Source organism: Neisseria sp. HMSC15G01 (assembly GCF_001808255.1).
GTDB classification, from domain to species: domain Bacteria; phylum Pseudomonadota; class Gammaproteobacteria; order Burkholderiales; family Neisseriaceae; genus Neisseria; species Neisseria subflava_A.
This window is the reverse complement of the sequence record NZ_KV792669.1, coordinates 159,073-215,527: the sequence shown is the minus strand read 5'-3', so window position 1 is coordinate 215,527 and position 56,455 is coordinate 159,073. Positions and strand designations below refer to the sequence as shown.

51 protein-coding genes, 3 tRNA genes and 1 pseudogene (1 of these 55 cut by a window edge) are annotated in these 56,455 nt (G+C 51.9%); 25 read left to right on the top strand and 30 right to left on the bottom strand.

Annotation, left to right across the window (positions count from 1 at the left end):
• The 6 genes from HMPREF3139_RS03725 to HMPREF3139_RS03700 all read left to right on the top strand — a co-directional run.
• A protein-coding gene (locus HMPREF3139_RS03725; RefSeq protein WP_070460608.1) for a TonB-dependent hemoglobin/transferrin/lactoferrin family receptor crosses the window boundary here: on the top strand, positions 1-1,069 show its 3' portion. Its footprint begins 1,130 nt before the window's first position; only the last 1,069 of its 2,199 coding nucleotides appear in the window; its start codon lies off the left edge, out of view; its stop codon occupies positions 1,067-1,069.
• A 72-nt stretch (positions 1,070-1,141) separates the two neighbouring features.
• Positions 1,142-1,933, top strand: coding sequence for a heme/hemin ABC transporter substrate-binding protein (locus HMPREF3139_RS03720; protein ID WP_070460606.1), 792 nt, complete (start codon positions 1,142-1,144; stop codon positions 1,931-1,933).
• Between the two features lie 140 nt (positions 1,934-2,073).
• Positions 2,074-3,015 (top strand): FecCD family ABC transporter permease, encoded by a 942-nt coding sequence (locus tag HMPREF3139_RS03715; protein WP_070460603.1) that lies wholly within the window; start codon positions 2,074-2,076, stop codon positions 3,013-3,015.
• Positions 3,016-3,061: 46 nt separating this feature from the next.
• On the top strand, positions 3,062-3,787 hold the full coding sequence (locus HMPREF3139_RS03710; RefSeq protein WP_070460601.1) for an ABC transporter ATP-binding protein: 726 nt from the start codon (positions 3,062-3,064) through the stop codon (positions 3,785-3,787).
• A 274-nt stretch (positions 3,788-4,061) separates the two neighbouring features.
• Positions 4,062-5,882 carry a heme anaerobic degradation radical SAM methyltransferase ChuW/HutW gene (gene hutW / locus HMPREF3139_RS03705; protein ID WP_070460599.1) on the top strand — a complete coding sequence of 607 codons (1,821 nt, stop codon included), beginning with the start codon at positions 4,062-4,064 and terminating at the stop codon, positions 5,880-5,882.
• Between the two features lie 92 nt (positions 5,883-5,974).
• Positions 5,975-6,592 (top strand): NAD(P)H-binding protein, encoded by a 618-nt coding sequence (locus tag HMPREF3139_RS03700; protein ID WP_070460597.1) that lies wholly within the window; start codon positions 5,975-5,977, stop codon positions 6,590-6,592.
• 158 nt (positions 6,593-6,750) lie between these two features.
• Here the strand turns inward: HMPREF3139_RS03700 and aroG are convergent, their stop codons facing one another.
• From aroG to folD, 10 genes are all read right to left on the bottom strand, one after another.
• The gene (gene aroG, locus HMPREF3139_RS03695; protein WP_070460595.1) at positions 6,751-7,794 is read right to left on the bottom strand and encodes a 3-deoxy-7-phosphoheptulonate synthase AroG; all 1,044 of its coding nucleotides are present in this window, start codon (positions 7,792-7,794) and stop codon (positions 6,751-6,753) included.
• 447 nt (positions 7,795-8,241) lie between these two features.
• Positions 8,242-9,717: a surface lipoprotein assembly modifier gene (locus HMPREF3139_RS03690; RefSeq protein WP_070460640.1), complete on the bottom strand. Its 1,476-nt coding sequence runs from the start codon at positions 9,715-9,717 to the stop codon at positions 8,242-8,244.
• 156 nt (positions 9,718-9,873) lie between these two features.
• Complete coding sequence (locus tag HMPREF3139_RS03685; RefSeq protein WP_070460593.1) at positions 9,874-10,245, bottom strand: hypothetical protein; 372 nt, start codon at positions 10,243-10,245, stop codon at positions 9,874-9,876.
• A gap of 172 nt (positions 10,246-10,417) precedes the next feature.
• Positions 10,418-11,113 (bottom strand): M48 family metallopeptidase, encoded by a 696-nt coding sequence (locus HMPREF3139_RS03680; RefSeq protein ID WP_070460591.1) that lies wholly within the window; start codon positions 11,111-11,113, stop codon positions 10,418-10,420.
• Positions 11,114-11,162: 49 nt separating this feature from the next.
• Positions 11,163-11,894: a lysophospholipid acyltransferase family protein gene (locus HMPREF3139_RS03675; RefSeq protein WP_070460589.1), complete on the bottom strand. Its 732-nt coding sequence runs from the start codon at positions 11,892-11,894 to the stop codon at positions 11,163-11,165.
• A gap of 71 nt (positions 11,895-11,965) precedes the next feature.
• Positions 11,966-12,544, bottom strand: coding sequence for a D-glycero-beta-D-manno-heptose 1,7-bisphosphate 7-phosphatase (gmhB, locus tag HMPREF3139_RS03670; RefSeq protein WP_039862535.1), 579 nt, complete (start codon positions 12,542-12,544; stop codon positions 11,966-11,968).
• A gap of 11 nt (positions 12,545-12,555) precedes the next feature.
• Complete coding sequence (locus HMPREF3139_RS03665; protein ID WP_070460586.1) at positions 12,556-13,008, bottom strand: DUF7832 domain-containing protein; 453 nt, start codon at positions 13,006-13,008, stop codon at positions 12,556-12,558.
• Positions 13,009-13,101: 93 nt separating this feature from the next.
• Positions 13,102-14,343: an aromatic amino acid transporter gene (locus HMPREF3139_RS03660; RefSeq protein WP_070460584.1), complete on the bottom strand. Its 1,242-nt coding sequence runs from the start codon at positions 14,341-14,343 to the stop codon at positions 13,102-13,104.
• A 129-nt stretch (positions 14,344-14,472) separates the two neighbouring features.
• A complete protein-coding gene (locus HMPREF3139_RS03655; protein WP_070460582.1) occupies positions 14,473-15,546 on the bottom strand; it encodes an AI-2E family transporter in 1,074 nt (357 codons plus the stop codon).
• 85 nt (positions 15,547-15,631) lie between these two features.
• Positions 15,632-16,483 carry a bifunctional methylenetetrahydrofolate dehydrogenase/methenyltetrahydrofolate cyclohydrolase FolD gene (gene folD, locus HMPREF3139_RS03650; RefSeq protein WP_070460580.1) on the bottom strand — a complete coding sequence of 284 codons (852 nt, stop codon included), beginning with the start codon at positions 16,481-16,483 and terminating at the stop codon, positions 15,632-15,634.
• A gap of 201 nt (positions 16,484-16,684) precedes the next feature.
• Between folD and HMPREF3139_RS03645 the strand changes: the two genes are divergently transcribed.
• The 9 genes from HMPREF3139_RS03645 to prmC all read left to right on the top strand — a co-directional run bounded on the left by HMPREF3139_RS03645 (position 16,685) and on the right by prmC (position 23,648).
• Positions 16,685-16,762: transfer RNA gene (locus HMPREF3139_RS03645), tRNA-Pro, on the top strand.
• Positions 16,763-16,789: 27 nt separating this feature from the next.
• Positions 16,790-16,866, top strand: a tRNA-Arg gene (locus HMPREF3139_RS03640).
• 9 nt (positions 16,867-16,875) lie between these two features.
• Positions 16,876-16,951 (top strand) — tRNA-His (locus HMPREF3139_RS03635).
• Positions 16,952-17,210: 259 nt separating this feature from the next.
• Positions 17,211-17,717: a D-glycero-beta-D-manno-heptose 1-phosphate adenylyltransferase gene (gene rfaE2, locus HMPREF3139_RS03630; protein ID WP_141743130.1), complete on the top strand. Its 507-nt coding sequence runs from the start codon at positions 17,211-17,213 to the stop codon at positions 17,715-17,717.
• On the top strand, positions 17,714-19,474 hold the full coding sequence (locus HMPREF3139_RS03625; protein ID WP_070460576.1) for a bifunctional biotin--[acetyl-CoA-carboxylase] ligase/type III pantothenate kinase: 1,761 nt from the start codon (positions 17,714-17,716) through the stop codon (positions 19,472-19,474). The genes rfaE2 and HMPREF3139_RS03625 overlap by 4 nt, the downstream gene beginning before the upstream one ends.
• 15 nt (positions 19,475-19,489) lie before the next feature.
• Entirely contained in the window at positions 19,490-20,332 is an 843-nt protein-coding gene (locus HMPREF3139_RS03620) for a cell division protein (protein ID WP_070460574.1), read from the top strand.
• A 557-nt stretch (positions 20,333-20,889) separates the two neighbouring features.
• A complete protein-coding gene (tldD, locus tag HMPREF3139_RS03615; protein WP_070460573.1) occupies positions 20,890-22,332 on the top strand; it encodes a metalloprotease TldD in 1,443 nt (480 codons plus the stop codon).
• Between the two features lie 52 nt (positions 22,333-22,384).
• Positions 22,385-22,846 carry a hypothetical protein gene (locus HMPREF3139_RS03610; RefSeq protein WP_070460571.1) on the top strand — a complete coding sequence of 154 codons (462 nt, stop codon included), beginning with the start codon at positions 22,385-22,387 and terminating at the stop codon, positions 22,844-22,846.
• Positions 22,836-23,648 (top strand): peptide chain release factor N(5)-glutamine methyltransferase, encoded by an 813-nt coding sequence (gene prmC / locus HMPREF3139_RS03605; RefSeq protein ID WP_070460570.1) that lies wholly within the window; start codon positions 22,836-22,838, stop codon positions 23,646-23,648. Before HMPREF3139_RS03610 ends, prmC begins: the two co-directional genes overlap by 11 nt.
• Before the next feature lie 84 nt (positions 23,649-23,732).
• On the opposite strand, the gene HMPREF3139_RS03600 is transcribed toward prmC, so the two are convergent.
• From HMPREF3139_RS03600 to HMPREF3139_RS03585, 4 genes are all read right to left on the bottom strand, one after another.
• Complete coding sequence (locus tag HMPREF3139_RS03600; protein WP_070460568.1) at positions 23,733-24,527, bottom strand: 3'-5' exonuclease; 795 nt, start codon at positions 24,525-24,527, stop codon at positions 23,733-23,735.
• Between the two features lie 760 nt (positions 24,528-25,287).
• On the bottom strand, positions 25,288-26,172 hold the full coding sequence (locus tag HMPREF3139_RS03595) for a lipid A biosynthesis lauroyl acyltransferase (protein WP_256388722.1): 885 nt from the start codon (positions 26,170-26,172) through the stop codon (positions 25,288-25,290).
• A gap of 78 nt (positions 26,173-26,250) precedes the next feature.
• Complete coding sequence (gene ruvC, locus HMPREF3139_RS03590) at positions 26,251-26,796, bottom strand: crossover junction endodeoxyribonuclease RuvC (RefSeq protein WP_003684216.1); 546 nt, start codon at positions 26,794-26,796, stop codon at positions 26,251-26,253.
• Between the two features lie 9 nt (positions 26,797-26,805).
• Positions 26,806-27,636: a carbon-nitrogen hydrolase family protein gene (locus HMPREF3139_RS03585; protein WP_070460564.1), complete on the bottom strand. Its 831-nt coding sequence runs from the start codon at positions 27,634-27,636 to the stop codon at positions 26,806-26,808.
• Positions 27,637-27,730: 94 nt separating this feature from the next.
• On the opposite strand from HMPREF3139_RS03585, the gene HMPREF3139_RS03580 reads away from it, so the two are divergent.
• The 4 genes from HMPREF3139_RS03580 to HMPREF3139_RS03565 all read left to right on the top strand — a co-directional run bounded on the left by HMPREF3139_RS03580 (position 27,731) and on the right by HMPREF3139_RS03565 (position 30,189).
• Entirely contained in the window at positions 27,731-28,030 is a 300-nt protein-coding gene (locus tag HMPREF3139_RS03580) for a porin (protein ID WP_070460562.1), read from the top strand.
• 301 nt (positions 28,031-28,331) lie between these two features.
• A complete protein-coding gene (locus HMPREF3139_RS03575) occupies positions 28,332-28,526 on the top strand; it encodes a CsbD family protein (RefSeq protein WP_070460560.1) in 195 nt (64 codons plus the stop codon).
• Positions 28,527-28,597: 71 nt separating this feature from the next.
• A complete protein-coding gene (locus HMPREF3139_RS03570; RefSeq protein ID WP_039862543.1) occupies positions 28,598-28,756 on the top strand; it encodes a DUF1328 domain-containing protein in 159 nt (52 codons plus the stop codon).
• Between the two features lie 140 nt (positions 28,757-28,896).
• Complete coding sequence (locus HMPREF3139_RS03565; RefSeq protein ID WP_070460558.1) at positions 28,897-30,189, top strand: valine--pyruvate transaminase; 1,293 nt, start codon at positions 28,897-28,899, stop codon at positions 30,187-30,189.
• Positions 30,190-30,257: 68 nt separating this feature from the next.
• On the opposite strand, the gene HMPREF3139_RS03560 is transcribed toward HMPREF3139_RS03565, so the two are convergent.
• From HMPREF3139_RS03560 to HMPREF3139_RS03535, 6 genes are all read right to left on the bottom strand, one after another.
• Entirely contained in the window at positions 30,258-31,016 is a 759-nt protein-coding gene (locus tag HMPREF3139_RS03560) for an iron ABC transporter ATP-binding protein (protein WP_070460556.1), read from the bottom strand.
• 83 nt (positions 31,017-31,099) lie between these two features.
• Positions 31,100-31,726, bottom strand: coding sequence for an FmdE family protein (locus HMPREF3139_RS03555; RefSeq protein WP_070460554.1), 627 nt, complete (start codon positions 31,724-31,726; stop codon positions 31,100-31,102).
• Positions 31,727-31,814: 88 nt separating this feature from the next.
• Positions 31,815-32,786 carry an iron chelate uptake ABC transporter family permease subunit gene (locus HMPREF3139_RS03550; protein ID WP_070460552.1) on the bottom strand — a complete coding sequence of 324 codons (972 nt, stop codon included), beginning with the start codon at positions 32,784-32,786 and terminating at the stop codon, positions 31,815-31,817.
• Positions 32,776-33,744 carry an ABC transporter permease gene (locus tag HMPREF3139_RS03545; protein ID WP_070460550.1) on the bottom strand — a complete coding sequence of 323 codons (969 nt, stop codon included), beginning with the start codon at positions 33,742-33,744 and terminating at the stop codon, positions 32,776-32,778. Before HMPREF3139_RS03545 ends, HMPREF3139_RS03550 begins: the two co-directional genes overlap by 11 nt.
• A gap of 230 nt (positions 33,745-33,974) precedes the next feature.
• Positions 33,975-34,937: a siderophore ABC transporter substrate-binding protein gene (locus tag HMPREF3139_RS03540; protein ID WP_070460548.1), complete on the bottom strand. Its 963-nt coding sequence runs from the start codon at positions 34,935-34,937 to the stop codon at positions 33,975-33,977.
• A 115-nt stretch (positions 34,938-35,052) separates the two neighbouring features.
• The gene (locus HMPREF3139_RS03535; RefSeq protein ID WP_070460546.1) at positions 35,053-37,155 is read right to left on the bottom strand and encodes a TonB-dependent siderophore receptor; all 2,103 of its coding nucleotides are present in this window, start codon (positions 37,153-37,155) and stop codon (positions 35,053-35,055) included.
• 416 nt (positions 37,156-37,571) lie between these two features.
• On the opposite strand from HMPREF3139_RS03535, the gene groES reads away from it, so the two are divergent.
• Positions 37,572-37,859, top strand: coding sequence for a co-chaperone GroES (gene groES, locus HMPREF3139_RS03530; RefSeq protein WP_003684150.1), 288 nt, complete (start codon positions 37,572-37,574; stop codon positions 37,857-37,859).
• A 98-nt stretch (positions 37,860-37,957) separates the two neighbouring features.
• Positions 37,958-39,592, top strand: coding sequence for a chaperonin GroEL (gene groL, locus HMPREF3139_RS03525; RefSeq protein ID WP_070460543.1), 1,635 nt, complete (start codon positions 37,958-37,960; stop codon positions 39,590-39,592).
• A gap of 307 nt (positions 39,593-39,899) precedes the next feature.
• On the opposite strand, the gene katA is transcribed toward groL, so the two are convergent.
• The 4 genes from katA to accB all read right to left on the bottom strand — a co-directional run bounded on the left by katA (position 39,900) and on the right by accB (position 43,833).
• Complete coding sequence (gene katA / locus HMPREF3139_RS03520; protein ID WP_070460541.1) at positions 39,900-41,414, bottom strand: catalase KatA; 1,515 nt, start codon at positions 41,412-41,414, stop codon at positions 39,900-39,902.
• 304 nt (positions 41,415-41,718) lie between these two features.
• On the bottom strand, positions 41,719-43,080 hold the full coding sequence (accC, locus tag HMPREF3139_RS03515; RefSeq protein WP_070460540.1) for an acetyl-CoA carboxylase biotin carboxylase subunit: 1,362 nt from the start codon (positions 43,078-43,080) through the stop codon (positions 41,719-41,721).
• 28 nt (positions 43,081-43,108) lie between these two features.
• Entirely contained in the window at positions 43,109-43,303 is a 195-nt protein-coding gene (locus tag HMPREF3139_RS03510) for a YqaE/Pmp3 family membrane protein (RefSeq protein ID WP_039862547.1), read from the bottom strand.
• Positions 43,304-43,374: 71 nt separating this feature from the next.
• Entirely contained in the window at positions 43,375-43,833 is a 459-nt protein-coding gene (gene accB / locus HMPREF3139_RS03505) for an acetyl-CoA carboxylase biotin carboxyl carrier protein (RefSeq protein ID WP_049350800.1), read from the bottom strand.
• A gap of 355 nt (positions 43,834-44,188) precedes the next feature.
• Between accB and queA the strand changes: the two genes are divergently transcribed.
• Positions 44,189-45,217 carry a tRNA preQ1(34) S-adenosylmethionine ribosyltransferase-isomerase QueA gene (queA, locus tag HMPREF3139_RS03500; protein ID WP_070460537.1) on the top strand — a complete coding sequence of 343 codons (1,029 nt, stop codon included), beginning with the start codon at positions 44,189-44,191 and terminating at the stop codon, positions 45,215-45,217.
• Between the two features lie 206 nt (positions 45,218-45,423).
• On the opposite strand, the gene gyrB is transcribed toward queA, so the two are convergent.
• The 4 genes from gyrB to HMPREF3139_RS03480 all read right to left on the bottom strand — a co-directional run bounded on the left by gyrB (position 45,424) and on the right by HMPREF3139_RS03480 (position 50,201).
• Positions 45,424-47,814 (bottom strand): DNA topoisomerase (ATP-hydrolyzing) subunit B, encoded by a 2,391-nt coding sequence (gyrB, locus tag HMPREF3139_RS03495; protein ID WP_070460535.1) that lies wholly within the window; start codon positions 47,812-47,814, stop codon positions 45,424-45,426.
• Positions 47,815-48,008: 194 nt separating this feature from the next.
• Entirely contained in the window at positions 48,009-48,896 is an 888-nt protein-coding gene (gene prmA, locus HMPREF3139_RS03490) for a 50S ribosomal protein L11 methyltransferase (RefSeq protein ID WP_070460534.1), read from the bottom strand.
• Between the two features lie 90 nt (positions 48,897-48,986).
• On the bottom strand, positions 48,987-49,796 hold the full coding sequence (gene dapB, locus HMPREF3139_RS03485; protein WP_070460532.1) for a 4-hydroxy-tetrahydrodipicolinate reductase: 810 nt from the start codon (positions 49,794-49,796) through the stop codon (positions 48,987-48,989).
• Between the two features lie 9 nt (positions 49,797-49,805).
• Entirely contained in the window at positions 49,806-50,201 is a 396-nt protein-coding gene (locus tag HMPREF3139_RS03480) for an outer membrane protein assembly factor BamE (protein ID WP_003682810.1), read from the bottom strand.
• A 151-nt stretch (positions 50,202-50,352) separates the two neighbouring features.
• On the opposite strand from HMPREF3139_RS03480, the gene fur reads away from it, so the two are divergent.
• From fur to dapD, 3 genes are all read left to right on the top strand, one after another.
• Positions 50,353-50,850, top strand: a complete 498-nt coding sequence (fur, locus tag HMPREF3139_RS03475; RefSeq protein WP_003682812.1) for a ferric iron uptake transcriptional regulator — start codon at positions 50,353-50,355, stop codon at positions 50,848-50,850.
• A gap of 77 nt (positions 50,851-50,927) precedes the next feature.
• Positions 50,928-51,674, top strand: a complete 747-nt coding sequence (gene aat, locus HMPREF3139_RS03470) for a leucyl/phenylalanyl-tRNA--protein transferase (RefSeq protein WP_070460638.1) — start codon at positions 50,928-50,930, stop codon at positions 51,672-51,674.
• A gap of 262 nt (positions 51,675-51,936) precedes the next feature.
• Positions 51,937-52,758, top strand: coding sequence for a 2,3,4,5-tetrahydropyridine-2,6-dicarboxylate N-succinyltransferase (gene dapD, locus HMPREF3139_RS03465; protein WP_070460530.1), 822 nt, complete (start codon positions 51,937-51,939; stop codon positions 52,756-52,758).
• Between the two features lie 200 nt (positions 52,759-52,958).
• Here the strand turns inward: dapD and HMPREF3139_RS03460 are convergent, their stop codons facing one another.
• Complete coding sequence (locus HMPREF3139_RS03460; RefSeq protein WP_070460528.1) at positions 52,959-53,753, bottom strand: glycosyltransferase family 8 protein; 795 nt, start codon at positions 53,751-53,753, stop codon at positions 52,959-52,961.
• 38 nt (positions 53,754-53,791) lie between these two features.
• A pseudogene (rmuC, locus tag HMPREF3139_RS03455) lies at positions 53,792-55,448 on the bottom strand (DNA recombination protein RmuC).
• Between the last annotated feature and the right edge of the window lie 1,007 nt (positions 55,449-56,455).

Genomic DNA, 56,455 nt, shown 5'->3' with positions numbered 1-56,455 from the left:
CGTTGCCGGCGCCGAATACAAACACACCGAGACCGCCCGTCCGCGCGACAGCCTGACAGTGGACAATCTGACCGGCACCGTCAGCAAAACCTATGCGGGCAGCACCTATCCGAATAAAACTTTCCCCGACAGCAAACGCAAAACGTTCAGCGTTTACGCACAAGACAGCCTGACCTTCGGCAACGGCATCGTCCTGACCCCGGCCTTGCGTTACGAAAAAGACAAGCTGAACACGTCGACCGACCAAGCCTATCTCAACGCCAATCCCGGCGGAACAGCGACGCGCTTCAACGATTCCGCGCTTACACCCAGCCTGCGCCTGAGCGTGCCGATGGGTGAGCAGTTCACCGGTTTTGCCACTTATTCCCAAGGCTTCCGCACGCCTCCGTTTGACAGCGCGACCATGGCGTTTGCCAATACGACCTACGGCTATGCCGTCATTCCCAATGCCAACCTCAAATCCGAACGCTCCAACAGCTTTGAATTGGGGATGAAATTTAAAAACGAACGCGCCCGTGCGCAAGTCACCGCGTTCTACAACCGTTACCGCAACTTCATCAACCGCACTGAAATCGGTACCTCCACCGTTGGCAGACGCCCGATTATCCAATACCAATATCAAAACCTTGATCACGTCAAAACCTACGGTGCTGAAGCTTCTGCCGCCTACAAATTCCTGCCGGGCTGGCAAGTCTCCGGCAGCATCGCTTGGATGCGCGGTGAGCAGCAGGACGGCAAACCGTTGGATTCCGCTTATCCGCTCAACGGCGTTTTGGGTTTGGACTACACGCAGGAAAAATGGGGTGTCGGCACCAAGCTGCGCTGGTCGAAAAAACACAGCCGCGTCAGCAGCGACACTGTTTTTCAAGCGCCGGGTTATGGCGTATGGGATGTCGGCGCATGGTACAAGCCGTTTAAAAACCTCGAAATCGGCGCAAACATTTACAACGTCGGCAACAAAAAATACTGGCAGCACACAGACGTTGCCGGCATGAGCCGTACCAGTGTGATGGACTTGTACACCGAAACCGGTCGTAATTTCGCTGCGACCGTACAACTGAAGTTCTAATGTGATTCAACCGTTTTCAGACGGCCTGGAAAAACGATCAGGCCGTCTGAAAGCATACAACAAGGAAAAACAATGAAACTCAAACTCCTCCTGCTTTCCGCGTTTATTTCATTGGCCGGCACTGCACACGCGCAACGCATCGTCGTGTTGACCCCCGATACGGCAGACATCGTTGCCGCGCTCGGCGCATTGGACGAAATCGTCGGCCGCGATCAGACTGTTCAAAATCCGGCGTTGAAAAACAAGCCCAGTATCGGCATTCATCGCCGCCTGACGGTTGAACCGATTGTGGCCGCCAAACCCGACATTGCCATCGGTTCATGGATGGCGCAGCCTGCCGATATTTTTACCCACCTGCAAAAAGCAGGCATTAAAGCCGTCAATGTTGCGCCCGATGACAGCATCGCCGCCTATCCGCAAAGTATCCGCAACATCGGTCAGCTTATCGGCAAAAGCGCGCAGGCGGATAAGTTGGCCAGTAAGTGGCAGGCGGATATGAAACAACAGCCTTCCAGCGGCAAACGCTACCTCTTCAGCTACGACGGGCGCATCGTATCGGGCAAAAATACTGCCGCCGACGAAATTATCCGCCGCGCCGGCGGTATCAATGCCGCAGCCGCCATTGACGGCCTCAAACCGATGACGCGTGAGGCATGGATTGCGGCCAAACCCGACATCATCATTATTGCCGACCACAACACCGCCATGATAGGCAACGTCAAAACCTTTGCCGCACGCCCCGAAATCGCCGGCTCGCCTGCCGCGAAAAACGGCAAGATTTATTTGTGGAAGGCCAACGATATGTTTCGTTACGGGCTGGATACGCCGCAAGTGATTCAGCGTTTGCACGGTTTGGCGAAATAAACGCGCCTGTTTTGAAAACCCTTGCCCGATTTTTGTTTTCAGACGGCCTTGATTTGTTCCTTCTTGTTGAGGAGGTAAAACGGCTGTCTTAAAAATGCCGTCTGAAACCGTTCCTCAATCCGCTTAAACCGCATGATGTCATGAAACCGCATATCCTTACCCTCTGCCTGCTGCTTACTGCCGCCGCCGTTTATTTGTGCTGCGGCATCGGTTTTGGCGCGTGGGAGTCGCCGCTGGCGATGGATGAAACCGTCCGCCAAATCCGTTTACCGCGCATCTATACCGCGCTTTTGGTCGGGGCCGGTTTGTCCGCTTCGGGTGCGGCATTGCAGGCTTTATTTGAGAACTCGCTGGCTGATCCGAGTTTGATCGGGACGTCGGGCGGGGCGGCCTTGGGCGTGATTGTGTTATTGGCTCTAGGCGGTGGCGCGATGGGTGTACCGGCGGCGGCTTTTCTCGGTGCATTGGGTGTGTGCCTGCTGATTTTGGCGGTGCACAAACTGCTCGGCGGCGGTACTTTGGGATTGCTGGTGTTGGGTTTTGTGTTGAGTGCGTTTTCGGGCGCGGTGGTCAGCATGATTTTGTTTTTGTCTGACGATTTGGTATTGCGCAGCGCGACCACATGGCTGTCGGGCAGCCTTGCCGAAGCCGGTTTCTCATCGCCTGTTGCGGCAATTGCGGTCATGTTGCCCGGTTTTCTGATTTTGTTGTCGGCAGGCAGGCGGCTGGACGTTTTGATGACAGGGGAAGACACGGCTGCCAGTATGGGGGTATCAGTTGGGGCATTGCGTGTGCAAACCGTAATCGGCGCGGCATTGATGACGGGAGCGGCGGTATCGCTTTCGGGCATCATCGGTTTTCTCGGCATGATGATCCCCAATGTGCTGGCGCAAACCGTCGGCGGCAGCCGCCGCAAACTGATTGCGCTGTCGGCTTGGTTGGGCGCAGTATTTTTGATGGTGGTGGACGGTGCGGCGCGCTGGCTAACATACCCTGTCGATCTGCCGGTCGGTATCGTGATTGCCTTATTGGGCGGACCGTTTTTTATGTATTTGTTTATCAAGCCTTTGAAAAGCCGTTGATGCCTAAACAGGCCGTCTGAAACTTCATTGCCCCATATCTTTTGCCATGCACACCTTATTTCAAATCTGTAATCTTTCCGTCCGCGTCCAAGACAAAACCCTGCTTGAAATCGATCAACTGGATATACCTCACGGCATGACCGTCATTATCGGCCCGAATGGTGCGGGCAAATCTACTTTACTGCGTGCCTTAATCGGGCAAACAGGGCAGGGGGGAATCACGCTTTTCGGTGAGGCCGTTGCGCCGCAAATCCGCGCGGGCAGGGTGGCGTGGGTCGGGCAGCATGGCCGTTACAACATGCCGATGACCGTACGCGAATACATTGCGTTGGCGTCATTCGTACAAAAAGGCCGTCTGAACCATGAATGGGCGGACGAGTTGCTCGATTATTTTGATTTGACGGCCTTGGCGGATAAGCGCATCGGCAAGCTCTCAGGCGGCGAACAGCAACGCGCCAACATCATCCGCGCCCTGTTGCAAAACGCGCCGGTCTTGCTTTTGGACGAACCGTGCAACCATCTCGATATCCGCCACCAACATCGCCTGATGCAGTATTTGGTCGGGCATTCGAACCGTGCTTCATCAATGATGGTATTGCACGATTTAAACCTCGCCGCGCGTTATGCGGAACATATTATCTTGATGAATAAGGGAAAAGTAGTTGCATCAGGCAAGGTGGGCGAAGTGATGCGCCCCGACTTGCTTGAATCGGTTTACGGTTGGCAGATACGCCGTTGCGAAGATGAAGCAGGGTGTTATTTCAGAAGCTGAGCGCCTAAAGGCCGTCTGAAAAACGATAAAGAAAATTTATTTTATCGTTCAAAAATAAAACGAGATGGGACGATGTCCCCGGCTTGAAGAACCAGATTTTGCGCATTTCACAAGTAACATGCCGATTTCCATCAAATAGAAATACATTTAATTATTTATAGAATACAATATATTAAAATAATACTTATTTTTAATTACACAAAAATATTGACAAGAAAACGATGATAGTTATTTAATATAACAATATTATTGATAACTTTTATTAATCATTATCATGGTACAGCAGCTTGTTTGGACTCCGAAACAATCCGCACCCAAGGCATTTCCCGAACGTCAGGCATTAATGCCCGTTTGGGGCGGCGTTCCAATGCCGCGTCCCCAGTGGCAGAACATTTGGAAGAAAAAGCTTCCCCATGCTACCGATGTGGACGCGCTTGCTTATCTGCATATTCCATTTTGCGCCAACCATTGCGTTTTTTGCGGCTTCTACCGTAATGCGTGGAAGGACAGCCAAAGCAGCGTGTACACCGACAAAATTATCGAAGAAATGGCCGCTGAAGCCGAAGTCCGTACAGGCAAGGGCAAAATCCGAGCCGTTTATTTCGGGGGCGGTACGCCGACCGCGTTGCTTACGGAAGACCTTGTCCGCCTGATTCGTGCCTGCTACCAATATTTGCCTCTTGCCGAAGACTGCGAGTTCACTATCGAAGGGCGCATGAGCCATTTCGATTTGGAAAAAGCACAGGCTTGTCTCGAAGCAGGCGCCAACCGCATTTCCATCGGCGTGCAAACCTTCAATACCGCCATCCGCCGCCGTCTCGGCCGCAAACACAGCGGCGACGAGGCGTTTGAATATTTGGCAAAATTGTGCGAACTCGATGCCGTGATTGTGGCCGATTTGATGTTCGGCCTACCCAATCAAACCGATGAAGTTTGGCAAAACGATATCGCCCGCGCCACCGAGCTGCCGCTGTCCGGTTTGGATACGTATGCGTTCAATCTTTATCCCATGCTGCCCATCAATCGCATGATTGAAAAAGGCGCATTTCCGACACCGCCGGGCTTTGATATTCAGGCAGACCAATATGCCTACACGGTTGAAACACTGCTGGAAAAAGGCTGGGAACAGGTCAGCAACAGCCACTTCGCCTATCCCGGCCGCGGCGAGCGCAACCGCTACAATACCCTGATCAAATCCGACATTCCCTGTTTGGCGTTCGGCTCCGGCGCAGGCGGTAACTTCGGCGGTTTCAGCTATCAGGTGCAGGGCGATTTGGAGAGTTATCTTGCTACGCCGAAAGGCGAGAAAAACATCGCGTTTATGAGCGGCCATAGTCCAAATAAAGCACTGCTCAGCAAAGTTCAGCACGATATTGAAACAGGCCGTCTGAATCCATTATTGTTTGACGGCAACAAAGCAGCGCAAAAGCTGATTGCCCAATGGCAGGAAATGCAGCTTTTTAAAGAACCTGATTCAGACGGCATTATCCGTTTGAATACCAGTGGCCGTTATTGGTCGCCCACCCTTATCCGCAAACTCATGCTCACTCTTCCAACTCAAGAAAAGGATCAAACCATGCAAAAACTTTCAGCCGAACAACAAACCATGTTGCGTCAATCATTGGAAAAAAATCCCGGCCAAGTACTGGAAATGCTGGCAGCGCAAAACCAATGCAGTTTTGAAGACGTTATCCACTGCCTGCCTGAAGAGAACGTGCGCCAAACCGAAGGCAGCCGCATTGTCGAAATTCTCCAAGCCATCGCAGCATGGGATGAATCCGTTACCTTCATCGCCCACACCCCCGATGCCATCGTCGAAGTCAGCGGCAAACTGCCTAACGGCAAAGTCGGCCGCGGTTTCTACAACTTTGACCATCCCGAAACCGACGGTGGCGTACACGGCCACATCTACTATGAAAACTGCGCCTCCATCTACCTTTTGGAACGCCCGTTTATGGGTAAAGCCACTTGCTCGCTCAACTTTATCAACCGCAACGGCGGCGCCATGTTTAAAATTTTCGTCGGCCGCGATGAAGCAGGCGAGTTGAAACAACATCAAATCGAAGCCATGCGCAAACTGTTTGATGCCGCTTAAACGGTTTCAGACGGCCTGAAAATCCGTTCCTTGTTGCATAGAGGAGCGGATTTTCTAACAATAAACATCTACCATACAAAGGAACCCCAAACATGCAACTCATCTTCGGAGCCAACGGCCCGTCTGGCCGAGCCTATATCCGCACATTGACTGACTCAGCCGATACCGTCGCCGTATTGAGAAGGCCGTCTGAAGACAGCTTTTTTACCGAACACAATATTCAAACCGTCGTCGCCGATGCGCTTGATGCCGATGCGCTCGATAAAGCGTTGGCACAATACCGTCCCGATACCGTGATCAGTTTTGTCGGAGGCAAAAACGAAGAGGGCATCCGCAGCGATGCGCTGGGCAATATCAACATTATTGCCGTTACGAAAGCCGTCAATCCGCAAGCCCGCTTTGTACTGATTACCAGCATGGGCTGCGGTGAACAATGGGACATGATGAGCGAGCCGTTCAAACAGGCACTCGGCGAAGCCGTCCGTGCCAAAACGGAAGCCGAAATCTATCTCAAACAAAGCGGTTTGAATTGGACTATCCTGCGCCCCTGCGGCCTTGCCGATGGCGAAGATAATGCCTATACCTTGACACAAAATGCCCAAGAAATTCCGCAAAAATACATGACGCGCAACGGCTTGGCCGCTGCCGTTGCTGCCATTGTCGGCCAAGCGGACAGCAAGGGCGAAACGTATAGCGTTGGTGCGGCATAACCGGATTGAGTAGGCCGTCTGAAACTGTCTTTTAATTGTTTCAGACGGCCTGATTTTTTCTTAAAATACTGTTTTTATTCTGAATATGAGCAAAGAAATCAAAATAACAGACACAAAAAAGACCGGAACATATCCGGTCTTTTTTTATGGTTTAGCACTTAAGCTTGGTAACCTTTCGCTTCAGCAAGCAGGGCCAGCAATTCTTCAGTCGTATCCCAACCGATGCAGGCATCCGTAATACTTTGACCATAAACTTCAGGCTTGTCTTGACGGCCTTCAACCAAGTGGCTTTCCACCATCACGCCCATGATGTTTTCTTCACCGGCTTTCAGCTGCGCCGCAACATCGCGAGCTACATCCATTTGTTTGCGGAAGTCTTTACGGCTGTTGGCATGACTGCAGTCCACCATCAGTTTGCTGCTCACGCCGGCTTTTTGAAGCTGCGCAACCGCGTCTTTAACGTGCTCCGCGCTGTAATTAGGCTCTTTACCGCCGCGTAAAATCGCATGGCAATCAGGGTTGCCGCTGGTGTGGACAATCGCGGAATGTCCGGCTTTGGTTACAGACAGGAAGTGGTGCGGATGATTGGCGGCACCGATGGCGTCGATGGCGATTTTCAGATTGCCGTCCGTACCGTTTTTAAAACCGACAGGGCAGGAGAGGCCGCTGGCCAATTCGCGGTGTACCTGGCTTTCAGTCGTACGCGCACCAATCGCGCCCCAAGAAATCAGGTCGGCGTAGTATTGCGGCGTAATCATGTCCAAGAATTCAGTCGAAGCAGGCATGCCCATTTCGTTCAAAGTCAGCAACAACTGACGCGCTTGGCGCAGGCCGTAGTTGATGTCAAACGTACCGTCCAAGTGCGGATCGTTAATCAAACCTTTCCAGCCAACGGTTGTACGCGGTTTTTCAAAATACACGCGCATCACAATCAGCAACTCTTTCTCATATTTTTTGCGCAAGGTCAGCAATTTTTGCGCATATTCTACCGCCGCCTTAGTATCGTGAATCGAGCATGGGCCGATGATGACCAGCAAACGGTTGTCGCGGCCGTGAACCAAATCTGCAATTTCATGACGTGTTTTATAAACCAAATTGGCAACCTGAGGCGTAACAGGCAGCTCATACAAATGCGCGATTGGAGGGAGTAACTCTTTGACTTCTTTAATTTTAATATCGTCGGTAGGGTGGTGTTGGGACATGATGAACTCTCTTGTTTATTTTTGATACAGGTTACAGGTTTTAGCAGAATTAAACAAGGCTTGATTTTTTGTTTTAGCAATTTTATTCTAAAATTTCTTTATTTAAATTATTTTATGGAATTTAAAATCAGTTTATTTGTAAAAATTAATATTTAATGCTGATAAAAAATTTCATTTATATAATAAAGGGCTTTGAGTTTTTATCAAAATACAGGCCGTCTGAAAATGTTCAGACGGCCTGATTTTTTTGTAACGTTATGTAGTGTTGTACGTTACGTTGATAAAATGATATTGGCTTGGATTTTATCTATTTGATAAATATGAATTTAATAAGGCGTTGTGCCTTAAAAAATCTATTGATTCGGTATCTGTAAAAGTTTGAATCTGTCTTGTAAATCAGTATGCAGAACAGGCATTCTTGCTTTCTTCACAGATTGGTTCTGCTTGTCAGAACGTTTTGCTCAATTCGACAAACATTTTGGTTTTGCCGTATTCGTAGAACTTGTCGTTGCTCCATGTTTTGTTGTGGGCAATGGTCAGGCGTGGGGTGATGCCTTTGAAATGGAGGGCGCGATGCCATACGCTCAGGGAGGCGGAGGCTTCTTTGTCGCGGCGGTTTTGTTCGTTGCTGAAGAAGCTGGGGGCTTGGTAATGGCGTTGGGCGGCGCTGAGGCGTAGGACGGTGGAGAGGCCTTTGGGCCATTCTTGTCCCCATGTGGTGCGCAGGGCGTAGCGGTTGAAGCTGTCGCTTTTGTCGTCGCGGTTGCGTTCGCGGTAGAGGTCGATACCGGCTACCCAGTATTGGCGCGCGTTGCGGTAGTACACGATGGAGTTGCTGAGCAGTTGGCTGGTGTTGTTGGAATGCTCGCGGCGGCCGTTTTTCAGACGGCCTGCTTCAAATGCGCTGAGGGTTTGCAGCTTGGGTTGCCACCAATGGTTGTAGTGGAGCCGTGCGCCGTTGGTGTAGGTGTAGGGGTCGTTGCCGTAGAAGCGGCGTTCGTGGAACGGGGTAATGCCGATATCGTTGCGCTGGTCGGCATAGCCGATGCCTGCCGAAAAGCGTGTGGTGAGGTCGTTGTAGTTGGTGTGTTTGGGATAGATTTTGCCGTAATGGTCTGCGCCTGCCGTGGCATAGAAGCCGCGGGGCAGCGACCATTTTTTTTCTGCGCCGATTTGGTAATGGATGGCAGTGGCATCGATGGGTTCGGGGAATGTCCAGCCTCGGAAGCAGTCGTCGTCGGGATAGGCAAGGCGCACGGCGCGGCATTGTTCATCGCTCAGGTGGTTGCCCAGACGGCGTTGGCCGGGGGCTTGGTTGATGTTTTGTTCGCGCGTGATGTTCAGGCCGGCGTTGAATTGCCATGAGTCGCGTTCGCGCAGGGCTTTGCGGTAGGTTTCGATGCGTTCTTGCAAGGCAGGCGGGAGGGATTCGGTTTGTAGTTTGTCGAACTGGTCGGCTGCGGCTTCGTTTTGTTTGTCTTCAAACAAGGCGGTCGCAAGCTGCCAGCGGACGGCGGAGGCATCGGGTTGCTCGGCGATAAAGCGGCGGTAATGGCCGATGGCTTCGGCGGCGCGTCCTTCGGATTGGGCAAGCAAACCTTTGGCATAGCGTGCCATGGCGCGGTCGTGTTCTGGCCATTGTTCGTAAATGGGCAAAACGGCTTTGATGCCGGGGATGTTGTGGGCGACGACGGCGGAATACATGGCGCGTGCCAGTAATTCGGTGTTGGCAAGCAGGGTATCGGCATCGACGTTGATGATTTTTTCAGACGGCCTGTTTGTCTGCTCGGCAGGAATGTTGTGCGTTTCGGGTTGTTGGGGTTCGGCTGTGTTGACTTGAAGCTCGGGTTTCACATCAGGCGGCACATCGGCGGCGTGAAGGGAAAGGGGAAGGATGGCGAGGAGGAGCAGACGTTTTTTCATGGCAATGTTTGGGATGTTATCGGTATAAGTGGGCAGATTGTACAATGTTTTGAGTCGGAAATTTTACAAACCGAGTGCCATTATATCTGATAAAGATGACAAAAGGCTGTCTGAAAACCGATGGGATTTCAGACGGCCTTTGTTTGCGAGTCGGATTTAGTTTTTGTCCAAATCTAAATCGGCTTTGTATTCGATACGGCCTTGGCCTTTGTCTTCGATGGAAACGTCCAGCTCTTGTTTGCCGCGTTTGAATTTCAGATCGGCATCGTCGTGTTTGATTTCAGACTCAACCACATGGAAACCTTTGCTGCGCGCGTGGGCGATCACTTTTTTGGCCAAGGAAGGAATGGAATTGCGTTGGCCGGAAAGTTCGGCTTCGTATTCAAATTCGCCGTCGCCTTGATGATCGGCTTTGATGGTGTGCGCGCCTGCCGGACGGTAGATTTCGGAAGGCAGCGGGGAGGCGAATGCCGTGGCGGAGAAAAGAGCCAAAATGCCGGTGGCCAGTAACGATTTTGCTTTGGTCATCGGTTTTCCTTTCTGAAAAGGGTTTTGAGAATGGCATCATCTTATCGGTAGGTATGAGTGGCGGCAAGCGGATAAACCTGATTTTACGTGCGGCTACATGATTTGTTTGGAGGGCGTTGATTCTTTGCTTTGGGCTGGTGTTTGCTTGCAGAAAAATGCTGCCGGATAAGACTTAGCCGAGACGGAACAATTCGCTGCCGTGCGCCTTCAGCCATTGTTCGGCTTGGTCGACATGCGGCGTGAGCGAGTGTGTCAGAGCCCAAAACGCAGGGCTGTGGTCGGGATGGCGCAGGTGGGCGAGTTCGTGCAGGCAGACGTAGTCGGCGACATATTCGGGCGCACCGATGAGCCGCCAGTTGAGGCGGATGCCGGTGGTGTGGCGGCAAACGCCCCAGAAAGTTTTGGCGTTGGAAAGGGAAATGGCGCTCGGAGTCAGGCGGGTGGTTCGGGTATGGCCTTCGAGGCGTGGCAGCAGATATTCGTGCGCACGCTCGTGTAGGAAACGGCGCAAATGGGTGAGTTGGGCGGCGTTTTCTTTTTCGGGCAACAGGATTTCAGACGGCCTGATTTGGATGTGGTTTGCTGCATGGACGGACAAGGCCGTCTGAACGCCTTGATACCAAATCCATTCGGGAAGCGTGTCGGTGGGTGTTTGTCGGGCCGGTGCTTTGTTTAAGGTACGGCGCAGGATGGCTTCGTTGTCGTTCAGCCATTGGGTAAAGGTGTGCTGGGTAACAAACGGAGGGATATTGATGCTGACGGTATCGGCGGAAACGGGGCGCAAGATGAGGTTTTTCTTGGCGCTGCGTTTGAGCTGGATATGAATGGTGAGGCCGTCTGAAAGGGTATGGGTATGGAGGCGGGGCATGGTGTTTGAGTGAAAAGGGAGGGCATAGCGGCCCACCCGATGGAATGATTTATTTGGTTTTGGGGGCGAACGGGCCTTGTCCGGTAATCAGGGGCTGCTGGCTTTCAATCCATTGCTCGCATTGGGCCATGAGTTCGGCTTCATTGCCGTTGTTGTGGGCAATGGGTTTGCCGATGATGACGCTGACCGTACCGGGGTATTTGAGGAAGGAGTTGCGCGGCCAAAACTCGCCGCTGTTGAGCGCAACGGGGACGATGTCCATCTCAAACATTTTTGCCATGCGCGCGCCGCCGAGCTTGTAGCGGCCTTTTTCACCAGGCGGCAGGCGTGTGCCTTCGGGGAAAATGGTAATCCAATAGCCTTCGTTTTTACGCGCAAGGCCTTGTTCTAAGAGTTGTTTGTTGGCTTCGCGGCTGTTGCTGCGGTCGATGCCGATGGTTTTGACCAGCTTCAAGCCCCAGCCGAAGAAAGGGATTTTGAAAAGTTCGCGTTTGGCAACATAGACTTGAGGCGGAAAAATCTCTTGTAGGGCGAGGGTTTCCCAGCCGCTTTGGTGTTTGGAGCAAATGATGGCGGGGTGGTCGGGAATGTTTTCCGCGCCGCTTAAGGTGTAGTTTAAGCCGATGATGTGCTTGAGCGACCAGTTGAGGATACGCACCCAAACTTGCGCCATTTTGTGCGCGCCGCCTTGGAAGGGCAGGGCGAGCAGCATAAAGGGGAACAGCAAAATAATGCTAGAGGAAAGGATGAACCAGTAAATCAGGTTGCGGATAATCAGCATATCGGGGAAAAGTCTGTCGTTTGAAGGCCGTCTGAACACCGTTGTCGGCTGGTTTCAGACGGCCTTGTCGTTTATAGGATAGCTTGCGCGGCTTCTTCGATTTGTGTGTTTTCACGCATGATGTATTGCGAAAAAGCCAGCAGGTTGTCGAAGACTTGGGTGTGTTCGGGCAGGTCTTGCTCGTGTTTGGCCAGCGTTTTTTTGCCTTTGCCGGTCAGGACGAGCGCGGATTTGCCGCCTGCGGCATCAATGGCTTGCAGGTCGCGCAGGCTGTCTCCGACCAGCCAGGTTTCGGCGGCATTGGCCTTGAAGCGTTCGATGATGTCGATAATCATGCCGGGCTTGGGTTTGCGGCATTCGCAGTTGTCGGCAGCAGTGTGCGGGCAAAACCAAATGCCGTCGATGGTGCCGCCTGCTTGAACGGCAAGGCGGTGCATTTTCGCGTGCATTTCGGTTAGGTCTTGCACGGTAAAGTATTTGCGGCCGATACCGGATTGGTTGGTGGCCACGGCGATGGTGTAGCCAGCCTGCGTTAAAAAGGCGATGGCATCCATGCTGCCTTCGATGGGAATCCATTCGTCAACGGATTTGACGAAATCGTCGCGGTCTTGGTTGATGACGCCGTCGCGGTCGAGGATGATGAGTTTCATGGTGTGGGCTCTTATTTTTCTGCTTTCAAACTGCTTTTCCATTTTTCAAAGGCCGTCTGAAAAACGGGTGTCAGTTTGGCGAAGGTTTCCAGGGTGTTTTTGACGTGGTAGAAGCCGCCGAGCGAGGATGTGTCGAGGGCGAGGACGTAGTCTTCCATAAATGCGCCGTAGCCGTCTTCTTCGTCGGTGTAGTAGAACTCGGTAAACCGTTGGCCGAGTTCGGTAAAGTCGTCCGCCGTCAGTGCGCCGTCCATGTGTTTGAGCAGGAAGTGCCGTCCGCTGATTTTGCCCGAGGTCATGGCCGCGAAGTCGGCCGCGGTTTCGAGGGCGGTTTGCCAGACGGGGTTGACGAGGCCTGCCTGCGCCGCCCATTGCCAGTACATGCCGATGTGGGTGGCGGCGTTTTCGGGCGGGAGCTGGTCGGGGTAGTCTTCGTCGAGATGGAAACGGATATTGTCGTACATGGACGGTGTTCGTTGGGGGAAAGGGGGTATTGTAGCGGAAAATAATGAATTAGGCCGTCTGAAAGAGGGTGTTTCAGACGGCCTTAAGGGAATTTAACCTTTAAATACGGGAACGAGCTCCATTTGGCTTAATATTTGGGCGGCAATGTTGATGATGCCGAAGAGGAAGACCCAAACCATCAGCCAGAATCCGCCGTAAACTTTGTAGTTTTTGCCGACGCCGAATTTATGTCGCGAGCGGTAGAGCAGCATGGCGGGGATGATGCCTGTCCAGATGGTTGCGGCCAGACCGACGTAGCCGATGGCGGTAACGAAGCCGGTAGGGAAGAGCAGGCAGGAAATCAAAGGCGGCAGGAAGGTCAGCGCGGCGGTTTTGGTGCGGCCGGAGATGCTGTCGTTCCATTTGAAGATGTCGGCGATGTAGTCGAACAGGCCGAGCGTTACGCCGAGGAAGGACGTTGCAATCGCCATGTAGGAGAACAGGGTCAACACTTTGTCCATATTGCCGGTTTGGGCGAACTTGGACAGCGTTTCGATCAGGACGGAAACTTGGCCTTCGGCGGCGATAACCGGTGCAAACTCGCTGCGCGGCAGGTTGCCTTGGATGGCGATTTGCCAGAGGACGTAAATCACCAAGGCAATCAGCGTACCCGACCACAGGGATTTGGCCACTTTGGGCGCGTCGCCTTTAAAGTATTTGAGCAGGCTGGAAACGTTGCCGTGGAAGCCGAATGAGGCAAGGCAGACGGGCAGGGCGGTGGCAACATAAATCCAGTAGCTGGTGCCGGAAGGGGCTTGGGTGTCGAACAGGACAGGCATTTTGGCATCGGCAATCAGGCCGCCGGTTGCCCAGATGAAGGTGAGTACCATGCCGCCGATGAGGATACTGGTAAAGCGGTCAACCAAGCGTGCGGATGCCCAAACGCAAAAGGCGAGAATGCCGAAGAAGACGAGTTGGCCGACGGTGAGCGAGATTTCGCCGCCTGCCGCGCTGCCGATGCCTTTGGCGGTCAGGTCGCCGCCGACGAAGATGTAGGCGTAGGTGAGCAGGTATAAAACGAAAGCGACGGCAATGCCGTTGATGACGTTCCAAGCCGGGCCGAGCAGGTCTTTAACCATGGTGTCGAAGCTGGCACCGTGCGGATAATGGGTGTTGACTTCCAAAATCATCAGGCCGCTGGAGAGCATGGAAAACCAGGTGTACAGCAACACGGCCAGCGAGCCGGTAAACCATACGCCGGAGGTGGCGGTCGGGTTGGCAAGCATGCCTGCGCCGATAACCGTACCGGCGATAATCATCGCGCCGCCGAATAGGGAAGGGGTTTTGGTTGACATTGTTTATCTTTCTTCTAGAAATGCGTGGTTGCCATTATGCCGTAAAGTGTAAGAAAAGGTAAAGCAAAGGCCGTCTGAAAACCCGATTGTCGTTTTCAGACGGCCTTTGATGTGTATAAATGCAACTGATTAAATCAATTTTCGCAGTTTCAATTCGTTTTTCAAATAGGCGTAATAAACCGGCGCGACGATGATGCCGCCGATGCCGAAAATGCGTTCAAAGACGACCATTGCCACCAGCAATTCCCACGCGCTGGATTCGATTTCCGAGCCGATGATTTTAGCGTTGAGGAAATATTCGAGCTTATGGATGACAACAAGGAAAACCAGCGAGGAGAGTGCGACGTAAAGCGATGCGCCGAGGCTCAAAATAATGATGATGGTGTTGGAAATCAGGTTGCCTGCCACCGGAATTAGGCCAACGATAAAGGCGACGATCAGGACGGTCATTTTAAACGGCAGGTCAACGCCGAACAGCGGCAAAACCAAGTAAAGGTACAGGCCGGTCAGGAAGGTGTCGATCAGTGAGATTTTGACTTGGGCGAGGAACACGCGTTCAAAACTGGTTTCAAAATTGACGATGCGGTGCACCAATTCGGCTTTAAACAGCGGCATTTTGTGGCGGTTTTTGCGCATTTCCAGGCGGTGGAAGCTGAGCATGGCGCCGATGATGATGCCGATGAGGATGTATACGAAGGACGTGATGCTGTTTTTACTGATACGGGTCAGAGCGGCACGGTATTCTTCAATCAGCTTGATTGCCGAGGCTTTGATTTCGGCCATATTGTTGGGCAGCATATTGAGAATGGCCGCAGGCAGGTCTTGGCTGTTTTTGGTGTCTTCCAAAATCGCCGCCAGCTTGGCCAGCATAAAACCGACATGGCCGCCGTGTATCAGGTGGTAAATGCCCAAAGACATCATTGCAATGATGCTGAACACGATGGCCAGCGTCAGCATGGTGGAAATTAGGTTGATATTGTGCGCGTTGAGCGATTTATGCAGCCGCGTGTTGCGCGGCAAAATACGGCGGCGGAGTTTGAGGATCACGCCGTTGGTGCGTGTAATAAAGATATAGGTCAGGATAACCGACAGCAGCAGCGGCAGAAAATGGTAGTGCAAGACAATCAGCAAGGCCAAACCCATCAGGATATAGGAAGCGTTGCGGAAAGTCGGGTTGTCGGTATGTGAAGAGAGTAAGGACATGTGAAGCCAATAAGGTAAAAAGCAAAAAAAACAGGTCAGGCCGTCTGAAAAACCATGTTCAGACGGCCTAAATTAATGACAGCGATTAATCGTGCAATGAGGCTGCGTGTAGCGTGTTTTCCAACAAAGTGGCAATCGTCATCGGGCCGACGCCGCCGGGAACGGGCGTAATCATGGATGCACGTTCTTTGGCGACATCAAACTCCACATCGCCGCACAGGCTGCCGTCGTCCAAGCGGTTGATGCCCACATCGATAACGACTGCGCCGGGTTTGACCCATTCGCCTTTAACGAAATTCGGAATGCCTACGCCGACCACCAAAATATCTGCGGCGGCAACTTCATCGGCAAGGTTTTGCGTGGCGCTGTGGCAAATGGTTACCGTCGCGCGGGACAGCAGCAATTCCAACGCCTGCGGACGGCCGACAATATTGGACGCGCCGACGACGACCGCTTTTTTGCCTTTCGGGTCGATGCCGTAGGCTTCCAACAAAGTCATCACGCCTTTGGGTGTGCAAGGGCGCATCAGCGGCATTTTGACGACCAGGCGGCCGACGTTGTAAGGGTGGAAGCCGTCCACATCTTTATGCGGCTCGATACGCTCCAAAACCGCTTGGCTGTCGATGTGTGCCGGTAGCGGCAGTTGCACCAAAATACCGTCGACGGCAGGGTCGCCGTTTAATTCGTCCACCAGTTTCAGCAAATCGTCTTGCGTGGTTTCAGACGGCAGCTCATAAGAACGTGATTCGATGCCGCTTTTTTGGCAGGCCAGTTTTTTATTGCGTACATAAACCGCGCTGGCAGGGTCGTCGCCAACCAATACCACCGCCAAGCAAGGCGTGTGCAAACCTTTTTCCTGACGCGCTTTTACCGCCTGCGCGACCGCCTCGATGCGTTGCTGGGAGATTTTTTTTCCGTCTATAAGTTGTGCAGCCATGATTTTTCCTCCTCAATAGGGATAAATATTGCGTTTAAATTATCGCATTTTTCAGACGGCCTGACACAAAAGAGTAGCCATGATTGTGAAGCATAAAAATAAATAACGATTAAAAATAATAAGATAATCAAAAAATGAAAAAATAAAGCAAAGTAGGTGTTGACCGGTTTGAAAAGGGTCTGTATAGTTCAGGTCTTCAGTCGGGGCGTAGCGCAGCCCGGTTAGCGCATCTGCTTTGGGAGCAGAGGGTCGTGAGTTCGAATCCCACCGCCCCGACCACAAAATTCTTAGCACGAATCGGCATGAGCGCCCGTAGCTCAACCGGATAGAGCACCGACCTTCTAAGTCGGGGGTTACAGGTTCGATTCCTGTCGGGCGTGCCAATTTTTACGGTGGCTGTAGCTCAGTTGGTAGAGCCCTGGATTGTGATTCCAGTTGTCGTGGGTTCGAGCCCCATCAGCCACCCCAGATGAAAGCCTGCATATTGTATGCAGGCTTTTTTCCGTTTATACCCGAATTTTACTTCAGATTTAATTGGGTTTCAAAAAAGTATTTATCAAACCGTTTCATCATGGCATCGGCAAAAATGGCGTTTGCTGTGTTATCAAATATCAATGAATACGCAGTCAAGCCCGAATATTATACCGTTCGGTATCTTTTTATGGCGTTTCGCCGTTATCCTTTATAATACCCCGATTATTTTCTGTTTCATTCCCAAAGGAACCCCATCATGTCCGAATGGTCAGCTCCAGAATTTGAATCCAAAATCTGTCCGCCTGAAAAGCTGGCGGAGCGTTTGGCGGCATTGCCCCGTCCGCTGGTGTTTACCAACGGCTGTTTCGATATTCTCCACCGGGGCCATGTAACGTATCTGGCGCAGGCGCGATCGGCCGGTGCGGCTTTGGTATTGGCGTTGAATACCGATGCTTCGGTGCGCCGTCAGGGCAAAGGTGACGACCGTCCGATTAATCCTTTGGAAAACCGCGCGGCAGTGGCAGCGGCATTGGAGAGTGTGGATTTGGTCACATGGTTTGATGACGATACGCCGGCCGCGCTGATTGAAATGGTCAAACCCGATGTGTTGATTAAAGGTGGCGATTGGTCTGTGGATAAGATTGTCGGTGCGGCCGAGACGTTTGCGCGTGGTGGCAAAGTATTTTCGATTCCGTTTTTACACCAGACTTCGACCACCAAAACGTTGGCGAAAATCCGCGAAGCCGGAGGAGGCGAATGACGGATTTAAACAGCCGCCATTGGGCCTTGCTCGCCGCGCTTTCAGACGGCCTGCCGCAACACGTTTCTCAGTTGGCGCGATTGGTCGGGATGAAGCCGCAACAATTAAACGGATTCTGGCAGCAGATGCCGGGCCATATCCGCGGTTTGCTGCGCCAGCATGACGGGCAATGGCGCTTGGTGCGTCCTTTGGCTGTGTTTGCCGAGGAGTCTCTGCAACAAATGGCCGGAAAACAGGGTTTTCGTGCGCAGTTGAAACACGAATGTTCGTCCAGCAATGATGAAATCATGGCATTGGCGCGCCAGTCGGCAGATTTGGCGCATAAGGCCTTGTGCGTGGCGCATTTCCAAACCAAAGGACGCGGACGGCAAGGGCGAAGCTGGGTCAACCGACAGGGCGAATGTTTGATGTTTAGCTTGGGCTGGGCATTTGACAAGCCGCAGTATGAACTGGGTTCGCTGGCGTTGGTGGTGGCATTGGCTTGCCGCCGCGCGTTTGCCGATATCGGTTTGGACGTGAATATCAAGTGGCCGAACGATTTGGTCGTGGCCAACGATAAATTGGCCGGCGTGTTGATTGAAACAACGCGGGTGGAGAATAAAACCGTCGCCGTCATCGGCATCGGCATTAATTTTGTATTGCCGAAAGAAGTGGAAAACGCTACTTCCGTGCAGGCCCTGTTTCAGACGGCCTCTAAGCAGGGCGTAAGCGTCGAAGCCTTATTGAATGCGGTGTTGGCGCAACTCGATGCGCTGTTGAACGAATACGCGCAAAACGGATTTGCGTCATGTGTAGGCGAATACGATGCCGCTAACCGCGACACGGACAGGCCGGTATTACTGCTTCAGGAGGGGCGCATTGTTCACGAAGGTGTGGTCAAAGGCGTGGATGCGCAAGGCGCGTTGCGTTTGTTGACCGATAATGGCGAGAAAACCATCGTCAGCGGCGAGATCAGTTTGCGTCCGGATAACCGCCCGGCACAACCTGCCGCTGCGAAACCGGAACGCTTTTTGCTGCTGGATGGCGGCAACAGTCAGTTGAAATGGGCGTGGGTAGAGAACGGCACATTTTCCGAAGTCGGCCGTGCGCCATATCGTGATTTGACCCAGTTGGGCGAAGAATGGCTGCAATTTGCCGATGACGATGTGAAGATTGTCGGTTGTGCCGTGTGCGGTTCGGTCAAAAAAGCGATGGTGGAAGAACAATTGACCCGTCCGGTCGAATGGCTGTCTTCCATGCCGCAGGCTTTGGGCATCCGCAACCATTACCGCCGCCCCGAAGAACATGGTTCCGACCGCTGGTTTAATGCGCTGGGCAGCCGCCGCTTTACGCAAAACGCCTGCGTCGTCGTCAGCTGCGGCACCGCCGTAACCACCGACGCGCTGACGGAAGACAATCATTATCTCGGCGGCACCATCATGCCCGGTTTCCACTTGATGAAAGAGGCGATGGCGCTCAAAACCGCCAACCTCAACCGCCCCATCGGCAAGGTATATCCGTTCCCAACCACAACGCCGAACGCCATTGCCAGCGGCATGATGGATGCCGTTTGCGGTGCGCTGATGATGATGCATGGCCGTCTGAAAGACAAAACGGGCGGGGGCAAACCGGTCGATATTATTATCACGGGCGGCGGCGCGGCCAGAGTCGTGCAGGCCTTGCCCGAGGCATTTGTTCATGACAATCAAGTGAAAATCGTCGATAATCTCGTGATTCACGGGCTCTTGCATTGGATTGCCCATCGCAACGGACAATAAAAAGGAAAACGCATCATGAAATGGCTGTTTGCGGTCTTGGTCGCACTCAACATCATTGTTTTTGGCAGCATGGTTGCCTATCGGACACAACATAAAACCACCAAACCCGAATCTGCCTTGGAAGGCGGCACGCACGAATTATTGCGCCCGTCTTCTTTGGACGCGCCCAAAGCCGAGCCTCGGCAGGCATCGCAACCCGATTGGGTGGTGGTCGAATCAGACGGCCTGATTATGGCCGAACCTGAATCCGAAGAAGCGGAAGCCTTGCGTAAAAAGCAAGAAGCGCAGCAGTTGAAAGAGAAAAAAGAAAAAATGCGCCGCGAGAAAGAGGCGCAAGAACGCCGCGCCGCCGAAGAAGAGATGGACGCGGCCGGCGTGGAACGCTTGTGTACCAGCAGCGCCACCGTGGTGATGGATGAAGACGATTACCACCGCATCAAAGGCTTGTTGGGCAAATGGCCTCATGCGGCCAGCCGCAGTATCGAAAAACGCAACGGCGCATCCGGTGGCGAGACTGCTTCCAAAACCTTCCGCGTGGTCTTACCTGCCGACGGCGACACTTCCGCCCAGCTGGATGCCTTGGGCAGCCGCGGCTTTAGCGGCAGCATTCACAACGGCGAAATCAGCATTGACGTAACACGCAGCCGTTCTTCCGCCCAAGTATTGATTTCACGCTTGTCCAGCGCAGGTTTCGGCGGCGCGCGCATTGTCGAACAGGAAGACAGAAGCGCACCCGATACCGGTTTGAGCGTGGCGCGCATGACCGTGGTCTTTATGGCGGTCGACGAGCGCGATGCCCAAGACATCAGAAACATTGTCGGCCGTTATGGCAAATTGAACATGAAAACCTGCCGATAATCAGATTTATTCGGTTTCAGACGGCCTGAACAGCAGTGCCAAACCTGATAAACCGAACGCCACAAAACACGAAACCCACTGTATCGGCAGTGGGTTTCATGTTTTTCGGTTTTGAGTATCTGATATAAAGGGGAACAGGTATGTTTCGTATATGCGCACTCCGAGTATCAAGAGATAATGGGGAAGAGGGGGATAAAATCTGTTGTTTAATGGCTCGGATTAGGACGTCTTCCGAGTGGTTTTGATTATACGCTAATAATAACTATTATCAATAGCAAAATTGAAAAAATAAGGGGTTTTGCTGTAATATTTTGTTTTTTATGGAAATTAAATTGCGGTATCGGCTTTGCCATGATTGAAAAGGCCGTCTAAACGTCAAACGAACAGGCCGATTGAAATAGGGTAAGGCAAACATTTCAACCCTATATTTCAGACGGCCTTTTGATTTGTTTCAATCACTCATAAACCCAAGCAATCAACATATCCAAAGCCATATAAAATACCGTATAATCAAGACCAAATTAACTTTGCCTGCTTGTCGGGCCGTCTGAAAAATCATGCAACAAACCTACGCCGCCGTACAGCGAGATTTGCTCGAAGCCAACCATCTTTCCCCCGATTTGCTCGCCCAAAGCCTGAGCATTATCGGCGCCAACCATGTCGATTATGCCGACATCTATTGTCAGCGCACTGCCTATGAAAGTTGGCATTTGGAAGAAGGCATCGTCAAATCGGGCAGCTTCCAAATTGATCAGGGCGTGGGCGTGCGTGCCGTTTCGGGCGATAAAACCGCTTTTGCCTACGCCGACAGCCTGTGTATCGATTCGATCAACCGCTCTGCCAAAGCCGTGCGCGTGATTGGTGCGGCCGGCAACGAGGCCAGCGTCAAAGTGCCGACACCTGCCTACGGCAAGCCTGTCCACATGGCGATTGACCCTATTGCCAGCCTTGATTCCGCTGCCAAAGTCGCGCTGTTGAACAAAGTTGAAACGCTGGCCAAAGCCGCCGATCCGCGTATCGTGCAAGTGATGGCCGGTTTGACCTGCGAATACGACATGGTGTACATCGCCCGTCTGGACGGCAAACACGCTGCCGACATCCGCCCGATGGTACGCATGAACGTAACCGTCATTGCCAAGCAAGGCGAGCGTCGCGAGCAGGGCAGCGCGGGTGGTGGCGGACGTTATGATTTGGCGTATTTCGATGAAAACTTGGTGCATCGGTTTGTCGATTCCGCCGTCAAACAAGCCCTGACCAATCTCGAATCCCGTCCTGCGCCTGCCGGCGAGATGACCGTCGTTTTGGGCAACGGCTGGCCGGGCGTGTTGCTGCACGAAGCGGTCGGACATGGTTTGGAAGGCGATTTCAACCGCAAAGAAACCAGCGTTTTCTCCGGCAGAATCGGCGAGCGCGTGGCCGCCAAAGGCGTGACCGTTGTGGATCAAGGCGATATTGCCGACAGACGCGGTTCGCTCAATATCGACGACGAAGGCAACGAAACCCGCCGCACCGTATTGATTGAAGACGGTATTTTGGTCGGCTATATGCAGGACGAAACCAACGCCCGCTTGATGGGTACGCAATCGACCGGCAACGGTCGCCGCGAAAGTTACGCTTCTGCGCCTATGCCGCGCATGACCAATACCTTTATGGAAAACGGCGGCTATGAGCCGGAAGAAATCATCGCGTCCATCGACAAGGGCATTTATGCCGTCAATTTCGGCGGCGGACAAGTGGACATTACCAGCGGCAAGTTCGTGTTCAGCGCATCCGAAGCGTGGTGGGTGGAAGGCGGCAAGCTGCAATATCCTGTCAAAGGCGCGACCATCATCGGCAACGGCCCCGAAGTGCTGAAACATGTTTCCATGATAGGCAACGACACTGCGCTCGACAGCGGTATCGGCGTCTGCGGCAAAGAAGGGCAGAGTGTTCCTGTCGGCGTCGGACAACCGACCCTGAGGATTGATGCCGGACTGACCGTCGGCGGTAGCGAAATTTAAACGGCAGGCCGTCTGAAAGGTTTCAGACGGCCTTTTACATTAGGATAAAACCATGCAGGAACAGAATCGGAAATCAAGTTTTCTCATAGTGATGTTGCTGGTGTCGGTTGCCCTGTGGATCGCGTCTTTGTCCAATGTTGCATTTTATTTGGGCAATCATGAAAGCATGAAGGGTTTGACCGTTTTGATTTTGGGGTCGATATTTGCTTCTTTGGACATCAGATATTGTGCGGCCTATGCTAATTATGTTTGGTTGGCGGCCATTGTTTTGTTGGCGTTGCGGAAGAAGGTCGTGCCTGTCCATGCGGCACTTTGGGGCTTGGCGCTGGTGGCTTTCAGTGTGAAAGCCGTACACGTTGATGAAGCAGGGAATACATCGGATATTGTGCGCTACGGTGCAGGATTTTATTTGTGGTATGCCGCATTTGCGGTTGCCACCATCGGCACGTTTGCCGGAAAGAATAAGGAAAGAAAAGCAACAATGCTGGCAGATGGGACGAAAAATGACGCTTGATGAATGGCTGCGCCAATCGGCGCTGCCCAAAAATGAAGCGCGGATGTTGTTGCAATATGCACTGGGTTACACGCGCGCGCAACTGGTTACACGCGGTACGGACGATTTGGCAGACTCTGCCCTGCAAACCTTGGAGGCTTTGGCTCAACGCCGTCTGAAAGGCGAGCCGATGGCCTATCTGTTGGGCGAACGCGAGTTTTACGGGAGACGTTTTGCCGTCAATCCCCATGTGCTGATTCCACGCCCTGAAACCGAGCATTTGGTGGAAGCCGTGCTCAAACGCTTGCCGCCGCAAGGCCGTGTGTGGGACTTGGGGACGGGCAGCGGCGCCATTGCCGTGACCGTCGCGCTTGAACGCGTTGATGCTGATGTTCGCGCATCCGACATCAGCGTTGGTGCTTTGGATACTGCCCGTCAAAATGCGGCCGAATTGGGCGCAAAAGTCGAGTTTGCGCAGGGTTCGTGGTTTGATACCGACAGGCCGTCTGAAGGCCGATACGATGTGATTGTTTCCAATCCGCCGTACATCGAGGACGGCGATGAACATTTGTCGCAAGGCGATTTGAGGTTTGAACCGCAAAATGCGTTGACCGACTTTTCAGACGGCCTCAGCCATATCCGCCACATTACCCAAGAAGCCCCCAAATACTTGAAAGCCAACGGCTGGCTGCTGTTTGAACACGGCTACGACCAAGGCGAAGCAGTGCGGAACATTATGCTTGAGAACGGTTTTGCCGAAGTGGCAACCGAACAGGATTTGGCTGGATTGGATAGGGTAACGCTGGGGCGTTTGCCTGCTTAATGGGCATGATTTGTCGAAATATAAAAAAGGGCGTGTCGATCACGCCCTTTTGGTTTTCTGGTTTGTCTGTTCAGACGGCCTGGTTTAACGCCAAGCAGCGACGAACTCCGCCCAATGTTGTTTTTCTTCGGCTTGTGCGGCCAGATAATGTTTGATGCGTTTAATTTCGACTTCGTATTCGTCGGCATCGAGCGCGCCGCTCATCATGCGAAAGCGCATGTACATCAGGTAGGTATTGGCGGCATCGGTTTCACAATAATCGCGGATGTCTTTCAGACGGCCTGCATGATAAGCGTCCCAAACTTTGCTGCCGTCCATACCCAGTTTGCCGGGGAAGCCGCAGAGTTTGGCCATATCGTCCAAAGGCACGCTGGCACGCGGTTGGTAGAGGGCGAGCAAATCCATCAGGTCGCAATGGCGGGTGTGGTAGCGGCTGATGTAGTTGTTCCACTTAAAGTCGCGGCTGTCGCCAAAATCGCCGTCGCCCATGTCCCAATAGCGGGCGGCGCTGATGCCGTGTATCAGGGCGCGGTAGTGGAGGACGGGCAGATCGAAACCGCCGCCGTTCCAGCTGACAAGTTGCGGCGTATAGTTTTCGATGACCTCGAAGAACTTGGCAATCATGACTTCTTCGCTGTCTTCGGGATCGCCGATGGTACTGACGCGGATTTTGTCTTGCCCCCAGCGCATACAGCAGGAGATGGCGACGACTTGGTGCAGATGGTGTTGCATAAAGTCGCTGCCGGTTTTGGCACGGCGTTGCTGCTGGGCAAACAGGACGACTTCGTTGTCGGGCAAATCGGCTGGCAAATCGTAAAGCTGGCGGATGCCGTGTACGTCGGGAATGGTTTCAATGTCGAAGGCGAGTATCGGAGTCATGGCGTGATCGGGTTGGATAAGGGATGATGTCATTGTGGCATGACGGCGCAGATAAAAAAAGAGGCAATCCCCCACAGGATTGCCCCAATACCTCAAATCAGAGATTTACGCTTCACAAACAATACAGGCTTTCACCTGCGGCTTTACAGATGCAGCTCAACTCTGCATCAGTAAACTTTCATTTCGGGCATTGCACCGAAATCCTCTAAAATACCGCAATTTCTTGCAATATCAGAAAACTGTTTACAAAAGTATCTAAAACCGGCGAGGCCGTTTGAACATTTTGTAATTTAATGTAGTGAAATTTACGCGAATTTTTACAGTTTGCCAAGTATTTTTTTCTGAAGACTTGTTTCGGTATAAATTTCAGATTTTGTCATATTTTTGCAATTATATTTCATAATTATTCAAAAGTTAGATATTTATTTTATTTTTTTAAATTATAATTTAATTTTATTTCATATTTTGGATGATTAAAATGTATTTTTTCAGATGAACTATTTTGTAACATATTGTTTTTAAAATAAATTAAATTTAATATATAAATGAAAAAGTGTATTAAACTGGACGTTTTTCGTTTGAGAAAAAATATAGGGTTGTTTGAAAGTTTCAATTGCACTGAAAAAATCTGTTTTTAAAGCGGAATATTATTTGATTGTTTGGATTCGAACATGAATTTTGGTTTGATTCAATTAAAATGAGAAAGCGGAGAAAGAAGGATTTTGCCGCTTTTGCATATTTAAATTGTAATTCGATGTAGTCAATAAAAGCTGCTTTCGCCTTCGGGACGGGTTTTGAAGCGTTTGTGCAGCCAGAAATATTGTTCGGGATGCTCGCGTACCCGCTCTTCGATGAAGTCGTTCATGCGCTGGGTGTCGGCTTCGACATCTTCGGTCGGGAAATTGTCCCAAGCCGGATAGAAGCGCAGGGTTACGGTATTGTCGGCTTCGCGCGTGGGGATGGCGGGAATGATTTTGGCTTTGGTCATGCCGGCGATACGGCTGAGGCCGGTAATCGTGGCCGTCTGAATGCCGAAGAAATTGACGAAAATGGAATCGTTGCGGCCGAAGTCTTGGTCGGGCAGATAAAGAAAGGGCGCATCGCTTTTGCGCAGGTGTTTGATGATGGCGCGCAGGCCTTCTGTGCGGCCGATCAGGAACACATTGTTGTAGCGATGGCGGCCTTTCAGGATTTGCTCGTCCAGGGCTTTGTTTTTTTGGTGCGAATACATGCTGGTCAGCGGCACATCCTGATTGAGCGTGTAAACCGCCATTTCAAATGCGGTAAAGTGCGGATAGAGGATGATGACTTTTTCGCCGGCGGCGAGGGCTTCATCGAGATGGTGTTTGTCTTGATAGCGTACCAACGAGCGCAGCTTGTCCGCAGGCGCGTACCAGTAGAGGCCGTATTCGAGCATCAGCTTGGCCATGTGTTGGAAATGGCGTTTGAGCAGGGCAGTGCGCTGGCTGTCGCTCAGCTCGGGAAAGCATTTTTTGAGGTTGACCTCGCCGACTTTGCGGCGCGGTTTGACCGCGTAATAAGCGAGAATGCCGATCGCGTCGGCAATCTTGTGCAACACGCAAAAAGGCAGCAGGCGGATGAGGTAGAGAAAAAGGAAGGCGGCTTTCATGAAGGCTCGCTGTATGTGGGCAAAGGGTTATTATAACCGAAAGGCCGTCTGAAAACGGGCTGGAACACTATTTCAGACGGCCTGAATGTCGGCTTACCATTGGAAACGGCCGCGCTTGACCTGTAGGCCGTCAGGGTTGAGTTGCGAAGCCAATCCGTGATTGCGCAGGGCGTGGGTAAGGGCGACGGCGAGTCCGTCGGCGGCATCGGCTTGAGGCGTGCCTGAAAGTGCAAGCATTTGGACCACCATATGCTGCACCTGCTCTTTGGCGGCCTTGCCCTTGCCGACCACAGCCTGCTTGACCTGAAGCGCGGTGTATTCAAATACGGGCAAATCGTGCATGACTAAAGCGGCAATCGCCGCACCGCGTGCCTGACCGAGCATCAAAGTCGCGGCCGGGTTGACGTTGACGAAGACTTGCTCGATGGCCGCTTGATGCGGCTGATAGTGACGGATGATTTCGTCGATATGGCGGACAATCACGGCGATGCGTTCGGAAAGCGACGCGCCGGTCGGCGTTTTGATACAGCCGGAAGCAACATAATGATGCTCGCGGCCGTGGACATCAATCACGCCGAAGCCGGTCACGCGACTGCCGGGATCAATGCCGAGAATGCGTGTGGGTTGGAACTGGGACATAGTGCGTGTTTAAAGTAATCGGTGTTTCAGGGCAGGCAGGCGCGTGCGCACGCTTTGCTGGCGTGCAGTATCCAAATCGGCACAAATCACGCCTTCGCCTTCAGGCAACGTCGTCAACACATCGCCCCAAGGGTCGATAATCATACTGTGGCCGAATGTGCGGCGGCCGCTTTCATGCAGTCCGCCTTGTGCCGATGCAATGACGTAGCATTGGTTTTCCACCGCACGGGCGCGCAGCAGCAATTCCCAGTGCGCCTTGCCGGTCGTGTAGGTAAACGCGGCCGGCAACAGCAAAACATCAAACGGCTGCTGGGCGCGGAAAAATTCAGGAAAGCGCAAATCGTAGCAGACGCCGGCCGCCAGCGGAACATCGTCCACGCTTAACTTCGGCACATCGTTGCCCGCCAGTATCGTATCGGCTTCAGCGTAGCGTTCGCCCAAACCGGAAAAGCCGAACAGGTGCATTTTGTGGTAAAGCCCGATTCGGTTGCCGTCGCGGTCATACACCAGCATCGTGTTCATCACCTTGTCAGTGTTTGGGCTTTGCAACGGAACCGTACCGCCAAACAACACCACGCCGCATTCCCTTGCCGTTTCGCTTAAGGCCGTCTGAAAACGGGTGTGGCAGGTATTACCAACGAGTTCGTTGTCCAAAGGCTCGGCAAATGCCAGCTTGTCCGTATCGTTTTTGCCCATCAGCGGCCAATATTCGGGTAGCAATACCCAATCCGCCCCTTGTTCGGCAGCCTCGCGGACAAGGCACTTCATGGTGGCAATATTGGTTTCGGGGTCGGTGGACGACACCATTTGCACAGCGGCGGCGCGTAAAGAGCGCATCATCAAAACTCCTGTCAGATTTTGCAAGAATTGTAACTTGTTTACGCACAAGGCCGATACAATCGTCACACAATTCCTCTCCAAAAAAGGATAAACCATGAACTTGAAACTTCTCCTCACTGCCGCACTTTCCACCGCCGCACTTGCCGCACACGCCGACGTACAGCTTTACGGCAACATCAAAAGCGGCATCGAAACCTCGCAAACCCGTTTCGGCGGCCAAACATATAGCCGAACCGCCGTTGCCGATCAAGGCAGCCACATCGGCTTGCGCGGTTCGCATCCGATTGGTGGCGGAACGAATTTTATTTGGGAAGTCGAACAAGATACTCCGGTCGGCAAAAGCGGCTCCATCCGCCAAGACTGGCGCGAACGCCGCGAGAATTTTGGCCGTTAAAGGAAAGATTGGATAGTAAAGGCCGTCTGAAAGATTTTCAGACGGCCTGTTTTTTATAGTGAGGTCGATTGATTTAAAGAATACACTTAAAAGGCGGTAATCAATAATATCTTAATATTTTCAAAATTTAACAATTTTATATAACTTATTGATTATTTATGAAATTAATAAAATATTGGGTAGCTGATTAAAAAATCAGCATTGGCATTGCTTGCAAATTAAAAAATTATCAAGTAAGGTTAAATGCAAGCGGTTTTATCCGTGAGTTAAATATTAATCAATAAGATAGGATGGTATAACCATGAATGAAGATATTATCAAAGGAAAATGGGAGCAACTCAAAGGTAAAGCCAAAGAAAAATGGGGCGAGTTGACAAACGATGATTTAGAAATCATCGAAGGCAAGCGCGATCAGTTGGCTGGTAAAATCCAAGAGCGTTACGGTCGCACTAAAGATGAAGCTGAAAAAGAAATTGATGATTGGTTGAACAGCTAAGACCGTTGAATTTCCCAATAAACGGTCGTGTCTCACTCGACTGTTTTTATATAAACCGAAAGGAAAAAATCATGCTTCATTATTCGATCGTTTTCTTTATAATCGCTATTATTGCGGCTGTATTAGGTTTCGGTGGTATTGCAGGTAGTGCGGCAGGCATAGCCAAAATTTTATTTGCCGGTTTTTTGATCTTGTCGGTAATATCATTGATTTTTGGCAGGAAGAAATAATACCTGTAGACCAATAAGGTTGTATCAAGCCACCATTCCGTCAAATAGGCCGTCTGAAAAATCAGGATAACTGGTTTTCAGACGGCCTTTGTTCTTATAATAGCGGTTTATTTTTTTACACACCCAGCAACGGAGTTTCCATGCAGTTTTCAGCATTCGGCGAAAAATTCACACAACACAGCGGTATTTTGCAGTTGATGGACGATTTGGGCGACGCGCTCAAAAGCGACAAGCCCGTCAACATGCTCGGCGGCGGCAATCCGGCGCGGATCGCTGAAGTCAATGCGGTGTTCGCCGATGTGTTTTCCAAGTTGGCAGCGGAACACGCTGTTGAGAATATCGGCAATTATTCCAATCCGCAGGGCGATGCGGCGCTGATTGCGGCTTTGACTGAGTTTCTCAACCGCGAATACGGCTGGAATCTGACGGCGGACAATATCGCGTTGACCAATGGTTCGCAAAACGCGTTTTTCTATTTGTTCAACCTGTTTGGCGGCAAATTCAATCTTTCAAACAGCCAAACGGCTGAAAAAGCGATTTTGTTGCCGCTTGCGCCTGAATATATCGGTTATGCCGACGTGCATGTCGAAGGGCAGCATTTTATTTCGGTGAAGCCGAAAATCGAAAATGTCGAACACGAAGGCAAAGCGGGTTTCTTCAAATACCGCGTGGACTTTGACGCGCTGGAGAGCCTGCCTGAATTGAAAGAGGGCAAAATCGGTGCGATTTGCTGTTCGCGCCCGACCAACCCGACCGGTAATGTGCTGACCGACGGCGAGATGGCGCGTTTGGAAGCTTTGGCGCAGGAACACGGGATTCCGCTGATTATCGACAACGCTTACGGAATGCCGTTCCCGAATATTATTTACAGCGATGTGACGCTCAACTGGCACGAAAACATTATCCTCTGCTTCAGCCTTTCTAAAATCGGCCTGCCCGGTGTGCGTACCGGCATTATTGTCGCCGCGCCGGAAGTGGTCAAAGCCGTCAGCAGTTTGAATGCGATTGTGAACTTGTCGCCTACGCGTTTCGGCGCGGCGATTGCGGCTCCGCTGTTAAACGACGGCCGTCTGAAACAGCTGGCCGACCAAGTGATTCAGCCGTTTTACCGTCGGCAGGCGCAAACGGCGGTCTCCCTGCTCAAGCGTGAGTTGGGTGCGTATCCGTTGAAAATTCATAAGCCTGAAGGTGCGATTTTCTTGTGGCTTTGGTTTGAAAACCTGCCTGTTTCGTCGCAAACCTTGTACGAAATGCTCAAGGCTGAAGGCACGCTGATTATTCCGGGCGAGCATTTCTTTGTCGGCATTGATAGGCAAGACTATCCGCACGCACACGAGTGTATCCGTATGAGCATTGCGCAGGATGCGGAAACGCTGGAAAAAGGCATTGCCGCGATCGGTCGCGTGGTGCGCGGTTTGTACGATAAAAAATAAATGCTGTGAATAGACAAAGGCCGTCTGAAACCTGAACAATCGGGTTTCAGACGGCCTTTTTGTCGGATTTAGATATGGTGGATAACCAGTTTTTTGCCTTCGTAATCGAGGACGTTGACGTCCATATCGAATAAGGTTTTGATGTTTTCGGCGGTGAAAATATCGTTGGGCTTGCCCTGCATGGCGACTTGGCCGTTTTTCATGGCGACGACGTAATCGGCGTAGGCGGCGGCCTGGTTGATATCGTGCAGGACGACGACGGTGGTGCGTTTGTGTTCGTCGGTCAGCCGGCGCAGGATCTGCATGAGGGAGCGGGCATGATACATGTCGAGGTTGTTCAGCGGTTCGTCGAGTAAAACGTAGTCGGTGCGCTGGCAGAATACCATGGCAATCATGGCGCGTTGGCGTTGGCCGCCGGAAAGCTCGGTCAGGTAACGGTCGGCAAAGTCTTGCAGGTGGAACTCGGCAAGCGCTTCTTCGACGATGGTTTTGTCGTTTTCAGACGGCCTGCCTTGGTGGTAGGGATAACGGCCGAACATGAGCAGGTCGCGCACGGTAATGCGGCTCATGATGCTGTTTTCTTGGGTGAGGATGGAGAGCGTGCGGGCGAGTTCGGCGGTGGGGGTGGTTTTGATGTCTTTGCCTGCGTAGCTGATGTTGCCGTGTATCAAGGGCTGCAGGCGCGCCATAAAGGAGAGGAGGGTGGACTTGCCTGCGCCGTTCGGGCCGATCAGCGCGGTAATGCCGCCTTCGGGAATGTCGAGGCTGACGTCGTTGAGGATGGGGTTGCTGCCGATGGTGTGGCTGACGTTGCGGATGGTAATCATAGGCGGGTCCGAAAATGGGAAGTTGGGGTTTCAGACAGCCTTTCAGCATGAGGCCGTCTGAATTTTATTCCTGTATGGTGTTTTTAGATTTCACTGACGGTGACAAATTCGGGATTGTCGGCTTGGTCAATCAGGAAGGCGCGAACGCGTTCTTGCCAAAGCTCGCCGAATTGTTTGAGTTCGTCGGCACTTGCGCTGCCACTGACGGCTTTGGGCATGATGTCGCGCATTTGCGGCGCAAAGGGTTGGAGCGCGGCGTTGAGGCTGACGGCAACGGTTTTGCCGGTATCGCGGCGGCGGAGCGCGAGTGTGCCGTTGATTTCGCCTGCACCAAAGGACAAGAGGTGGCGGCGGGCAAAGCGCCCGGCTGGGCCTACGCCGCCAAAGCCGGTTTCAGGTGCCGCACCGGTAAGGAGTTGGACGACGGAAGCGGTCACGCCGGTCGTGCCTTCGTCACGCTCGCCCTGCATAAAGGCTTCGATGTCGCCGCGTTGCGGCAGCTCTACGCCGTAAAGGGCTTTCAGGCCTTTGACCACCATCAGGTAGGCACCGGCGACAGTCGGGCAGGAGTGGCCGCACAGGCGCACGGCATCGGCGTAGCGGTAAGTGAGGGTGCCGTTTTCGGCTGCGCCGAGGAAGTCGGCCAATGCGTCTTGGACGGTAATGGTCGGGGCATTATCGAAGAATGAAGGGAGGCGTTCTTGTGTCATGAGGGTTGTCCTTTATGGGTTTGCTTAGGCCGTCTGAAGGTTTCAGACGGCCTGAGTTTATTTTTGCGAGCGGTTGGGCACGTTTAATTTATTTCTTTTTCAACACCAAATATAAAAATACCAATCCGCCTGCAAATTCGACGACCACGCTCAATACAGCCTGCATGCCGAGGAAGTGTTCGAAGATGGTTTGCCCGCCGACCAACAGGATGCCGCCGACACAAAAAGTCATGGGCAGGCGGACGGAATGTTTTACCGACGGGGAAAAATGGTTGGCCAGCGCGGCAACCAGCAGGCCGAAAAAGCTCACTGGGCCGACAACGGCAGTGGCGGTCGCAACCAGCGCGGCGATCCACAACAGCAGCCATAAGGTGTTGCGCGTGTAGTTGATGCCCAAATTGACGGCTTGATTGCGGCCGAGTAGGTAAACATCGAGGCGATGGCGTTCGCGCCAGATCACGGCGGCGCTGATGAGCAACACGATTGCGCCGATGCCCAACAATTCTGAATGGACAGTATTGAAGGTGGCAAACATATTCGCCTGCGCGGCGGTAAATTCTTCGGGATCAATCATGCGCGAAAGCAGCGATGACAGGCTGCGGAACAAAATCCCGAAAATCACGCCGATTAAAATCATGCGCGACAAATCGCGTCCGCCCTGTTTGATAAGCGTGTAGAACAGCAGCAGCGAGCCGCCCATCATGACGACCAGTTCAAAGCCGAATTTTCCCGTCAACGGCAGGGAAGCATAGCCCACGCCGCCGAGCGTAAACACCAGCAAGGTCTGCAAAAACACATACAGCGAATCGAAACCCAAAATCGAAGGGGTCAGAATCGGGTTGTTGGTCAGCGTTTGGAAGAGTTGAGTGGACACGCCGACCGCATAGGCGACCATCAGCAGCGCGGCAAGCTTGGTCAGGCGCAGGTGCAAGACAAAGTCCCAATCGCCTTTGACGTTGAGCGTCATAAACAGAACACAGGAAACCAGCAACAGCGCAAAGGCCACCCACAACGGACGGCTGCTTCCTGCCATAAAACCGATATTTTTTTCAGACGGCATGAGCAGGTTTCCTTAATAAAAGCCACAAAAACAAAGCCGTCCCCATCACACCAAAAACCGTAGAGACCGGAATTTCAAACGGAAACACAATCACGCGTCCGACAATATCGCACAGCAACACCAAAGACGCGCCCAGCAAGGCCACCGCAGGCAGGCTTTGACGCAGTTTGTCGCCCATCAGGCGGCTGATGATGTTCGGCACGACCAAGCCGATAAACGGAATATTGCCGACTGTCACGACCACCAAAGACGTAATCAGCGCCACAATAATCAGCCCCGACCACAGAATCGCCGTCCGGTTCAGCCCCAAGTTCACGCTCACCGTTTCGCCCAAACCCAAAATTGTCAGCTGGTCAGCAATCAAATAGGCAAACAAAGCCAAAATCCCCGTTGCCCACAACAATTCATACCGCCCGAGCAATACGCCGGAAAAATCGCCCTGTTGCCACACGCCGAGCATTTGCAACATTTCGTTTTCATACGCGATAAAGGTGGCCACCGCTTCAATCACACCGCCGAAAATAATCCCGACTAAAGGCACCATCAGTTGCGCGGTCGGCGGCAGGCGGCGGATCAGCAGCATAAAGACCAACATCCCGATCAGCGCGGCAACGGCGGCAACCGACATTTTTGCCAGCAGCGGCGCGGCCGGAAGCAGCAGGGTCATCAACAGCAAACCCAAAGCCGCGCTTTGGCTTGCGCCCACCATCGACGGTTCGACAAAACGGTTGCGCATCAAAATCTGCATAATCATACCGGCCACCGACATCGACGCACCCGTCAGCACAATCGCAAACGTGCGCGGCAGGCGGCTGATGAACATGACCTGTTGACTGTCGGATAGCGAAAACAGGGCGGACCATTTGAATTCGGCCACGCCGACCGACAGGCTGACGGCAAACAATATCAGCAGCGCCACACCGTTGACCGCATTTAAAAATGAAGGTTTGTGAAACATAAAATGGTTCGGAAAAAATAAGGCCGTCTGAAAGAAGGGTTAAGGTATTTGGCAAAAAAGGCAGGTTTGCCCATCATAAAAACAGATGCAAACAGGCAAAAATTGTCCATTTGCACCATGTATTTTCAGACGGCCCAAATCCAATGACTTCAGGTCAAGCAGCTTGATCCTGTGCATCATCAAACCTTTCAGGCCGTCTGAAAGAAGCGGGCGGCTATGCCCGCACCGAATTATTTGGCTGCATTAAACGCATCGCTTACCTGTTTGGAAGCATTCAGCAATTCTTGCGCGCCGCCGGCTGCCAAATAAGTTTCAGGAACAAGGTAAACCACCTGTCCTTTTTTCCAAGCGGTTGTTTCGGCAACCAGTGGATTGTTCAACACATCTTTCGCAGCCTGACCTTCTTCGCCGATGGCCGCGCTGCGGTCCAAAACAAACAGCCAATCAGGGTTTTTCTCTTTCAGGTATTCAAAGCTGATAGGCTGGCCGTGGCTGCCTTCTTTAATCGATTCATCAACAGCGGGAACGCCGATGTCTTTATGCAACCAACCGCCCAAACGTGAGGAAGGGCCGAAAGCCGACATCTTACCGCCGTTGACCAATACCACCAAACCCTTGCCTTTGCCTTGCGCAGCAGTTTTCGCCGCTTCAAACGAAGCATCGATTTCCGCTTTCAGCTTGTCCGCTTCGGCCTGTTTGCCGAAGATTTGACCCAGTGCGTCGATGCGCTCTTTTGAGCTTTCTTTCAGATTGGCGGTTTCGGCGGTCATCTCGATGGTCGGTGCGATCTCGTTCAACTTGTCAAACGCTTTGGCTGCACGGCTGCCGATGATGATGAGCTGCGGTTTGTAAGCGTTGAGTGCTTCGTAGTCAGGCTCAAACTGCGTGCCGGCAGGTTTCGTGGTTTTGAAATATTCGTCCAAGTAGGGCAGGCGGTTTTTGTCGACGGACAAACCGGTTTTCACGCCCAGTTTGTTTAAAGTATCGAGCATGCCCAAATCGTAAACGGCGATACGCTCTGGATTTTGCGGCACTTTCGCATCGCCGCGAGCCGTTTTAATGGTCAGGCTTGCACCTTCGGTTTGTGCGGCAGAAGCGGAAGCAGTTTGCGCCTGATTGGAAGCAGAATCTTTTGGTGAACACGCACCCAAAGCGAGGGTGCAGCATACGGCTAAAGCGGTCAAACGTAACATAGAGTTTCTCCGTAGTCGGAAATAAAGTAAATCGAAATGATAACTTGTATCGGATTATAAAGCTAGATGCCGTCTGAAAACTTTTGTTTTCAGACGGCTTTTTCAAGCTGATTGCTTAGAAGCGGTAGTTCACGCCCAAGCGTACATCACGTCCGGTACCTGGTAGGGTATTGGTCCAGCGTTGGCTGTGCGGATAGTAGAACTTGTTAAACACGTTGTTGACTGAAAGATTGACATTGAGCGTGTCTTTGCCCAGCGGTTTCCAGTTGGCGAAGACATCGTTCACACCGAAACCTTGGCGTACAACGTTTTCCAGTTTGCCGTCGCGACCTTTTTGACCTGCCACCAATATCGAACCCACGGCTTTTTGAACATAGCGTCCGCGCCAGCCGATTTCCAGATTCGGATTTTGGAAGCGGTAGGCAAGGGAGGCCGTCCAAGTGCGGCCGGTTTGTGCGCCAAACTCGGGGTTCGCGCTTAACAATTTATCTTTGTGCGTATCGTAAAAACGCGGTTTGCTGTGGCTTACGCCGACTTTGGCAGTCAGGCCGCCTGTACGGTAGGACGCGCCTAATTCGTAACCGTGGTTTTTGACGTAGCCGGCGTTGACGGCTTCACGGATGGCGACAGAGTCGTGGCGGTTTTGCGGATTGGCAAGCGCGTCTTTGATGGTCTGCCAGAAGTAGCTGCCGTTTGCGGCAAACGTGCCGTCGTTGTAGTTGAAGCCGATTTCGGTATTGCGCGCGCGTTCAGCTTTAGTGCCGTCGGCAATCGAGATGATGCCGCGTTTGCCGTGGGTTTGCAGCGCGTCATACAGGCGCGGGCTGCGGCTGGCGTAGTTGTGGCTTACGCTGAAGCTCAAGTTTTCGACAGGTTGGTAAATTACGCCCAGACTCGGGTTGACTTTGCCGTCTGAAACCGATTTGCCGTCATGGGTTTTGATATCGAAATGGTCGTAACGCAGACCGCCGGTCAGGGTAACATCGCCGATATCTTGGATGGCTTCGACATACACGCCGTAATCGGTTTTGGTCGGGTTGGTCAGGCTGTATCCGCGTACCAGACTTTGCAGGGCGGCATTGGTGCTGGTGTATTGCGAATTCAGGAAGGTATGAGGTTTGATTTCCTGATGGCGGTAGTTGACACCGTATTTCAACAGGGTTTTTTCGGCAAGGCGGCTGTCGAAGTTGATATTTGCACCTTTGGTGGTGATTTTGGTTGTGGTCGGACCTGCCACATTGCCTGCGTAACCGCTGCCGCTGTCATCGGCGGAATAGCGTTCGTTTTCCAACACATAGGCGTTGGCGTTCAGTTTTTCGACAAAGCCCAGGTTTTTACCCGTGTACTCCAAGTTGGTGTTGGATTGGGTAGTTTCACGGTATGAGGGTTTCTGCCTGTCTTTTGCAGGGTTGGACTCGAAGATTGTAAACTCTTCACGCACAGTACGGATGCCCCGGTGCTGGTCTTTCATGTGGCTCAACACGATGCGGTGGTCGCCGTCGCCGAAGGTTGTTCCGATTTTGGCCAGGTAGCTGCGTTTGTCCAGTGCGCTGTAAGGTACGGTTTTGCCGCCGTTGGGACTTTTGTAGCCTTTACCTGCTTCGTAATCTTTTTCATCGTTGCGGTTGTAAGAGAATAAGCCGTCGAAGTTGCCGGCTTTTCCGAACACGCTGGCGCCGTAGTTTACGCCGTCATTGCTGGCATAGCCGCTGCTGAGGCGCACGCCCCAGTTTTTGTCCAAACCTTTTAGCAAGTCTTCGGCATCGACTGTTTTAGTAATAATCGCGCCGTTGGTCGCACCAATACCGGCAGATGCCGAGCCCGCGCCTTTCTGTACGGAGACGATTTTGACCAGCGCAGGGTCGATGATGAAACGGCCTTGGTGATACAGTATTTGGCTGTCGGAATAGGCGTTGTCCACCTTGATGTCGACAGAGTTCTGACCCATGCCGCGCAAGGTCATGTGTTGGGATGTGCCGTTACCGCCGCCGAAATCGATGGCAGGTTCTTCTTTTAATAATTCGCGCAAATCGGTTGATGTGCTTTCGTCTTTTTGACGAAGGGTGACGATATTGGTTTTGATTTTGCTGCCTTGGCGGTCACCTTTAACGGTAACGGTATCAAGCACAACATTGTCTTTGGCTTCATTTTCTGCGTGTGCAAAACCGGCCGCCAGTGTCAGTGACAGCAGGCTCAGTCGAAACAGGGGCGTATTCATTGAGAAATGTCCTTAATAAAATGACAGTAATAAAAAATAAAAGCAAATAAAGAGAAATTATCTTTAAAATATGCAATTAAGAATAATCATCATTTATAATAATGCATTAAAAAGAAATAGTTGTAAAGAGTTGTGTTGCATTTGTAAAGAAATTGTGTTGTTTTTAAACGAATTTTGCAGTTTGTATGTCAGGCCGTCTGAAAAATAAGTGATCGGGCATTTTTGCGTATGAAAATATTTGGAAAGACTACATAGAAATTTTTACTTTTTCCCTTGAATTTGTCGCAAACAACCCAAATCTACCCGCCATTACGGCAGGCTTTCTACTAAGTGTGCCGCTATTTTCAAGCAAACCGTGTCTGTCATGTCCGACAGACAATTGTTTTCAATCTATTTATTTATCGGAGCATTAAGACATGACCATCCGCCCTTTACACGACCGCGTAGTCGTCAAACGCTTAGAAGCTGAAGAAAAAACCGCCTCCGGCATCGTTTTGCCGGGTGCGGCTGCTGAAAAACCCGACATGGGCGAAGTAATCGCCGTGGGTGCGGGCAAAATCGGTAAAGACGGTGAGCGCCGTCCGCTGGATGTCAAAGTCGGCGACAAAGTGATCTTCGGCAAATACAGCGGCCAAACTGTAAAAGCCGACGGCGAAGAGCTGTTGGTAATGCGTGAAGAAGACATCTTCGGTATCGTTGAATAATTATTGAATTAAGTTTCAGAACCAAAGGCCGTCTGAATCAAACATGAAGTTTTCAGACGGCCTCGAACAGATTTTTAATATTGATTTGGAGAATTTAAATGGCAGCAAAAGACGTACAATTCGGCAATGAAGTTCGCCAAAAAATGGTAAACGGCGTCAATGTATTGGCAAACGCCGTACGCGTAACTTTGGGCCCTAAAGGCCGCAACGTGGTACTTGACCGCGCTTTCGGCGGCCCGCACATCACTAAAGACGGTGTGTCTGTTGCAAAAGAAATCGAATTGAAAGACAAATTCGAAAACATGGGCGCGCAAATGGTGAAAGAAGTGGCGTCTAAAACCAACGACGTAGCAGGCGACGGTACCACTACTGCAACCGTATTGGCGCAATCCATCGTTGCCGAAGGCATGAAATACGTGACCGCCGGCATGAACCCGACCGACCTGAAACGCGGTATCGATAAAGCCGTTGCCGCTTTGGTTGACGAGCTGAAAAACATCGCCAAACCTTGCGATACTTCTAAAGAAATTGCCCAAGTCGGCTCTATTTCCGCCAACTCTGACGAACAAGTCGGCGCGATTATCGCCGAAGCGATGGAAAAAGTCGGCAAAGAAGGCGTGATTACCGTTGAAGACGGCAAATCTTTGGAAAACGAGCTGGACGTGGTTGAAGGTATGCAGTTCGACCGCGGCTATCTGTCCCCTTACTTCATTAACGACGCTGAAAAACAAATCGCTGCTTTGGACAATCCGTTTGTATTGTTGTTCGACAAAAAAATCAGCAACATTCGCGATTTGTTGCCTGTTTTGGAACAAGTGGCCAAAGCCAGCCGTCCGCTCTTGATTATCGCTGAAGACGTAGAAGGCGAAGCCTTGGCGACTTTGGTGGTGAACAACATCCGCGGTATTCTGAAAACCGTTGCCGTTAAAGCCCCTGGCTTCGGCGACCGCCGCAAAGCCATGTTGCAAGACATCGCTATCCTGACCGGCGGCGTGGTAATTTCCGAAGAAGTCGGCCTGTCTCTGGAAAAAGCGACTTTGGACGACTTGGGTCAAGCCAAACGCATCGAAATCGTTAAAGAAAACACCACCATCATCGACGGCTTCGGCGACGCAGCCCAAATCGAAGCGCGTGTTGCTGAAATCCGCCAACAAATTGAAACCGCAACCAGCGAATACGACAAAGAAAAACTGCAAGAGCGCGTGGCTAAATTGGCCGGCGGTGTGGCAGTGATCAAAGTCGGTGCCGCTACCGAAGTGGAAATGAAAGAGAAAAAAGATCGCGTGGAAGACGCGCTGCACGCTACCCGCGCAGCCGTTGAAGAAGGCGTGGTTGCAGGCGGCGGCGTAGCCCTGTTGCGCGCACGTGCCGCTTTGGAAAACCTGCACACCGGCAATGCCGACCAAGACGCAGGCGTACAAATCGTCTTGCGCGCCGTTGAGTCTCCTCTGCGTCAAATCGTTGCCAACGCAGGCGGCGAACCTAGCGTGGTCGTGAACAAAGTGCTGGAAGGCAAAGGCAACTACGGTTACAACGCAGGCTCCGGCGAATACGGCGACATGATCGAAATGGGCGTACTCGACCCAGCCAAAGTAACCCGTTCTGCGTTGCAACACGCCGCATCTATCGCCGGCCTGATGCTGACCACAGACTGCATGATCGCTGAAATCCCTGAAGAAAAACCTGCTATGCCTGATATGGGCGGCATGGGTGGTATGGGCGGCATGATGTAAGGCCGTCTGAAACCTTCAGACAAAAAGCAAAACCGCACGGTAATCAGCCGTGCGGTTTTTTATTTGCCAGTGGAAAGCGTGAGATGGTGCAGAGGGCATGCCATGATTTACAGAGAAATAAGGGTAGCCAGTTCCATTGAATCAGAAGCAATCAAATAAACTTCATCATCAAAAAAAGGCCGTCTGAAACTTTATTTTGCGTTTCAGACGGCCTGATTAATGATCTAAACCGTTACTTTTTGCTTGAACGGCTGTATCGGACAGCTTGAGACAAGATTTCTTCAATTTCTATCCACATAATGCCTCCTTACAGTAAACCAGGTTGACCTAAAGCCGGGTCGTTGGCTCGTGCCGCTTGGGCATCTTCGACAGTCAGTCCAAGGGCTTTGGCTACGCCTTCGCCGTATGCCGGATCGCAACGGTGGCAGTTGCGGATGTGGCGGTATTTGATGAAGTCGGGGGCGTCGCCCATGGCTGCGGCGGTGTTGTCGAACAAAGCCTGTTTCTGCGCGTCGTTCATCAGGTTAAACAAAGCGCGCGGTTGGCTGAAATAGTCGTCATCGTCTTGGCGGTAGTCCCAGTGCGTCGCATCGCCGTTGATTTTCAGAGGCGGTTCGGCGAAGTCGGGCTGTTGCTGCCATTGGCCGAAGCTGTTGGGTTCGTAGTGCGGCAGGCTGCCGTAGTTGCCGTCGGCACGGCCTTGTCCGTCGCGCTGGTTGCTGTGGACGGGGCAACGCGGGCGATTGACGGGGATTTGGCGGAAGTTTACCCCCAAGCGGTAGCGTTGCGCGTCGGCGTAATTGAACAAACGGGCTTGCAGCATTTTGTCGGGGCTGGCGCCGATGCCGGGCACAAGATTGCTCGGGGCGAAGGCGGATTGTTCCACATCGGCGAAGAAGTTTTCGGGATTGCGGTTCAACTCGAATTCGCCCACTTCAATCAGCGGATAGTCTTTTTTCGGCCAAACTTTGGTCAAATCGAAAGGATGATAAGGCACTTTTTCCGCATCGGCTTCAGGCATGACTTGGATATACATCGTCCATTTTGGAAACTCGCCGCGTTCGATGGCTTCGTACAGGTCGCGCTGGTGGCTTTCGCGGTCGTCGGCGATGATTTTGGCGGCCTCTTCGTTGGTCAGGTTTTTAATGCCTTGTTGGCTGCGGAAATGGAATTTCACCCAAAAACGTTCACCCGCTTCGTTCCAGAAGCTGTATGTATGCGAACCGAAGCCGTGCATATGGCGGTAGCTGGCAGGGATGCCGCGGTCGCTCATGACGATGGTAACTTGGTGCAGGGCTTCGGGCAGCAGCGTCCAGAAGTCCCAGTTGTTCGTGGCGGAGCGCATATTGGTGCGCGGGTCGCGTTTGACCGCCTTGTTCAAGTCGGGGAATTTGCGCGGGTCGCGCAGGAAGAACACAGGCGTGTTGTTCCCAACCATATCCCAGTTGCCTTCTTCGGTATAAAACTTCAACGCAAAGCCGCGGATGTCGCGTTCCGCATCGGCTGCGCCGCGCTCGCCTGCCACGGTGGTGAAACGGGCGAACATCTCGGTTTTTTTGCCGACTTCGCTGAAGATTTTGGCGCGGGTGTATTTCGTGATGTCGTGTGTCACGGTGAACGTACCGAACGCGCCCGAACCTTTGGCGTGCATACGGCGTTCGGGGATGACTTCGCGCACGAAGTCGGCGAGTTTTTCATTCAGCCACAAATCCTGCGCCAGCAACGGGCCGCGCGCGCCTGCGGTCAGGCTGTTTTGATTGTCGGCAACAGGTGCGCCGTTGTTCATGGTCAGGTGGGTAACTGGGCATTTGGAGGTAGTCATGATGATTTCCTTTGCAAAATGGTCAGTGGTTTATAAAACGATTTGCCGGAAGGCATATTCGTAGCCGGTTTCTTGATTCTCATAAATTTCTTGTATCGACATTTTATTTCCTTTTGCTGTTAACTATTAAAACAACTATACAGAAAGGTTTTAACTATTGGAACTATGAAACCGATTTAGAATAGATATAACAAATCAATTATTAAATATCATTAGTTTTAATAAATAATTTAATTGTGAAAAAAGGCCGTCTGAAACTTTATTTTATGTTTCAGACGGCCTTATTTTTAGTCAAAACAAAGGATTATTTATCCAGTTTGGCTTTGCGTTCTTCCAACCAATGTTCCAAGTAGTGGATGCTGACGCCACCTTTTTGGAAGCCTGGATCACTGAACAAGTCGCGATGCAGCGGCGTGTTGGTTTTGATGCCGGTAATCGCCAGCTCGGCAAGGGCTACGCGCATTTTTGCCATGGCTTGGTCGCGGTCTTTACCGACGACGCAGATTTTGCCGATCAGGCTGTCGTAGTAAGGAGGGATGCGGTAGCCTTGGTAGATATGGCTGTCGACGCGGATGCCGAAGCCGCCGGGCAGGTGGCAGCTTTCAATCAGGCCCGGACTTGGAATGAAGTTGTACGGGTCTTCGGCGTTGATACGGCACTCAAACGCGTGGCCTTCGACTTGAATGTCTTCCTGTTTGTATTGCAAAGGCAGGCCGGATGCGATGCGTAATTGCTCTTGGACGATGTCCACGCCGGTGATGAGCTCGGTAACCGGATGCTCAACCTGAACGCGTGTGTTCATCTCGATAAAGAAGAATTCGCCGTCTTCGTACAGGAATTCAAACGTACCTGCGCCACGATAGCCGATGCGTTTGCAAGCGTCGGCACAGGCTTTGCCAATTTTGGCGCGTTCTTCTTCAGTGATGAACGGAGCCGGTGCTTCTTCGATGACTTTTTGGTGGCGGCGCTGCATGGAGCAGTCGCGCTCGGCGAGGTAGATGGCGTTGCCGTGTTCGTCGGCAATCACTTGGATTTCGACGTGGCGCGGACGTTGCAGATAGCGTTCCATGTAAACCATCGGGTTGCCGAATGCCGCGCCTGCTTCGGCTTTGGTCATTTCGACAGACTGGAGGAGGTCTTCTTTTTTCTCGACGACGCGCATACCGCGACCGCCGCCACCGCCGGATGCTTTGATAATGACGGGATAACCGACTTTATCGGCAATTTTGAGGATTTCTTCGCCGTCGTCCGGCAATGCGCCTTCAGAGCCGGGAACGCAAGGCACGCCGGCTTCGATCATGGCGTGTTTAGCGGATACTTTGTCGCCCATCAGACGGATGGTGTCGGCTTTAGGGCCGATGAAGACAAAGCCGGATTGTTCGACTTGTTCGGCAAAATTGGCGTTTTCGGCGAGGAAGCCGTAGCCCGGGTGGATGCCGTCGGCTTCGGTGACTTCGGCAGCTGCGATGAGGGCGGGAATGTTGAGGTAGCTTTGTGCGGATGCGGCAGGGCCGATGCACACGGATTCGTCGGCGAGTTTGACGTGCAGGCTGTCTTTGTCGGCTTCGGAATGGACGGCGACGGTGGCGATGCCCATTTCACGGCAGGCACGCAGGACGCGCAGGGCGATTTCGCCCCGGTTGGCGATCAATACTTTTTTCAGCATGATAATCTTTCCGGATGGTTCAGACGGCCTATTGGCGGCCGCCTAATGCGTTGCGGATTTTCTGGTCGGTTTTGTATTGGCTCAAAGCGTAAACCGACCACATGGCTGCCGGTATCCAGCCAACCAGCGTACATTGCAGAATCAGACAGATGATGCCTGCAAACGGACGGCCGATGGTGAAAAACTGCAGCCATGGCAAGAAAATAGCCAAAATCAGACGCATGGTTTGTCCTTAATGAACAGAAAAAGGAATTTCAGACGGCCTTAAAGATAAAGGCCGTCTGAAAAAACGGATTATTCAATGATGAAGAGCGGCTCGCCGTATTCGACCGGAGTACCGTTTTCAACCAGAATTTCTTTAACGACACCGGATTTCTCGGCTTCGATTTCGTTCATCAGCTTCATGGCTTCGATGATGCACAAAGTATCGCCGGCTTTTACTTGTTTACCTACTTCGACGAAAGCGGCGGCGTTCGGGCCGGGGGCGCGGTAGAACGTACCGACCATAGGCGATTTCTGCGCGTTGGACAAATCGCGAGCGGCAGGGGCGGCAGCTGGAGCGGCTGCGGCCGGAGCAGCGGCAGGGGCGGCAACCGGAGCGGCTGCGGCAGGTGCCGGAGCAGCATAAATAGGAGCTGCGGCGGCAGTGGTGCGCGTAATGCGGACTTTTTCTTCGCCTTCGGTAACTTCAATTTCTGCAATGCCTGATTCTTCGACCAAATCAATCAGTTTTTTTAATTTACGCAAATCCATTGCTTTTCCTTTTTAGCGCGGCATAAAGTGCATATTGGGTATGCGCCGCTGTGGTTTTAGATGATTTCCTGAGACGTCGGAAGGTAGGTTTGCCATCCGGCGTTTAAATAATGTCGGAACAGGGCGGAGCCTGAGAAATGAATCTGGTTATTTTCCCGAACTTGTCGGTAAATGTCCAGTAAAAGATAGAAAAAAGGCGTTTTTCGGCGAAAAAAGAAAGGAACGCTGATTTTCGTTAAAAAGTGATTTTTTCAAGAGCGTTTATTCTAATTTATTGGTTTTTCGACAAAACATGCCGTCTGAAAACCAACTTTGCGCGTATAATGGCGCCTGTTTTTTTAAAGTATGCACGACAATGGATATTTCCGATTTTGATTTTGAATTGCCCGAAAAACTGATTGCTCAGCATCCTCCGGAAGTGCGCGGCAGTAGCAGGCTTCTGGTTGCCTTGCCTACATTGCCGATTGAAGACAAACATTTCGGCGATTTACCCGATTATGTCGCACCGGGCGATGTGCTGGTGTTTAACAATACCAAAGTGATGAAGGCACGCCTGTTCGGCCAAAAAGCCAGTGGCGGAAAAATCGAAGCCCTGATTGAGCGGGTATTGGACGCGCATACCGCATTGGCGCATATCCGTTCGTCCAAGTCGCCGAAACCGTGTACAGAATTGATTTTTGAAGGCGATATCCGTGCCGTCATGATGGAGCGCGCGGAAGAATTGTTTTGCCTAAAATTTGAAGGCGAGCAAACCGTTTACGAACTTTTAGAGCAAAACGGCCATCTGCCCTTGCCGCCTTATATCGAACGCGCGGCCGATGATGAAGACGACAGCCGCTATCAGACCGTGTACGCCAAGTATCAAGGCGCAGTGGCCGCGCCGACGGCGGGTTTGCACTTTACCGATGAGTTATTGGGCCGTCTGAAAGCCAAAGGCGTAGAAACCGCAGAAGTGACCCTACACGTCGGTGCCGGCACATTCCAACCCGTACGCGTCGATAAAATTGAAGAACACAAAATGCACAGCGAGTGGTTTGACGTACCGGCCGAGACCGTTGCCGCCGTTGAGGCCGCCAAAGCGCGCGGCAATAAGGTGTGGGCAGTGGGCACAACCTCCATGCGCGCCTTGGAATCCGCTGCACGCGAGACAGGCCGTCTGAAAGCCGGTCGCGGCGATACCGATATTTTCATTACGCCGGGCTACCGCTTCAATGTTGCCGACCGATTGATTACCAATTTCCACCTGCCCAAATCAACCTTGCTGATGCTTGTCAGCGCGTTTTCGGGTATGGAGCATATCCGCAGCGTTTACCGCCATGCGGTGGAACAGGAATACCGCTTTTTCAGCTATGGCGATGCGATGATTTTAGGGAAAGCGGAATAAATCGGAAGCGGATTGGAGCGTTTCAAATGGGGTATTTGGGTTGTCCCGAATCTGAATTAGTTGGAATGCTCTAAAATACGCGAATCAAAATAAATTATTGAAGTAAACACGCGAAGTTGTTGGGATTTGAGTTGTAAGAAACAAAGTACAAAAACAAAAAGGCCGTCTGAAAATCGTTTTTCAGACGGCCTTTTATCTTCTCATGCTTAGGCGTCGATGTTTTGTGCCAGCAGGGCGTTGTTTTCGATGAAGGCACGGCGCGGTTCGACTTCGTCGCCCATCAGGGTAACGAACACTTCGTCGGCGGCGATGGCGTCTTCGATGCGGACTTTCAGGAGGCGGCGGACGGTAGGATCCATCGTGGTTTCCCAAAGTTGTTCCGGGTTCATCTCGCCCAAGCCTTTGTATCGTTGGATGGACATGCCTTTTTGGGCAACGCTCATTAAGATGTCCAAAGCGCCTTCAAAGCTGTCGATATCGTATTCGTTGTCGCCTTTGTAGAGCTTCGCCCCTTTGCCGACCATGCCTTTGAGTGCGGCGGCGGTTTGGGTAAGGGTTTGGTAGGCTTTGCTGTTGAGGAACTTAGGCTCGAGGTAGCTCACCATCACATTGCCGTGCAGCTTGCGTGTGATTTTGATGAATTGGTGTCCTTCATGGCCTTCGATACGTTCGAGCGCGACTTCTTTTTCGTCCAAGAGGCCGCTCAATTCGGCAACGGCGCGGTCTGCGCTTTCTGCTGTACTGAGGTCGACCGGCGAAGCGTGCAGCATGGCGTGCAGAACGAGTTCGTCAATGATGCGGCTTTCTTGCTCGATAACCGTTTTGGCCAACAGGAATTGTTTGGCGGTATTGGCAAGCTCTTCGCCTTCGATGGTGCGGCCGTCTGAAACGATTTTGGCTTTTTCCAAGGCCAAACCGAGCAACCATTGGTCTTTTTCCAGTTCGTCTTTGAGATAGCGCTCTTGTTTGCCGTATTTGGCTTTGTACAAAGGCGGCTGGGCGATGTAGATGTAGCCGCGTTCGACCAGCTCGGGCATTTGGCGGTAGAAGAAGGTCAGGAGCAGGGTGCGGATGTGCGCACCGTCCACATCGGCATCGGTCATGATGATGATGCGGTGGTAGCGTAGTTTTTCGGCATTGAATTCTTCTTTGCCGATGCCCGCTCCCAAAGCGGTAATCAGCGTGGCGACTTCTTGGCTGGCCAGCATTTTTTCAAAACGTGCTTTTTCAACGTTCAAAATCTTACCTTTGAGCGGCAAAATCGCTTGGAATTTGCGGTCGCGGCCTTGCATGGCGGAACCGCCTGCGGAGTCGCCCTCGACGAGGTAGAGTTCGGACAGGGCAGGGTCTTTTTCTTGGCAGTCGGCAAGTTTGCCCGGCAGGCCCAAACCGTCCATCACGCCTTTGCGGCGGGTAATTTCGCGTGCTTTGCGGGCGGCTTCGCGCGCGCGCGCGGCATCGACGATTTTACTGGTGATGATTTTGGCTTCGGTCGGGTTTTCTTCGAGGAAGTCGGTCAAGGCTTGGTTGATGACTTCGTTGACGACGGGGCCGATTTCGCTGGAAACCAGTTTGTCTTTGGTTTGCGATGAGAATTTCGGGTCGGGCAGTTTGACGGACAAAACGCAGGTCAGGCCTTCACGCATATCGTCGCCGGCGGTTTCCACTTTGGCTTTTTTGGCTACTTCGTTGGCTTCGATATAGTTGTTGATGGTGCGGGTCATCACTTGGCGCAGCGCGGTCAAGTGCGTACCGCCATCACGTTGCGGAATGTTGTTGGTAAAACACTGCACGCTTTCTTGGTAGCTGTCGTTCCATTGCATCGCGCATTCGACGCTCATGCCGTCTTTTTCGCCGAACGCGTAGAAGATTTTTTCGTGCAACGGCGTTTTTTTGCGGTTCATGTATTGCACGAAGCCGGCCACGCCGCCGGAGAGGGCGAAGCTTTCGTGTCTGCCGTCGCGTTCGTCGATCAGTTCAATGTCTACGCCGTTATTGAGGAAGGAAAGTTCGCGGATACGTTTGGCAAGGGTGTCGAAGCTGTATTCGACATTGCCGAAGGTTTCGCTGCTGGCGAGGAAGCGTACGGTTGTACCTTTTTTGTCGGAATCGCCGACAACCTTCAACGGCTCTTCGGCTTCGCCGCGTACGAAGCGGACGAAGTGTTCTTTGCCGTCGCGGTAGATGGTCAGCGTTACCCAGTCGGACAGCGCGTTGACGACGGACACGCCTACACCGTGCAGGCCACCGGAGATTTTGTAGCTGTTGTTGTCGAATTTGCCGCCCGCGTGCAAGACGGTCATGATGACTTCGGCGGCGGAGCGGCCTTCTTTCGGGTGGATGCCGGTCGGCATGCCGCGGCCGTTGTCGGCCACGCTGACGGAGTTGTCGGCATGGATGGTTACGGTGATTTTGTCGCAATGTCCGGCGAGCGCTTCGTCAATGGCGTTGTCGAGCACCTCGAACACCATGTGGTGCAGGCCGCTGCCGTCCTGCGTGTCGCCGATATACATACCGGGGCGTTTGCGTACCGCTTCCAAGCCTTCCAGCACTTGTATGCTGTCGGCGCCGTATTCTTCGTGTTTTTGGTCAGTCATGGTCTTTTCTTGCTGAATTTCAAGGAATTTTTCCGTGCGCGCAATGAAATGTCAAACGGGCGCGGCGGATGTGTTCCGAAAGGTCAAAATAATAGGCAATTATACCTGATTTTGCTGGAATATTCAGCGTTTTAAGTGCAAAAAGGCCGTCTGAAAGATTAAATTTCAGACGGCCTTTGTATCGGAAAACAGGTTTAGCGTTTGACGCCGCTCAATCGCGCCCAGCCTTCTTCGATTTCGGCAGGATCGATGTCAAACCATTGGCTGTAAATGCCGCTGAGTTCTTCGACTTGTTCGTCCAAAAGGCCGGATAAAACAATGCGGCCGCCTTGTTTGGTACGCGCGGCAAGCATTTCGCCGAGCATACGCAACGGGTTTGCCAGAATGTTGGCGACAACGACATCAAATTGGCCTTGCGGCAAGCCGTCCGGCAGGTAGAACTGCGCATCGACGTTGTTTTGCGCGGCATTGTCTTTGCTGGCGCGGATGGCTTGTTCGTCAATATCTACGCCGATGGCCGAGCCTGCGCCGAGTTTGAGGGCGGCAATGGCCAAAATGCCTGAGCCGCAGCCGTAGTCCAATACGCTTTCGCCGCCTTTGAGCTGCGTGTCCAGCCATTTGAGGCAGAGGCGGGTGGTCGGATGGCTGCCTGTGCCGAAGGCAAGGCCCGGGTCGAGTTGCAGGTTGACGGCGTTGCCGTTGGGTGCTTCGTGCCAAGACGGGGTAATCCACAGGCGGTCGGAAATTTGAATCGGGTCGAATTGCGCTTGGGTCAGGCGTACCCAGTCTTGATCTTCAAGGATTTCGCCGGTGTATTTCAAATCGTTCAAACCGCATTCCTGCGCGGCGGCTTCGATAATGGAAGCGGCATCGTCGCTTTCGCCGAAAAGGGCGATGACTTTGCTTTGTTGCCAGATTTGCTCGGTCGGCATGCCCGGCTCGCCGAAAATGGCCTGCTCGTTTTCTGTACCGGCGTAGGCATCTTCAATGGCGGCGGACAATGCGCCGTGTTCCATCAGCGCGTCGGCAAGGCGTTCGGCGACGGCATCGTTGACGTTGATGGTGATTTGTTGATAGGACATGGTGGGGCTTTCTTTGTTAATAAGGCCGTCTGAAAATCGACGTTGTGCTTTCAGACGGCCTTGTAAGGTATGAAACCTGATGATGCAGGTTTATTGGTTTTTCAAACCCAGTACGTCTTGCATATCGTACAGGCCTTTTTTGCCGTTTGCCCAAACTGCGGCGCGTACGGCACCGGCGGCAAAGGTCATGCGGCTGCTGGCTTTGTGGGTGATTTCCACGCGCTCGCCGTCAGTGGCGAAGAGGGCGGTGTGGTCGCCGACGATGTCGCCTGCGCGGATGGTGGCAAAACCGATGGTGGACGGATCGCGCGGGCCAGTGTGGCCTTCGCGGCAGTAAACGGCGCATTCTTTGAGGTCGCGGCCGAGGGCGTTTGCAATGACTTCACCCATGCGCAACGCGGTGCCGCTTGGGGCATCGACTTTGTGGCGGTGGTGGCCTTCGATGATTTCGATGTCGTAGCCTTCGTTTAACACGCGGGCGACGGTGTCGAGGATGTGGAAGGTCAGGTTGACGCCGACGCTGAAGTTGGCTGCGAAGACAACGCCTGTTTTTTCGCCTGCGGCTTGGATGGCGGCTTTGCCTGCGTCGTCAAAACCGGTCGTGCCGATGATGATGTTGACGCCTTTTTCCACGCATTTTTGCAGGTGTTTCAGGGTTGGCTCGGGACGGGTAAAGTCGATGAGGACATCGCTTTGATCCAGTACGGCATCCACGTCGTCTGAAATAGTAACGCCGGTTTTGAGGCCGGAGGCGAAGCCTGCATCCAAACCCAATACTTCCGAACCGGAATGTTCGAGTGCGCCGGAGAGGACGGCATCGGGATGGTTGTTGACTGCTTCAACCAAGACGCGGCCCATGCGACCGTTGACGCCGGCAATGGCGATTTTCAATGCGCTCATGAGGCTTCCTTATTGCGGCTTGGTTTCGGTGGTCGGAACGACGTTTTGTCCGGCTTGAACCGCTTCGATGGATTTTTGAATGGCATCGCCTTCGGCGCGTGCGAGGACGTCGTTTTCAAAGTACAGGGTCAGGTTGCTTTGTTCTTTGATGATGCCGTTGCGGCTGGTGTTGAAAGTGTAATCCCAGCGGTCGGCATGGAAGGCGTCGCGCAGGAGCGGCGTACCGAGCAGCAGTTGGACTTGGTCGCGGGTCATACCTTGGCGCAGGGAAACAACGGCGCGGGGATTGAGCTCGTTACCTTGAATGATTTTGAGTTTGTAGGATGGAAAGTTGGATACGCGCTCGGCACTGCATGAGGCCAGACCTAAAATAGCGGCGATGGCAAGGCATAAGGCTTTATTCACGGGCTTACCTTTCTGTGTCATTTCGGGAAAGATGTTTATCATCGCTTGAATATTTTCAAAAAGCAAACGATAATCATCTTCTTAATTTTTCTTTTCGCCGATTTTCAATTGCAAGACCGGCGGCAGATTGCCGCCCTTTAACGGCCCAATAGTGGGCAAACGGGCGGAAAGTGCGTATTATAACGGTTATTACCTTACAGGGATATTGAATATTATGGAAAAATTCAGCAACATTGCGCAATTGAAAGACAGCGGTTTGAAAGTTACTGGTCCACGTTTGAAAATTTTGGACTTGTTCGAGACTCATGCCGAGGAGCATTTGAGTGCGGAAGATGTGTACCGTATCCTGTTGGAAGAGGGTGTGGAAATCGGCGTGGCGACGATTTACCGTGTGCTGACCCAGTTTGAACAGGCCGGCATTTTGCAACGCCACCATTTTGAAACCGGCAAAGCGGTTTACGAATTGGACAAAGGCGATCACCACGACCACATCGTCTGCGTGAAATGCGGCGAAGTAACCGAATTCCACAATCCGGAAATCGAAGCGCTGCAGGACAAAATCGCCGAAGAAAACGGCTACCGCATCGTCGATCACGCGCTGTATATGTATGGCGTATGCGGCGAATGCCAAACCAAAACCAAACGTTAAGCAGTTTGTATGTTGATTTTTCAGACGGCCTTGGGCATTTTCAGCCTGAGGCCGTCTGAAACTTTATGGGCTTTACGATGAAGATTCCTTTTCTTGCGCCACGGGATTATCGTTTCCCCGACCCGTCTTACGCTTTGGCAGAATGCGACGGCTTGGTCGGCGTCAGCGGCGATTTGGATACGGGGCGGCTGTTGTCGGCGTATGGGCAGGGGATTTTTCCGTGGTTTAGCCGCGATGGTTGGTTTTTCTGGTATGCGGTTGCGCCGCGAGCCGTGATTGTGCCGGAAAGCCTGCATATAGGCCGTTCGCTCGCCAAAACTTTGCGCCACAAGCCGTATCGGGTAACGGTCAACCGCTGTTTTGAAAAAGTAATTGCCCATTGCGCCAATGTGCCGCGTCCAGAACAGGACGGAACGTGGATAGAACCTGCGTTTCAGACGGCCTATTTGAAGCTACACCATCAGGGGCATGCGCATTCGTTTGAATGCTGGCTGCCGGATGAGCAAGGCGAAATGCAGTTGGCAGGCGGGTTTTACGGCGTGCAAATCGGCTGCGTGTTTTATGGCGAATCGATGTTTGCTTTGCGTCCCGATGCGTCAAAGATTGCGTTTGCCTGCGCCGTACCGTTTTTGGAGGATTTGGGCGTTGCGCTGATAGACTGTCAGCAGGATACGGAACATATGCGCCGTTTCGGTTCGCAGTTGATGGATTTCGCCGACTTTCAGACGGCCTTGAAAGATTTGAACGCGAAACCGTTAAAGCGGAATATCGAATGCGGCGTGGTGGCTGAAAATCTTCTGCAAAAGATTGGCGGCGAAGATTGATTTATCGGCACGGTGTGTCGGCAGAATCGACAGTCTGCATATTGTGATTGGGAAACCGGTTGGAAAATAAATACGATTCAACTCTCTTGAACAGGCCGTCTGAAAATCTTGGCTTAACCAAAATCCGGCCGTGTAACGCTCGGCGCTAATCATGTTAATAGCTGACGAAATCGCTTTTACATGGCAAAATAACGAGTTAAATATTTGTAATAGGGCGGCCTGAATAGGTTTCAGACGGCCCTGATCTCTTGAAGGAATCAACATGTCTTTGCAAAACATCATTGAAACGGCTTTTGAAAACCGTGCCGAAATCAATCCGCATACCGTTACCCCCGAAGTGCGTGAAGCGGTTTTGGAAACCATCCGCCAACTCGACTCCGGCAAACTGCGCGTTGCCGAGCGTTTGGGTGTGGGCGAATGGAAAGTCAACGAATGGGCGAAAAAAGCCGTATTGCTGTCTTTCCGCATTCAGGACAATGAAATCCTCAACGACGGTGTGAACAAATACTTCGACAAAGTGCCGACTAAATTTGCCGATTGGTCTGAAGACGAATTCCGCAGCGCAGGTTTCCGCGCAGTTCCGGGTGCGGTTGCCCGCCGCGGCAGCTTTGTGGCGAAAAATGTCGTGTTGATGCCTTCTTATGTCAACATCGGCGCATACGTTGACGAAGGAGCGATGGTCGATACTTGGGCGACTGTCGGCTCTTGCGCGCAAATCGGTAAAAACGTGCACTTGAGCGGCGGCGTCGGCATCGGCGGCGTACTCGAGCCTCTGCAAGCCAGTCCGACCATTATTGAAGACAACTGCTTCATCGGTGCGCGTTCTGAAATTGTTGAAGGCGTGATTGTCGAAGAAGGCAGCGTGATTTCTATGGGCGTGTTCATCGGTCAATCTACTAAAATCTTTGACCGTACTACCGGCGAAATCTATCAAGGCCGCGTACCGGCTGGCTCTGTTGTCGTATCCGGCAGCATGCCTTCCAAAGATGGCAGCCACAGCCTCTACTGCGCGGTTATCGTCAAACGCGTGGACGCGCAAACCCGTGCGAAAACCAGCGTGAACGAATTGTTGCGCGGTATTTAATCGGATAACGATGACGCCGGCTGAGTGTGGGTGGAAAAGCCTGCTTTACGGTCGGATTTAAACACAAAACAGGCAGAATATTCTGCCTGTTTTTTATGGCTTAAAGGCCGTCTGAAACGATTTCAGACGGCCTTTTGTTTTTGACGATGGGTTTGTTTTAAGGTCAATTGAGGCAAGGGAACGGTATTCCCTGTCTGAGACTACGCTTCCGGCCAGTCGGCGCAATAGTATTGCCAATAGATTTCTTCAAAAGGAATCTTGCCGTAATCGCACAACCACGGTTTGGCGCGTGTGGTGTAGTGGATGATGGGCGGAACGGTGTCGGGTTTGGGGAATACTTCGCTGAGGTTTCGTTTTTGGAAATATTCGACTGCGCCGGTTTGGAAGTTCCAAGATTCTTCTAGTTGCAGCCAGTTTTTTTGAAATACGGTGTTTAGAAAGCATTGGTCGCCGTAGGGAACAGATTTATCAATGGTGGTAGCAGTTTGCAGCAGTTGCGCCGCGATATTCTGTTCCCGCCATTGCGCCAGGTCGACCAACAACATACCGGAATTGAAATAGGGCGTGGTGTGCAGGCCGGTCGGATGGTTCCAATCGGTACGGGCGAGATAGGAATCTTGTACGGCGGCGACGGGATAGCCGCGCATATCGAGGTTGAACAAATTGTGCAGGGATTGGGTAACCACCATATCGCTGTCGAGATAAAGGGCGCGATCGACAGGCAGGTGCTGCATCATCAGACGGAAAAATGCGGCATCCGAAATATGGGGTAGGCGGCGATATTGGCTGAAGTCCATCTCGATTTTGACATCATTCAGACGGCTGCCGCTGGCTGTGAGCTTTTGGTTGGTATAGTTGATCCATTCCTTCCTGAAGGTATTGTGCATGAGGTAGAAATCGACATTTGTGTTGTGGGTACAGACGGACTTCATCAGGGTATGAACCTGCTCGGCATAGCCGGTATCGGCGGCAAGGACGATAGTGATGTTGCTCATTGGTTAAATTCCCTTTATTTGCAATGTCTTAAATTTTGTCAGTCATTTTCTTGGTCTTGTGCGGTCGGTAAGGTTGCATGATCTTCGTTTTCTGACATGGCTTTTTCTACTAAATCCCGTTGCAGCTGTTTGCCGGCTTTGATGCCCAATTTGCGCAGTTTTTCAGTGCTGCTGATGAGGTTGCCCCTGCCGGAAACCAAGCGGCCATAGGCCGTCTGAAACTGGGATTGTGCCTGACCAAGCGCTTTATTGATGCCGTCCATGCTTTCGACAAAGCCGACAAATTTATCATAGAGTTTACTGCCTGCTTCGGCAATCGCCAGCGCGTTTTGGTTTTGCTGCTCGTTGCGCCAGATGTTGGCAACGGTGCGCAGGGTGGCAAGCAGGGTGCTGGGGCCGGTCAGCATGATGCGTTTGTCGAAACACTCTTGGAAGAGGTTCGGATCGTGTTGCAGGGCGAGGAGGTAGGCCGGTTCGACAGGGACGAACATAAAGACGAAGTCCAGCGTTTTAACGCCTTCAAGGTCGGTGTAATCTTTTGCTGCCAAGCTTTTGATGTGGGCGCGGATGCTGGCGACGTGGTTGGCAAGCTCGCGTTCTGCTTCTGCGCCGGTGCTTTGCGTATAGCGGACGTAGGCGGTCAGCGATACTTTGGAGTCGATGACGATTTGTTTGTTGTCGGGCAGATTGATGAGGACGTCGGGCTGAAGGCGGCGTTGGGTGCCATCTGCTTCATGGCGGACGCTGGAAGCTTGGACGATGTATTCGCGGCCTTTTTGCAGGCCGGAGTTTTCCAATACGCTTTCCAAAATCATTTCGCCCCAGTTGCCTTGGGTTTTGTTTTGCGTGCCGGTCAGCGCGGTGGTTAGCGCTTTGGCATCGTGGTGGAGCTGGGTGTTGAGGGTTTGCAGGCGTTTGAGCTCGTTTTCGATGGTCAGGCGTTCTTTGGCTTCTTTTTCGTAGGTTTGTTGCACCAGTTCGCTGAAGCCGTGGATGCGTTCGTTGAGCGGATTGAGCAGTTGCTGGAGATGGTCGTGGTTTTGCTCGGTAAAGCGGCGGCTTTTCTCTTCCAAAATAGTGTTGGCGAGGTTTTGGAACTGATCGCTCAGGTTTTGACGCGCATCTGCCAGCAGGGCCAATTTTTCTTCGGCAGCCTGACGGTCTTTTTCCGATTGGGTGTTGAGGCGCTCGTTTTGGACTTGAAGTGCGTGGTTTTGCTCCAAAAGGGCGGCGTATTCTTGTTTCAGACGGCCTTTTTCTGTTTCCTGCTGTTGCAAAAGCGTATTTTTATCCGCACTCAATGCCTGTTCTTGAATCAGTTGCGTGTTTAGGCGCTCATTGTCGATTTGCAGGTTTTGCGCGCTTTGCTGCCATTTTGTACATTCATGTTTTAAAGCTTCGGCTTCGGGCCTCGCAATCTTGCAGATAGGCAATCTGTTTTTCGGCTGCGGCAAAGCGGTTGCCTGTCTCCTGCAATTCGTCTTGCAATTCCTGCACGGTATGGCGGCTTTGCGCCAAATCCGCCGCAGTTTGAGCCTGCACCTGTTCGGCAAACTCATGCAGGCGGCGGCTTTCGGCCAATTCTTGCAAAACGGTAAAGTGTCGGCTTTGGGCTTGGTAGCGTGTTATCAGCCAAGCAAACAGCGCGCCGATAAAAAATGCGGCCACGCCGGTCAGGATTAGGGTGGTGTTCATGCTGGAAATAGTCAATACGCGGAATGTTTCACTATATCATATATTTGCAGCGCATTTTATGGTCGGATATGCGCTAGAAACGTGTGTTTTCTTTAAAAGAAGCTATCAAAGGTATTGGTTTTAACTAATTAAATATTTTTGTTATAAAAAATATAAATTCATAAGATATTGAATTTTAAAATATATTTTATTTAGAGTGCAATTTTGCAACAAAAGAGGCGCGATTTTATGGGGGAAATGAAACACATTTGTAGTGCGTATGTAATCAAGACATCGGTGTCATTTGGTAAGACATCGGTGTCATTTTCAAAACATAATGTAAATTAACAAAAAATATCTGTATGTTTGATTTTTGCGCTATATATTTACGATTAATCTGTATTAGTTTACATTTAAAACGGTATGATTCGCCCTGTCGGTAGCGAAGATGCCGATGAAAAAAATGTGTATGTTGTTAAATAACATTTCGTATCTATGAAAAAGGACTACTTGAAATGGGACATTTAATAACGCTTGCCGCCGCTTCTTTAATCGGCATGTCGCGGATATCGGCCTCCGCCCTCGGCATCGCCTACAATATCGAAATGGTAGTACACAAATAATTCAATTATAAACGAATTAATTACAATACCTCAGAAAACGCAACTTAGGCTGTTTCTCGGCCGACAGACAAGAAAGTGAGACAAACAATGAAAACTTTAATCAAACTGGCAGCTGCCTCTTTAATCGGTATGTCCGGCCTGACCGTTGGCGCAACCAAGATTGCCCACAATATGGCTGATGCCGACAAATAAAAAATACACAACACACCCTTAAATACACAGAAAAGAGTTAAAATGAAAACATTAATCAAAATGGCTGCGGCTTCTTTGATCGGCATGTCCGGTTTGACAGTTGGCGCAACCAATATTGCAAAAAATATGGCAGAAGCTGCCAATAAATAAACGCAAGTGAAATTAAGCTTGTTTTGGTGATAAAAAAGGCCGTCTGAACATTCAGACGGCCTT

What these genes read in the sequence shown, in the direction of transcription:
- HMPREF3139_RS03720 (WP_070460606.1), top strand. Translation starts at nt 1,142, where the DNA reads ATGAAACTCAAACTCCTCCTGCTTTCCGCGTTTATTTCATTGGCCGGC.
- HMPREF3139_RS03715 (WP_070460603.1), top strand. Translation starts at nt 2,074, where the DNA reads ATGAAACCGCATATCCTTACCCTCTGCCTGCTGCTTACTGCCGCCGCC.
- HMPREF3139_RS03710 (WP_070460601.1), top strand. Translation starts at nt 3,062, where the DNA reads ATGCACACCTTATTTCAAATCTGTAATCTTTCCGTCCGCGTCCAAGAC.
- hutW (WP_070460599.1), top strand. Translation starts at nt 4,062, where the DNA reads ATGGTACAGCAGCTTGTTTGGACTCCGAAACAATCCGCACCCAAGGCA.
- HMPREF3139_RS03700 (WP_070460597.1), top strand. Translation starts at nt 5,975, where the DNA reads ATGCAACTCATCTTCGGAGCCAACGGCCCGTCTGGCCGAGCCTATATC.
- aroG (WP_070460595.1), bottom strand. Translation starts at nt 7,794, where the DNA reads ATGTCCCAACACCACCCTACCGACGATATTAAAATTAAAGAAGTCAAA.
- HMPREF3139_RS03690 (WP_070460640.1), bottom strand. Translation starts at nt 9,717, where the DNA reads ATGAAAAAACGTCTGCTCCTCCTCGCCATCCTTCCCCTTTCCCTTCAC.
- HMPREF3139_RS03685 (WP_070460593.1), bottom strand. Translation starts at nt 10,245, where the DNA reads ATGACCAAAGCAAAATCGTTACTGGCCACCGGCATTTTGGCTCTTTTC.
- HMPREF3139_RS03680 (WP_070460591.1), bottom strand. Translation starts at nt 11,113, where the DNA reads ATGCCCCGCCTCCATACCCATACCCTTTCAGACGGCCTCACCATTCAT.
- HMPREF3139_RS03675 (WP_070460589.1), bottom strand. Translation starts at nt 11,894, where the DNA reads ATGCTGATTATCCGCAACCTGATTTACTGGTTCATCCTTTCCTCTAGC.
- gmhB (WP_039862535.1), bottom strand. Translation starts at nt 12,544, where the DNA reads ATGAAACTCATCATCCTCGACCGCGACGGCGTCATCAACCAAGACCGC.
- HMPREF3139_RS03665 (WP_070460586.1), bottom strand. Translation starts at nt 13,008, where the DNA reads ATGTACGACAATATCCGTTTCCATCTCGACGAAGACTACCCCGACCAG.
- HMPREF3139_RS03660 (WP_070460584.1), bottom strand. Translation starts at nt 14,343, where the DNA reads ATGTCAACCAAAACCCCTTCCCTATTCGGCGGCGCGATGATTATCGCC.
- HMPREF3139_RS03655 (WP_070460582.1), bottom strand. Translation starts at nt 15,546, where the DNA reads ATGTCCTTACTCTCTTCACATACCGACAACCCGACTTTCCGCAACGCT.
- folD (WP_070460580.1), bottom strand. Translation starts at nt 16,483, where the DNA reads ATGGCTGCACAACTTATAGACGGAAAAAAAATCTCCCAGCAACGCATC.
- HMPREF3139_RS03625 (WP_070460576.1), top strand. Translation starts at nt 17,714, where the DNA reads ATGACGGATTTAAACAGCCGCCATTGGGCCTTGCTCGCCGCGCTTTCA.
- HMPREF3139_RS03620 (WP_070460574.1), top strand. Translation starts at nt 19,490, where the DNA reads ATGAAATGGCTGTTTGCGGTCTTGGTCGCACTCAACATCATTGTTTTT.
- tldD (WP_070460573.1), top strand. Translation starts at nt 20,890, where the DNA reads ATGCAACAAACCTACGCCGCCGTACAGCGAGATTTGCTCGAAGCCAAC.
- HMPREF3139_RS03610 (WP_070460571.1), top strand. Translation starts at nt 22,385, where the DNA reads ATGCAGGAACAGAATCGGAAATCAAGTTTTCTCATAGTGATGTTGCTG.
- prmC (WP_070460570.1), top strand. Translation starts at nt 22,836, where the DNA reads ATGACGCTTGATGAATGGCTGCGCCAATCGGCGCTGCCCAAAAATGAA.
- HMPREF3139_RS03600 (WP_070460568.1), bottom strand. Translation starts at nt 24,527, where the DNA reads ATGACTCCGATACTCGCCTTCGACATTGAAACCATTCCCGACGTACAC.
- ruvC (WP_003684216.1), bottom strand. Translation starts at nt 26,796, where the DNA reads ATGTCCCAGTTCCAACCCACACGCATTCTCGGCATTGATCCCGGCAGT.
- HMPREF3139_RS03585 (WP_070460564.1), bottom strand. Translation starts at nt 27,636, where the DNA reads ATGATGCGCTCTTTACGCGCCGCCGCTGTGCAAATGGTGTCGTCCACC.
- HMPREF3139_RS03580 (WP_070460562.1), top strand. Translation starts at nt 27,731, where the DNA reads ATGAACTTGAAACTTCTCCTCACTGCCGCACTTTCCACCGCCGCACTT.
- HMPREF3139_RS03575 (WP_070460560.1), top strand. Translation starts at nt 28,332, where the DNA reads ATGAATGAAGATATTATCAAAGGAAAATGGGAGCAACTCAAAGGTAAA.
- HMPREF3139_RS03570 (WP_039862543.1), top strand. Translation starts at nt 28,598, where the DNA reads ATGCTTCATTATTCGATCGTTTTCTTTATAATCGCTATTATTGCGGCT.
- HMPREF3139_RS03565 (WP_070460558.1), top strand. Translation starts at nt 28,897, where the DNA reads ATGCAGTTTTCAGCATTCGGCGAAAAATTCACACAACACAGCGGTATT.
- HMPREF3139_RS03560 (WP_070460556.1), bottom strand. Translation starts at nt 31,016, where the DNA reads ATGATTACCATCCGCAACGTCAGCCACACCATCGGCAGCAACCCCATC.
- HMPREF3139_RS03555 (WP_070460554.1), bottom strand. Translation starts at nt 31,726, where the DNA reads ATGACACAAGAACGCCTCCCTTCATTCTTCGATAATGCCCCGACCATT.
- HMPREF3139_RS03550 (WP_070460552.1), bottom strand. Translation starts at nt 32,786, where the DNA reads ATGCCGTCTGAAAAAAATATCGGTTTTATGGCAGGAAGCAGCCGTCCG.
- HMPREF3139_RS03545 (WP_070460550.1), bottom strand. Translation starts at nt 33,744, where the DNA reads ATGTTTCACAAACCTTCATTTTTAAATGCGGTCAACGGTGTGGCGCTG.
- HMPREF3139_RS03540 (WP_070460548.1), bottom strand. Translation starts at nt 34,937, where the DNA reads ATGTTACGTTTGACCGCTTTAGCCGTATGCTGCACCCTCGCTTTGGGT.
- HMPREF3139_RS03535 (WP_070460546.1), bottom strand. Translation starts at nt 37,155, where the DNA reads ATGAATACGCCCCTGTTTCGACTGAGCCTGCTGTCACTGACACTGGCG.
- groES (WP_003684150.1), top strand. Translation starts at nt 37,572, where the DNA reads ATGACCATCCGCCCTTTACACGACCGCGTAGTCGTCAAACGCTTAGAA.
- groL (WP_070460543.1), top strand. Translation starts at nt 37,958, where the DNA reads ATGGCAGCAAAAGACGTACAATTCGGCAATGAAGTTCGCCAAAAAATG.
- katA (WP_070460541.1), bottom strand. Translation starts at nt 41,414, where the DNA reads ATGACTACCTCCAAATGCCCAGTTACCCACCTGACCATGAACAACGGC.
- accC (WP_070460540.1), bottom strand. Translation starts at nt 43,080, where the DNA reads ATGCTGAAAAAAGTATTGATCGCCAACCGGGGCGAAATCGCCCTGCGC.
- HMPREF3139_RS03510 (WP_039862547.1), bottom strand. Translation starts at nt 43,303, where the DNA reads ATGCGTCTGATTTTGGCTATTTTCTTGCCATGGCTGCAGTTTTTCACC.
- accB (WP_049350800.1), bottom strand. Translation starts at nt 43,833, where the DNA reads ATGGATTTGCGTAAATTAAAAAAACTGATTGATTTGGTCGAAGAATCA.
- queA (WP_070460537.1), top strand. Translation starts at nt 44,189, where the DNA reads ATGGATATTTCCGATTTTGATTTTGAATTGCCCGAAAAACTGATTGCT.
- gyrB (WP_070460535.1), bottom strand. Translation starts at nt 47,814, where the DNA reads ATGACTGACCAAAAACACGAAGAATACGGCGCCGACAGCATACAAGTG.
- prmA (WP_070460534.1), bottom strand. Translation starts at nt 48,896, where the DNA reads ATGTCCTATCAACAAATCACCATCAACGTCAACGATGCCGTCGCCGAA.
- dapB (WP_070460532.1), bottom strand. Translation starts at nt 49,796, where the DNA reads ATGAGCGCATTGAAAATCGCCATTGCCGGCGTCAACGGTCGCATGGGC.
- aat (WP_070460638.1), top strand. Translation starts at nt 50,928, where the DNA reads ATGAAGATTCCTTTTCTTGCGCCACGGGATTATCGTTTCCCCGACCCG.
- dapD (WP_070460530.1), top strand. Translation starts at nt 51,937, where the DNA reads ATGTCTTTGCAAAACATCATTGAAACGGCTTTTGAAAACCGTGCCGAA.
- HMPREF3139_RS03460 (WP_070460528.1), bottom strand. Translation starts at nt 53,753, where the DNA reads ATGAGCAACATCACTATCGTCCTTGCCGCCGATACCGGCTATGCCGAG.